The organism is Pseudomonas sp. JV241A (genome assembly GCF_900275665.1).
GTDB lineage: Bacteria > Pseudomonadota > Gammaproteobacteria > Pseudomonadales > Pseudomonadaceae > Aquipseudomonas > Aquipseudomonas wadenswilerensis.
This window is the reverse complement of record NZ_OPYO01000021.1, coordinates 54,885-111,253: the sequence shown is the minus strand read 5'-3', so window position 1 is coordinate 111,253 and position 56,369 is coordinate 54,885. Positions and strand designations below refer to the sequence as shown.

The window sequence follows — 56,369 nt, the reverse complement described above, 5'->3', positions numbered from 1 at the left end:
GCAGCGTCGCCGACCCATGACCTGGGCCGGGCGATTTCGGCTGCCCGCACGTTTACCGATTCGAATGGGTGAGACCGCTGTAGCAGGCGGTCTCTCGAGTTTCCTTGCATAAAAAGAACACGAGGTAGCTACTGATGGACGCAACATCCACATCCACTTCCACAGCGAAGGTGGAGCACGAGAGCAAGCTCAGCGCTTCGCTCAAGTCTCGTCACCTGACCATGATGTCGATCGCCGGGGTTATCGGCGGCGCATTGTTCGTCGGCTCCGGCAGTGTGATTCACAGCGCCGGCCCCGCGGCCATTCTGGCCTACCTGGCCGGCGGCATCCTGGTGGTGCTGATCATGCGCATGCTCGGTGAAATGGCGACTTCGTCGCCCGATACCGGCTCGTTCTCCACCTATGCCGAGCGCGCCATTGGCCGCTGGGCGGGCTTCACCATCGGCTGGTTGTACTGGTGGTTCTGGGTCATCCTGATGGCCTGGGAAGCCTATGTCGCCGGCAAGATCCTGCACGGCTGGTTCCCCTCGATCAGCGTCAACGTCTTCGTCCTGGCCACCACCCTGGTGCTGATCAGCGTCAACTTCTTCAACGTCAAGCACTACGGCGAGTTCGAGTTCTGGTTCGCCTTGATAAAGGTGGTGGCGATCATCTGTTTCCTGGTGGTCTGCGGGTTGGCGGTGGTCAACCTGTGGCCCACAGGTGAAGTCCACGGCCTGAGCAACCTCACTGCGCAAGGCTTCATGCCCAACGGCATGGAGGCGGTGGTGGTGGCCATGCTCGGGGTGATGTTCGCCTTCCTCGGTGCGGAAATCGTCACCATCGCTGCCGCCGAGTCGAAGAACCCCTCGGAGCAGATCGTCAAGGCGACCAACTCGGTGGTCTGGCGGGTGTGCCTGTTCTATGTCGGTTCGATCTTCCTGATCGTCGCCCTGGTGCCGTGGAACGACCCGCTGATGGGCACCTCGGGTTACGGCTCGTACCGTCGGACCCTGGAGCTGCTGGGCATCCCCGGTGCCGAGTTGGTGATGAACTTTGTGGTCTTGACCTCGGTGAGCAGCTGCCTGATCTCGGCGCACTACACCGCCTCGCGCATGCTGTTCTCGCTGTCGACCCGTGGTGATGCGCCGTCGTTCTTCAAGATCACCCGTGCCGGTACCGGCGTGCCGGTGTTCTCGATCATCGGCTCGTGCTCGGTGGCGGTGTTCGTGGCCCTGATCAACTTCAGCGAAACCCTGCGCCCGAAAGACGTGCTCGATGTGCTGATGAACACCACCGGCATGATCGCCTTGCTGGTGTACCTGGTGATTGCTTTCTCGCAACTGAAGATGCGCCGCAAGCTGGAAGCCGAAGGCAAGCCGATCCGCCTGAAAATGTGGCTGTTCCCGTGGCTGACCTACCTGGTGATCGTGTTCATCATCGGCTGCCTGGTGACCATGGCGTTTGTACCGGACTACCAGGTGCTGGTGTTCTCCACCGGTGCGGCGGCGATTGTCGTGGCCTTGATGGGCGCGGTGTTGCACGTGCGGGCGGCGAAAAAAGCGTTGTCCTGAAGCGCCCGATCGCGGGGCAAGCCCGCTCCCACAGGATTTGTGTTGTACACATGACCTGTGGGAGCTGGCTTGCCAGCGATGAGGCCCTCAAACCACCCGCAAAATCTCCCCCACCAGCCAGCCCAGCGCCCGGTCCTGACCGCGCTGGGCCAGGTGCACCAGCTCAAGCTCAAACGCCTCCAACGCAAACGGCAAGTCATGCAGCTGCAACGGCAGCAGCGTGGCGAAGTGGCGTGCCAGTTGCGTCGGCAGCACCACGCACAAATCCGACGCCGCCACCAGGTGCGCCGCCTGCAGGTAGTTGGGCGTGGTGTAGACGATCTGCCGCGCCAACCCTTGCTCCCCGAGCCATTGATCGACCATGCCGCGCGTCTGCCCGCCATGCACCCAGAGGTGACGCAGGCGCAAAAACGTGTCGAGGTCCAGTGCGCCGCTCACCAGCGGATGCTCCTTGCGCAGGGCAATCTGCAGGGTCTCGTTGCGCCAGTGATGACGGGCAAAACGCGCCGGAATCTCATCGAAGCGCCCCAGCACCAGGTCCAGCTGGCCCCGGTCCAGGGCGTCCACCGGCAGGCTCGGCGCCAGCGGGGCGATGTCCAGGCGCAGGTTCGGCGCGCGGTCCTGCAGGCGGCGCAGCAGGCCTGGCATGCACAACTGCTCGACGAAGTCGGTCATGGCGATGCGAAAGGTCTGCCGGCTCAGGCGCGGGTCGAAGCTTTCGCCGACGTTGAGGGTCTGCTCGATCTGTTGCAGCGCCGAGCGGATCGGGCCTTCCAGGGCCAGGGCCTTGGGCGTCGGTTGCATGCGCCGGCCGATGCGCACCAGCAGCGGGTCGTCGAGCAACTCGCGCAGGCGCGCCAGGGCGTTGCTCACCGTCGGTTGGCTGAGGGCCAGGCGCACGGCGGCGCGTGAGACGTTCTGCTCGCGCAGCAGCACGTCGAGGATGCGCAGCAGGTTGAGGTCGAAGGTGTTTATATTCATTTCGCAAATATCACGCATATGAAAATGAAATTTCTCAAATAGTAGGCGGCTGCTTACGGTGTCGGCAATCCTTCTTTTCGACTTAGGGGTGCCGGTGTGAGCAATGCATTCGATGGGCAACAGGCTGCGGTGGTAGGGGCGGGAACCATGGGCCGGGGGATTGTCATCAGCCTGGCCAGTGCCGGCATCCCGGTGCTGTGGCTCGATGCCAGCCCGCAGATGGTCACCGCAGGCCTGAAGATGGCCGCCGACACCTGGGCCCACCAGGTGGTCAAGGGCCGCATCAGTGAGGAACAGGCCGAGCGAAACCTCGCGCGCATTCAGGCGGTGGACGACTACGCGGCGCTGGCCGATGTCGACCTGGTGATCGAGGCGGTGTACGAAAACCTCGAGCTCAAGCAGGAAATTTTCCGCACCCTGGACCGCACCCTCAAGCCCGGTGCGATCCTCGCCAGCAACACCTCGGCGCTGGATATCGATGCGATTGCCGCTGTCACCCAGCGCCCGCAACAGGTACTGGGCCTGCATTTCTTCAGCCCGGCACACATCATGAAGCTGCTGGAGATCGTCCGCGGCCAGCAGACCTCGGCCACCGTGCTCGACCAGGCCAAAGCCCTGGGCCAGCGCCTGGGCAAAATCGCCGTGGTGGCCGGCAACTGCCGCGGCTTTATCGGCAACCGCATGCTCAAAACCTACGCCGACGAGGCGCGCAAGATGCTCCTTGAAGGTGCGCTGCCACAGCAGGTCGACGGCACCTTGCAGGCGTTCGGTTTTGCCATGGGGCCGTTTCGCATGTACGACGTGGTTGGCGTCGATCTGGAGTGGCGCGCCCGGAAACTGGCCGGGCAGGGCATGGACAGCCCGCTGGTGCAGGTCGACAACGCCCTGTGCGACCTCGGCCGCTTCGGCCAGAAGGCCGGCCTTGGTTATTACCAGTATGCCGAGGGCAGCCGCGAAGCCGAGCACGACCCTGAGGTCGATGCCCTGATCGAGCGAATCGCTACCGGCCTGGGCTATCGCCGCCGGCTGATCAGCGACCCGGAAATCGTCGAGCGCAGCCTGCTGGCGCTGGTCAACGAAGGGGCGAAGATCCTCGAAGAGAACATCGCCGCCAACAGCCACGACATCGACCTGGTCTACCTCAACGGTTACGGCTTCCCGGCCGCGGTCGGCGGGCCGCTGCACTGGGCCGATGGCCAGGGCCTGGCCTCGATCCAGGAGCGTCTGCAACGTTTGCAACGCATGCTCGGCGAACATTGGCGGCCAGCCGCGCTGATTGCCCGGCTGGTGGCCGCTGGCAAAGGCTTTGCCGCTGTACAGGAGGGCCGGGTATGAGTTACCAGGCACCGCTGCGCGATATGCGTTTCGTGCTGCACGAGCTGTTCGATGTCAGCGGTCATTGCCAGCAACTGGGCAATGGCCTGGACCGCGAAACCATCGATGGCGTGCTCGAAGAAGCCGCACGCTTTGCCGCCGAAGTGGTGGCGCCGCTCAATCGCAACAGCGACGAGCAAGGCTGCCGTTTGCAGGAAGGCCAGGTGACTACCCCGGATGGCTTTCGTCAGGCCTACAAGCTGTACGTCGAGCAAGGTTGGGCGAGCATGACCGGGCCGCTGGAATTCGGCGGCCAGGGTTTCCCGCAGATGGTCTCGGCCAGTTTTCACGAGATGCTGATGGCTGCGTCGCTGTCGTTCCGAATCTATTCCGGGCTCACCGAAGGCACAGTGCTGGCGCTGGAGCGCCACGGCAGCGCCGAGCTCAAGCAGCGCTACCTGGCGCAACTGGTCAGCGGCGAATGGACCGGCACCATGTGCCTCACCGAACCCCAGGCCGGCACCGACCTGGCCTTGCTGCGCACCCGTGCCTTGCCCCAGGCCGACGGCAGCTACCAGCTCAGCGGCAGCAAGATTTTCATCAGCGGCGGCGAGCAGGACCTGAGCGCCAACATTATCCACCTGGTGCTGGCGCGCTTGCCCGAGGCACCGCCCGGGGTCAAAGGCATCAGCCTGTTCCTGGTGCCCAAGGTGCTGGTGAATGCCGACGGCACGTTGGGCGAGCGCAATGCCTTGAGCTGCGGTGCGCTGGAACACAAGATGGGCATCAAGGGCGCATCCACCTGTGTGATGAATTTCGACGGCGCCACCGGCTGGCTGGTGGGGGAGGCCAACCAGGGCCTGGCCTGCATGTTCACCATGATGAACGACGCGCGCTTTCAGGTCGGCCTGCAGGGCCTGGGCATCGCCGAAGCGGCGTTCCAGGGCGGCCTGGCCTATGCCCGTGAGCGCCTGCAGTCGCGGGCCATCAGCGGCCCGGTGGCGCCGAACAAAGCCGCCGACCCGATCATCGTCCACCCCGATGTGCGGCGCATGCTGCTGACCCAGAAAACCCTGAGCGAAGGCTGCCGCATGCTCGCCGCTTACACCGCCCGCCAGCTCGACCTTGAACACGGCTGCAGCAATGCCAGGCGGCGCGCCGCCTTGCTGATCCCGATCGTCAAAGCCTTCTTCACCGACTGCGGCCAGGAAGTCGCCAGCCTCGGCGTACAGCTGTACGGCGGCCATGGCTTTATCCGCGAGTGGGGCATGGAGCAACTGATGCGCGACAGCCGCATCACCCAGCTGTACGAGGGCACCAATGGCATCCAGGCGCTGGACCTGATTCGCCGCAAGCTGCTCGGCGATGGCGGCAGTGAGCTCAATGCGCTGATCGATGAGCTGGCAACGCAGGTGGCCCAGGCTACCCATCAGCCGCCGATGGCCGAGCGGGTAGGGCAGTGCCTGGAGGAGTGGCGGGCGCTGGGCGAGTCGGTGCTGCAAGCCTGCCGCCAGGACCCCGAAGAGATCGGCGCGGTGTCGGTGGATTTTCTCGCCTACTCGGCCTATGTGTTGTTGGCGGCGCTGTGGTTGCAGGCGGCGGAGCGTGCCAGTTCCGCCCTGGCGGCCGGCAGCAGTGAAGCGCCGTTCTACCAGGCCAAGCTGCATTCTGCGGACTTTTACCTTCGCAGGATTTTGCCGCGTGCAGGCGCTCATCGCCAGGCGTTGCTGGCCGGCGCCGGCTGCCTGATGAGTTTGCCAGAGGCCGATTTCGCCTTCTGATTTCACCTTGCGGACATCACAACAACAACGAGGGACGCCGCATGCAGTCATTCAGTTTTGCTACCACCGCGCAGATCCTCTGCGAAGCCGGCGCCGCCTTGCGCCTGGCCAGCCTGTGCCGCGAACGCGGTGCGCGGGCGGTGTTGATCGTCACCGATCCGGGTATCGCCCGCCTGGGTTTGCTCGAGCCATTGCTGCCGGGTTTCGCGGCGCAGGGCCTGACTGTGGCGGTGTTCGACCAGGTGCTGGCCGACCCGCCGCAAGCCTGTGTGCTGGAGGTGGTGCTACAAGCGCGGGCGATGCAGGCCGACCTGATCGTCGGCTTTGGCGGCGGCAGTTCCATGGACGTGGCCAAGCTGGTGGCGCTGCTGGCGCACCCGCAGTGCTCGCAATTGCTCGGCGACATCTACGGCGTCGACCAGGCCCGTGGCCGGCGCCTGCCGTTGATCCAGGTGCCGACCACGGCGGGCACCGGCTCGGAAGTGACGCCGATCGCTATCGTCACCACCGGCGAGCACAGCAAGATGGGCGTGGTCTCGACCCTGTTGCTGCCGGACCTGGCGCTGCTCGATGCCGACCTGACCCTCGGCCTGCCGCCGGCGGTTACCGCCGCCACCGGCATCGACGCCATGGTCCACGCCATCGAGGCCTATACCAGCAAGCTCAAGCGTAATCCGCTGTCCAACCTGCTGGCCCGCGAGGCGTTGCAATTGCTGGCCGGCAATCTTGACGAGGCGGTGCACAACGGCCGCAACCGCGAGGCGCGCCAGGCCATGCTGCTCGGCGCTTGCCTGGCCGGCCAGGCCTTTGCCAACGCACCGGTGGCGGCGGTGCATGCGCTGGCCTATCCGCTGGGCGGGCATTTCCAGATCCCCCACGGGCTGTCCAATGCCCTGGTGCTGCCCCATGTGCTGCGCTTCAACGCCGAAGCGGCGGCGCCCTTGTATGCCGAGCTGGCGCCGCTGTTGCTGGGTGCGCGCTTGCAGGCAGGTGACGTAAACAGCCTCACTGCCCAGTTGATCAACGAGCTGGCTGAACTGAACCCACGCTGCGGCCTGCCGACGCGTTTGCGCGATGCCGGCGTGCCTGAGAGCAGTCTCGAACATCTGGCCCGCGACGCCATGCAACAGCAGCGCTTGCTGGTCAACAACCCGCGTGAGGTCAGCGAGGCCGATGCCCTGGCGATCTACCGGGAGGCGTTCTGATGGAGCACCCCGGGCGCGAGCACTTTCGCCACTTCCAGCCGATCACCACGCGCTGGCACGACAACGACCTCTATGGCCACGTCAACAACGTCGTCTACTACAGCTTCTTCGACAGCGCGGTGAACAGCTACCTGATCGAGCAGGGCGGGCTGGATATCCACCAGGGGGAAGTGATCGCCTTGGTGGTCAATTCCAGCTGCGACTACTTTGCCTCGATTGCCTTTCCGGAGTGCATCGAGGTGGGCCTGGCGGTGAGCAAGCTGGGCAACAGCTCGGTGCACTACACCCTGGGCATCTTCAAGGCCGGGCAAGCGCAGGCCTGCGCGGCGGGGCGCTTTGTCCACGTGTTCGTCGAGCGCGCCAGCAACCGCCCGGTCGCTATCCCTGAACCCCTGCGGGCGGCATTGAGCCGTTTGCGCTGTGACTGACTGGAGTGCTTTGCCATGCAAGATGCCGTAATTGTCTCGACCGCCCGCACGCCGATCGCCAAGGCCTTTCGCGGCGCCTTCAACGACTTCAAGTCGCCGTCGATGAGTGCCGTGGCCATTCGCGCGGCAGTCGAACGGGCCGGTATCGAACCCGGCGAGATCGACGACCTGGTGATGGGCACCGCCATGCAGAGCGGCACCGCCTCGACCAACCTGGCGCGTCTTTCAGCCCTGGCGGCCGGCTTGCCGCTATCGGTCAGCGGCCAGACCATCGACCGCCAGTGCGCCTCGGGGCTGATGGCGATATCGATTGCCGCCAAGCAGATCATGGTCGACGGCATGCAGGTGGCGATTGGCGCCGGCCAGGAGCAGATCAGCCTGGTGCAGACCGCCCATATGCAGGCGGCAGCGGTGGAGCAGGATGCCAGCGTAGTGCGCATGGCCGAGCATGCCTACATGCCGATGCTGCTCACTGCCGAGATCGTCGCCAAGCGCTACGGTATCAGCCGCGAAGCCCAGGACGCCTACAGCCTGCAGTCCCAGCAGCGCACGGCGGCGGCCCAGGCCGCGGGGTTGTTTGCCGATGAGATCGTGCCGGTCAGTGTGCGCAAGAAGGTGGTCGACAAGCTCAGCGGGGCGGTCACCTACCAGGACGTGCACCTGAGCCAGGATGAAGGCAACCGCCCGCACACCACCCTGGCCGACCTGCAAGGCCTGGCGCCCGTGCGCGAAGGCGGCTGCATCACCGCCGGCAACGCCAGCCAGTTGTCCGATGGTGCCAGCGCCAGCGTGCTGATGAGCGGGGCGTTGGCGGCGCGTGCCGGGGTCAGGCCGCTGGGCCTGTATCGCGGCATCGCGGTGGCCGGCCTGGCGCCGGAAGAGATGGGCATCGGCCCGGTGCTGGCGATCCCCAGGTTGCTGCGTCAGCACGGCCTGCGCGTCGATGATATCGGCCTGTGGGAAATCAACGAGGCCTTCGCCTGCCAGGTACTGTACTGCGCGCAGACCCTGGGCATCGATCCTGCGCGGCTCAACGTCAATGGCGGCGCCATCGCCATCGGTCATCCCTACGGCATGAGCGGCGCGCGCATGGTCGGCCATGCCTTGCTCGAAGGTCAGCGCCGTGGCGTCAAGTACGTGGTGGTGAGCATGTGCGTGGGCGGCGGCATGGGCGCCGCCGGTTTGTTCGAGGTGCTCTGAGGCCGTCAGCGCCCGCGGTAGGCCCCGGGCGCGCAGGCAAACCAGCGCAGGCAGGCGCGGTGAAAACTCTGCACGTCGCTGTAGCCGAGTTGATCGGCAATCTGCACCAGCTCCAGCTCGCTGCCCTGCAGCAGGTCTTCCGCGCGGTAGCGGCGGTACTCGTCCAGCAGCTCGGAATAACTCCAGCCCAGTGCCTTCAGGCGCCGGGCCGCGGTGCGTTCGAGCAGGTGCTGGCGGCTGCAGAAGGCCGGCCAGCGGTTGCTGTCGGCAAGGCTCACGGCCAGGTGATCGCTGGCCAGCTCCAGCAGCGTTGGCTGGCTGTTGCGTTGGGTCTGTTGCAGCAATTCCACCAGCATCAGTTCCAGTGCCTGATTACCGGGGGTCAGCGCTTGCTCGAACAGCTTTGGGTCAAGGCGGATGCCATGTTCAACGTGCCCCCAGCTCACCGGCGCGCGCCAGGCGTGGGGGTGCACGCTGATGTCGGCCGGCGCCGGGTGGGCCAGTTCAATGGCCAGGATCGGGTCCTGCTCCAGGCCGCTGGCCAGCAGCTTGCGGCGCAGCAGGCTGCAGAGGCTGGTGAGCATGTAGTCGGTGATGGGTGCCGTGGCCTTGAGGCTGCCGCAATCCTCCAGGCGCAGGCTGACCTGGCCATCACTGCGTTCGATGCGGGCGCGAAAGTGACCGTTGAAAAACGGGAAGTATTCGACGAAGTAGGCGCAGGCGCTGTCCAGCGAGGCGGCGGCATCGAACAGGTAAGTCAGGCCATTGGTCGCGGTGGAGACGAACCGCCTGCCGGCAGTCAGGCCGACAAACGGGTCGCTGCTCTCGCACAGGGCCAGGGTCCAAAAGCGCCGCGACAGCACCAGCGGCACACGCAGGAACGGTGTACGCATCTCGAACAGGCTGCGGCGGAACACGGCCTCGATCAGTTCCAGGGATACCCCGCGGCCCTGCAGCTCTTCGATGGCCGGCAGCAGGGTCGGGGCGTAGAACGCGTTGGGCGGCACGAGGGTCATGACGGGTTCACCTGCAGCTGTTGATCCACCTTGAAAATGGCTTCGATCATTGCCTGCGCTGCCGGTGTCAGGCTGTCGCCGGCGCGGCTGACAATGCCGTACTGCAACTGTAGATCAGGGTCGTCGGCATCCAGGTCGGCAAAGCTCAACAAGCGGATTTCACCGGCCTCGACCCGCTCGTGCAGGGCTTCGGCGGTGGCCAGGCCGATGGCGTCCGAGCGCATCACCACCCGACGTATGGCATCGAACTGCGCGCACTCGACGCTGGTGACAAAGTCCTGGGTACCCTGGGCGCGGGCGAGGATCTTGCGGATCATCGGCGGGATCCGCGTGCCGGCAATCGGGTAATCGAGCAGGGCGCTGAGCTGGAGCGGGCCACGCCCTGCCAGCGGGTGCCCGGCGCGACAGAAGAAGCGCCCGCGCCGGGGCCGCAGGGCCTGCACCTGATAGCGCGGGTCGTCCTTGAAGTAGCGCGAGTCGGCGACCAGAAACTCGATCTGCTGCTCCTTGAGCCAACTGCCCAGTTGCTTCCAGTCACCCTGATGAAAACGTGCGCGCACCAGCGGGTGGTCGTGGATGAACTGCGCCAGCGCCTCGGGCACCAGCAACTGGGCCGGGTAGGGGCCGCTGCCGAAACTCAGCTCGCCGCCTTCCAGGCCGTTGTACTGCAGCAGCTCGTTGTGCAGGCTCTGACTGCTGGCCAGCAGGCGCCGGGCGTGCTGCAGCACCAGTTGGCCCTGGCCGGTGAGGCGGAATTCGCGGCTGCCGCGCTCGACCAGGGCACAATCCAGATCGCGTTCCAGGGTCTGGATGCTGCGGCTGAACGCGGGCTGGCTGAGGTTGACGGCATCGGCGGCGCGCACGAAGCCACGGTAATCGGCCAGGGCCACGAAGTGGCGAAGTTGTCGAAGGTCCATCATGCGCCTCTTGCATGCAGCGGATACTTTTTATGCATTTGATCGATAGTGTAGCGGCTGGCATAACTCATGGCCTGATCATTTTGCGTGACGTGCCATGCTTGCTTCGCCTTTTGTTTGCGCCGCCTTGACCCGCACCCTGGTCGCTCACGCCCAGGGCTGCGGCCTGCCTGTGGATGTGCTGTTGCAGCGTGCCGGGCTCACGCCCGCGCAGTTGCACGGGCACGGCCAGATCCCGGCCATGCAGGTCGAGCAGTTGCTGCTCGAATGTGAGCTCGCCGGTGCCGGGCGCGAGTTCGGCTGTGAGCTGGTGCCGGGCATGGCCACCCATTCGCTGCAGGGGCTGAACATACTGCTCGATTCGGCCGCCAGCGTGCGCGACAGCCTTGCCTGCTTTATCCGCTACCTGCCGCTGGTGACCAACTGTGTGCTGGTCAGCCTGGACGGTGCACAGCTGCACATGCGTCGCTATCAGCATCAACCGCATTACTACATGCTCGATGCTGCGGTGCTGAGTCTGGTGCGCAACATCGCCAGGCGTGCCGGGCGCACGCCGGCCCAGATGTTCACCCAGGTCAGCGTGTTGCCGCAGCAGGCGGCCGGGCGCTGGTTGCAGGACTGGGGGGTGGCGGTGGTCAGCGCTCAATGGCCGAGCCTGCAACTGGCGCCAGGCGCTCTCGAGCTGGACCTGCCCGGTGCCAATGCCTTCCTCCATCAGAGCATGCTGCGCCAGTGGCAAGGCGCCGGCATGAGCGAGGCGCGCGAAGACAGCCTGCAACTGGCGCGGCACTGGCTGGCCGCCGGTGACCAGCCCATCGAGCGGATTGCCGAGCGCCTCGGTTACCGTCAGCCGAGCAACTTCATCCGCGCCTTTCGCAAGCAGTTCGGCGTCACCCCCAAGCAGTTTCGCCTGAGCGCATTGCAGCCGGCCTAGGGCGACTTTTCATAGCGCGCGGATGATCGTTTTTTGTCGTGCGCCGCTTGCGCCTGGCGGCGGACGCTTGGGCATCTTGATCGAGCTTAATCCTCATGGAGCTCGATAATGACAACAACAAGCTCAACGCCGTCTCCCTGGCTACTGGCGGCGCTGGCCTCCTTCGCCGTGCCTGCCCAGGCCAGCAGTTTTGATCTCAATGAAGACTGGAGCTTTACCACCCGCAGCACCCTGAGCCTGGGCAGCAGCTGGTCGACCCAAAGCCCCGACAAACACCTGATGACCCGCGCCAATGCCCTGCAGGCCCAAGGCGTGAATGCCGATGGCAGCGGGGTCAGCGCCGACGACAACCGGCTTAACTTCAAGAAAGGCGACCCGATCTCGCAGACCGTCAAGGGCCTGACCGATTTCAGTCTCGACGGCCAGGGGCAGGGCGCCTTTGTGCGCTTGAAATACTGGTACGACCATGCCTATGAAACCCGCGACGGCCGCTTCAAGGATTTCGACGACAGTGGCTGGGATGACCTGGCCAAATTCCAGGGCCTGGAAGTGCTCGACGCCTACCTGTGGAAGGACGTCGAGCTGGCCGGCCATCCGCTGAGTTTCAAGCTCGGCAAGCAGGTGCTGTCGTGGGGCGAGGCGCTGCTGATCCAGAACGGCATCAACGTCATCAACCCGCTGGACATCACGGCCTTCAACCGCCCCGGGGTCGAGATCAAGGAAGGCCAGCTGCCGGTGGAGATGCTTTCGTTCAGCTTCGGTGTGTCCGACACCCTCAACCTCGAAGGCTTCTACCAGTACAACTGGCGCGCCAGCGTGCTGGACGGTTGCGGCACCTTCTTTGCCACAAGCGATGTGATTCAGCCTGGCTGCGGGCCGTTGTACCTGGGCCAGGTGCTCACCGACCCGCAGATGCAGGCCAGCGGCTTGTATGCCAGTTCACGGGGCAACGCGTCGCCGTCCGACAACGGCCAGTTCGGCTTCGCCCTGCGCCAGCTGTTGCCGGCGCTCAACGACGCCGAGGCGGCGCTGTACTTCATCAACTACCACTCGCGCCTGCCGTACCTGACCGTCGATGCGCGCAACACCGCGCTGCCGGGGAATTTCCCCGGGGGCGGGCAGGGGCCTTCGTATGCTGCGGCCTTCCCCGAGAACATCCGCCTGTACGGGCTGAGCATCAACGGTGTCGAGCCCAGCAGCGGGGTGTCGCTGGCGGCCGAGCTCAGCTATCGGCCCAACATGCCGCTGAGTTTCAACGCCCCGGATGTCACCACGGCGGTGGTCTCCGGTGCTGCCGGCAACGCGTGGGTAGCACTGCCCGAGGGCTTCTACAATCGCGCAGGTGATCGCTTCGATGGCTGGGAGCGAAAAGGCGTGTGGCAAGTGACCACCTCGGCAACCCAGGCCATCGACAACGTGCTGGGTGCCACCCGCCTGAGCCTGTTCGGTGAAGTCGGCGTGGTGCACATCGACGGCCTCGGTGATGAGCGCCTGGGCCGTAATGCCGCCTTTGGCCGCAGCGCGCCGCGCAATGGCAGCGCGTGCAACACCGTTGCCTCCGGAGTGACCAACCGCTACTGCACCGACAAGGGCTTTGCCACCGATTGGTCCTGGGGTTATCGCCTGCGCGCCAGCCTTGAGTACAGCGATGTGCTGCCGGGGGTCAACCTGATCCCGGCGGTCAACTGGCGGCATGACGTCGAGGGCTATTCCTACGACCCGCTCGGGCCATTCCAGGAAGGCCAGCAGGCCCTGGGGCTGAGTCTTACCGCCAACTACCTCAACGACTACAGCGTAGAGCTGGCCTACAACAGCTTCTTCGGTTCCAACGACTACAGCACCCTCGATGACCGCGATTTTGCCTCGGTCAGCTTCAAGGTCGATTTCTAAGGAGAACAATAAAAATGCGTATTCATCCCCTGTTGTTAGCCCTGACCTGCGTCAGCGCCCTGGCCCAGGCCAAGAGCAACGACCTCGGCCTCTTGGACAAGACGCTCACGCCGATGGGCTCGGAGCGCGCCGGCAATGCCGACGGCAGCATCCCGGCCTGGACCGGCGGCCTCGACAAAGCGGCCGGGAGCCTGGATGGCAACGGCGGCTACAGTGACCCGTTCGCCAGTGAAAAGCCGCTGTTCACCATTACCGCGCAGAACCTCGGGCAGTACCAGGCGGCGCTGAGCCCCGGCCAGCTGGCGATGTTCAAGCGCTACCCGGACAGTTACCAGATGCCGGTGTACCCCAGCCACCGCAGCGCCCGTTTGCCGGCGCCGATCCTCGCCGATAGCCGCACCAACGCCGGCAAGACCACCCTGGCCGACGGCGGCAACGGCTTGCATGATTACGCCCGTGGGATTCCGTTCCCGCTGCCGACCGAAGGCATGGAAGTGATGTGGAACCACATGACCCGTTGGCGTGGCGGCAGCTACGAGCGCTTCAGCAGTATTGCCCTGGTACGTGAGAACGGTGCGGTCAGCTATATCCGCGCGCAGTCGCTGGTGAGTTTCGCCGAAGCGGTGACGGGGCTTGAGCCCAATGCCAACGTGCTGTTCATGTTCAAGAGCCGGGTGCTGGAGCCGGCGCGCCTGGCGGGCGAGACCGTGCTGGTGCATGAGCCGGTTGACCAGGTGGTCGAGCCGCGTGCCGCCTGGCAGTACCTGCCGGCGCAACGCCGGGTGCGTCGCGCGCCGATGCTGGCGTATGACAACAGTGCGCGCTACAGCAACGGCCTGATCACGGCCGACAACATCGATGGTTTCAATGGTGCGCCGGACCGTTTTGACTGGAAGCTGATCGGCAAGCAGGAGCTGTACATTCCCTACAACAGTTATCGCCTGGGCAGTCGTTCATTGAAACTCGATGAACTGGTCAAGCCCAACCACATCAACCCGGCGTATACCCGTTATGAGAAGCATCGGGTGTGGGTGGTTGAAGCCACGCTCAAACCGGGGGCGCGGCATATCTACAGCAAGCGCCGGTTTTATGTGGACGAAGACAGCTGGCAGATCGCCCAGGTGGACCAGTACGACAGCCGTGGCGAGTTGTGGCGCAGTTCCGAACTGCATGCGATCCAGCACTATGATCATGACTTTACCTACAACGTGCTGGAAACCTCGTACGACCTGATTTCGGGGCGGTACTACGCGGGTGGCTTGAGCAACGAAGAGAAGGCGCCGATGCGGGTGGGGTTTACTGCCAAGACCGATGACTACACGCCTTCGGAATTGCGTCGCTGGGCCAAGTGAAGCACGAGCCCTTCGGGCTCGATCGCCGGCAAGGCCGGCTCCCACAGGTCCGGCGTACACAGATCCACTGTGGGAGCTGGCTTGCCAGCGATGAGGCCGGTCCAGCCAGCACATCAGGTGCTGGCAGGATTACGACCCCTGCGCGCTTGATCGCCGGCAAGTCCGGCTCCCACAGGTCCGGCGTACACAGATCCACTGTGGGAGCTGGCTTGCCAGCGATGAGGCCAGTCCAGCCAGCACATCAGTGTTGCCTGGATTACGACCGCTGCGCGCTCGATCGCCGGCAAGGCCGGCTCCCACAGGTCCGGCGTACACAGATCCACTGTGGGAGCTGGCTTGCCAGCGATGAGGCCGGTCCAGCCAGCACATCAGGTGCTGGCAGGATTACGACCGCTGCGCGCTCGATCGCCGGCAAGTCCGGCTCCCACAGGTCCGGCGTACACAGATCCTCTGTGGGAGCTGGCTTGCCAGCGATGAGGCCAGTCCAGCCAGCACATCAGTGTTGCCTGGATTACGACCCCTGCGGGCTCGATCGCCGGCAAGTCCGGCTCCCACAAGTCCGGCGTACACAGATCCACTGTGGGAGCTGGCTTGCCAGCGATGAGGCCGGTCCAGCCAGCACATCAGGTGCTGGCAGGATTACGACCCCTGCGGGCTCGATCGCCGGCAAGGCCGGCTCCCACAGGTCCGGCGTACACAGATCCACTGTGGGAGCTGGCTTGCCAGCGATGAGGCCGGTCCAGCCAGCACATCAGTGTTGCCTGGATTACGACCGCTGCGCGCGCGGCAAGGCCGGCGTACACAGATCCACTGTGGGAGCTGGCTTGCCAGCGATGAGGCCAGTCCAGTCAGCACATCAGTGTTGCCTGGATTACGACCCCTGCGGACTCGATCGCCGGCAAGGCCGGCTCCCACAGGTCCGGTGTACACCGATCCATTGTAGGAGCGGGCTTGACCCGCGATGAGGCCCTCAAGGCGTGACGATATTGAACTGCGGGCTGAAGCTGTCGAGGGTGCCCAGCAACTCGGCGATTTTCTTGCCGTTGCCTTCGACCTTGATCAAGCCCTTTTGCATCGCCGTCGGGAAGTCCAGCTGCTTGAGGCTGATCTGCTCAAGCGTCGCCTTGTTCATGCTCAAGCTCGCATCAGCCTTGGGGTTCAAACCCGCACGATGGGTCAGTACGCCGTTGCGCAAGGTCAGGTTGAAGGCCTGATCCGGCTCGGTGAAGCTCCAGTTCAGGTTCAGGTCATGGCCCACCGCCTTGTCGACATCGACCCGCACCGCCATGTAGTCGAAGAACATGTCCGCAGTCAGCGCCCGCACCATGTCCACCGACACCGAACTGCCCGCCTGGCTCGGCACACCATTGCGCAACTCCATGGCACCGGTCAGGTACATGTTGCGCCAGGTGGCGTTCTCGCTCTGGTAACCCAGCTGCTCCATCGCCTCAGCCTGCACGCTACGTGCCCGGGCATTGTCCGGCTGGGCAAACAGCAGCTGGTTGCCCAGTTGCACCGCCCAGCGATACTCACCCTTGTCCATTGCCGCACGCACCTTGGCCAGCACCGCCTCGCCACCGCCCATGGCCTCGACATAGTGCTGGGCGCTCTCGACCGGCGGCAACGGGTTGAGGTTGGCCGGGTTGCCGTCGTAAAAGCCCATGTAGCGCTGGTACACCGCCCGCGCGTTGTGGCTCAGCGAGCCGTAGTAGCCACGGGTGTACCACTTCTTCGCCAGCTCCCCGGGCAGGGTCTGCATGTTCTGCGCGATCTCCATCGGCGTCAGGCCCTGGTTGAGCAGGTGCAGGGTGCGGTCGTTGAGGAAGGCATACATGTCGCGCTGGTCGGCGATCAGCGTGCGCACCTGTTCAGCGCCCCAGGTCGGCCAGTTGTGCTGGCCGAAGAGCACTTCGGTCTTGTCGCCGTAACGCGTCAGGCTGGCGTCCAGGTACTGTGACCAGGCCTTGGCATCGCGCACCTGGGCGCCGCGCGGGGTGAGGATGTTGTGCATGGTCTGCGAGGCGTTTTCGGCAATGCCCAGGGCCTTGAACTGCGGCAGGTACAGGTTCATTTCCGCCGGTGCTTCGGTGCCAGGGGTCAATTGGAATTCAAGCTCGATGCCCGCCACGGTGCGGGTCTCGTACGGCTTGCTGATCAGGTCGCTGGGCTCGATCAGGGTGATGCTGCCGCCGGTGGCCAACGCCTTGCCGATCCCGGTGTCGACCTGGCCCTGGGCGCCGCGCGGCAAGTACAGACCGAACTGGTACTGGGCGCGACGGCTCATGGCGTTGCCGGCGTAGACGTTCTCGCTCATCACGTGTTCCATGAAGCCGCTGGGGGCGAACACCTTGACCTTGCCGGCCTTGACGTCGGCCTCGTCGATCACCCCGCGCACGCCGCCAAAATGATCGGTATGGCTGTGGCTGTAGATCACCGCCACCACCGGTTTGCGCGGGCGGTTCTGGTAGTACAGCTGCAGCGCGGCGCGGGCGGTTTCGGCGGTGGTCAGCGGGTCGATGATGATCAGCCCGTCGTCGCCTTCGATGAGGGTCATATTGGCCAGGTCCAGGCCACGCACCTGGTACAGCCGCGGCGCTACTTCGAACAAGCCAGCGTGGGCGTTGAGCTGGGCCAGGCGCCAGAGGCTGGGGTTGACGCTGTCGGGGCGGTCTTGCGCGGCGAGGAATTTATAGCCCTCAAGGTTCCACACCGGTTTGCCGGCGGCATCGCTGACCTGGCCGTCGAACGGCGCGATCAGGCCGCGGGTGACCGCCTCGTAATCGGCGCGGTCGCTGAAGGGCAGTTGCGTCAACACGGCGGCATTGCTGCTGCGGGTCTGTTCGCTGGCACCAACCGGTGCCTGGGCGGCATGCAGGGTCTGGCTCAGGCAGGCGGCAGCAATCAGGCTGGCCAGGCGCGTACGCGGGTTCAGGGGTAGGCAGGGCATGGCAACTCCATTTTTTGTCGTTATGGCACACGGCTTCGAGGCTAAGGCTCGGCCCTGGCCCGGCAACAAGCCGTGGACGACAAAATCCATGCAGGCCCTGCTCAGGGCGCTGCGCCCTGGCGTTCAGCCACTGCACGCAAGGTGCGCAAGGAGATGACAGGTGCATCGAGGACGAACTGGTTGGCCAGCCACGAGGGGATGTCCCCGGCCGGGTCGGCCTGTAGTTCGTAGGTCACTTCGGTGAGCTGTTCGCCCTTGGGCACGAAGGTCCACAGGCCCTTGAGCTGGCGCACGCGGATCTGCCCCGGTACATGCTTGACCATGCCGGGCACGGCCTTGAGACGACGCACCAGGCTGCCGTCGTCGCGGCGCTCGCTCTGCACCTGGATCACCATGTCCCGGGTGCTGGCCGGCCAGGGCAGGGCAGTGGTCAGGTAGACCCAGGTGCTGTCGCCATCGACCTTGAGCAGGCGCATGTCGGCGCAGCCGTACAGCCATTTGCAGGCGACCCGCAGGTTCTCCTGCAGGTCGCTGAGGGTGGGCACGCTGGCCTTGATCAGCGCGACGCCGCGAAACTGCTGGTACCGGGAGCCCGGCACGTCGCTGAGGTAGACCTGAATGCCGTCGTCGTCCTGCACCAGATGCCAGGATTCGGCCGCGCTGGCGCAGGTGCTGACGGCCAGCAACGCACAGAGAGCAAAGCGAAGGCTCATGAACGGTTCCATTACCGGGCAAATGTTCAGAGCATAGTGCCTGGCGTCAGATCTGGCTGGACATGGGCTGCACTCAGGGCAGGACCGACACCGGGTAGACCGCGTCAGCCACGTTCAGCGGCTTGGGGATCAGGCCCAGGCCCTGGAAGGTGTCGGCGAGCTTCTGCTGTTCGGCGGTGATCTTCGCGTCGATGGCCACGGCGTTGTAGTTGCGGCGCTCGCTGGCTACCTGCAGCACGTCGGCGCCGATACCCAGTTGCGGCGCCAGCAGGGCGGCGACTTCGTCGGGCTGCTGGTTGGCCCAGCTGCTGACCTTGGCCAATTCGCTGAAGAAGGTTTTCAACAGCGCGCGGTTGTCGTCGGCAAAGGCCGCCGACGACAGGTAGAAGGTGCGGTTATTGGACAGCCCGCTGCCGTCGCGCAGGTTCTTCAGGCCCGGCTGTTTTTCCGCGGCGGCGAGGAAGGGGTCCCAGAGGGTAACGGCCTGGACGCTACCCGACTGCAATGCGGCCACGGCGTCGGCGGCATTGTTGACGTAGGCCGGGGTGATGTCCTTGTAGCTCAGGCCGGCGTCCTGCAGGGCCACGGCCAGCAGGTACTGGGCGTTCCAGCCGCGTCCGGTGGCCACGCGCTGGCCCTTGAGGGCGGCGACGTTGGCGATGTGGTCCTGCTCGCGCACCACCAGGCCGATGCCTTTGGGGTAGGGCTGCTCGGCAGCCAGGTACACCACCGGCTTGCCGGCGGCCTGGGCAAACACCGACGGCGCATCGGCGGCATGACCAAGGTCGATGGCGCCGGTGCTCAAGGCTTCGAGCAGTTGTGGGCCGGCGGCGAATTCGTACCAGCTGACGTTCACCCCTTGCGATGCCAGGGCCTTTTCCAGGGCGCCGCTGCCTTTGAGGATGTTGATGCTGTTGAACTTCTGGTAGCCGATGCGCAGGGTTTTGCTCGGTTCGGCATGGGCCAGCGGGCCGGGCAGCAGCAGCGCGGCGAAGGCGGCAAACAGGCCGCCGGTAAGCAGGCGACGCAAGGGGGAATGGGGCGTGTGCGACATGGGCGGACTCCTGGGATTCAAGGGCAAGGCATGCCCGAAAATATAAGGAGCCCGGCCAGGCCCTTCAATTTTTTTATTCCAAATAGTTAGATTGTTTAGTTATTTTTATATCCTTTTATTCCTGTGGGAGCGGGCTTGCCCCGCGATTGCGATATGACTGACAGACCGCTATCGCGGGGCAAGCCCGCTCCTACAGGGTTAGAACTGCCATTGCACGCCCAGCGAGTAGCCGGCCTGATTGCCCTCGCTGTGGGCAAAGCGGCTGTTGACCTCGGCAAACACCCCCAGCTGCTCGGTGAACATCAACTGCGCACCCAACTGCGCGCGGCCAAAGTCCTTGTCGACACTGCCCATGTCCGCCACCCGCACGCGGCCGTCGGCATTGCTGGTCAGGTCGATCTCATCCAGGCGGCCATCGGCCAGTTCGCGGACCCAGCGCACGCTGGCGTAGGGCTGCAGGGCCATGTTCGCACCCAGGCCGACGCTGCCATGCAGGCGCCAGCCGAGGCTGGCTTCGAGGGCGTCGTAGTTCTGCTTCTCGTAGCCCAGGGCGGTGCGCAGGCTTTCGTCTTCGTGGAAGTCGTCGATGCGGTAGTGCATGTAGTCCAGGCCCGCGACCGGGCCGGTCTTCAAGGCGCCGAAGCTGAAGTCGTAACCGCCGTCCACCCGCGCGCCCCAGAACCACGCCGAGGTGTCGCCGCTCAGGCGCTGGTCGAGCAGCACCGGGCCGTTGCTGGCCTGGATGTACACCGAACGCTTGCTATCAAAGCGGGTATGCCCGGCACTCAGCTCGCCGGCCAGCCATTGCGGGCCGCCATCGTTGAGCAGGGCGAACAGCCCGGCCTGCCAGGCGTCGCCTTCGATGCGCCCGCCATGGTCGAGGGAATCGCGGCTGCGCTGGAAGCTCAGGCTGGCGCCGACGGTGAGGGCTTCGTTGAGGCGGTAGTCCCCGACACCATAGACACCTACGCGTTTCGACTCCGGATTGCCCGGCGCATCGAAGCCGCTGTCAGGCGAAACTTCGCCTTCGACACCCACTTCACCGTCAAAACTGCCGACCGCCCGTGAGGCGTCCAGCAGGCTCAGCCATCGGCGGTCATGCAGGCGGGTCAGGGCCTGGTGCTGACGTTGCAACTGGTCTTCCATCTGCCGGGCCATGGCCCCGCCGGAAGCAGTGGCGGCGAGCAGGTCGGCGTTGGTCAGCTCCAGCACCAGGCGGGTCAGCAGCCGCGAGAAGTCGCTCAAGCGCTGGTCGATGCGCTGCTGGCCGAAGGCGTTGGTCAGCACCTGTTGGTTGTCTTCGGCCGGGTCGTGCCAGGTCGAGCCGCCGGGGATCGCCGGGTTGTCGGTCTGCTCGTAGCCGTCCAGCTCGCCCAGCTCCCAGTTGGTCGCTTCGATGAACAGCACCGGCACGTTGAGGTCCTTGAAACTTTCACCGTCGCTGCAGCAGCCGGTGCCGGCCGGGTACGCGGGGTTGAGGCCAGGGTTGGTGAACAGCGGGATGTTCATCTCCTGGGCGATGCGCAACAGCTGGTCGCGGTAGGCACCCAGGGCCGGGTTGGCAACGCTGTTGCTGGCGGCGTGGGCGTACATCTTGTCGCCGGTGATCAGGCTGTCGAGGTTGATCATGCCCAGCAGGTTGGCGCGCTGGCTGTCGCTCAACGAGGCGACGTAGGCACGCGAACCGCGCAGGCCTTCTTCCTCGGCACCAAAACCGACCACTTCCAGGCCGTTCTCCAGGGCCACGCCGCCGAGGTTGCGGGCGATCTCGGTGAGTACCGCAGCGCCCGAGGCATTGTCGTCCAGGCCTTGCAGGGTGGGGCGGCCGAAGTAGGTGTCGTAGTGGGCGCCGAGCACCACGTAGGTGCTGTTCTGGCCCGGGGCTGAAGCGATGACGTTCTGCGAGCTGCGGTTGCCGGCCCAGGTGAAGTCCTGGCGACGGGTCTGGTAGCCGTAGCCCAGTTGCGCTTGCATCAGGGCGGTAGCACCTTCGAAACTGGCGGTACCCCGGTAACGCCCGGGGTAGTCGTTGATCAGACGGTCCAGGGTCTGACCGGCATACTCGCCATATTCGTAGGCGCTGGCGCCGGATGACAACATTGCACAACCCAGGCTTACAGCGACTGCTAACGGTTTGAACACGGCACTTTTCCTTATGTGTCGTTACGAAAGGCGCATCATAGGATGCGCCGCGTCGCAGCAAGCAGGATGTGTACCGTTTTGTGACTGATGTAGGAAATTAACGGCATGAAGGTTCAGATCAAACCTGCACTTGAGCGTGAAAAACAACACTTTGAGGCGATGCTTCCGGAGTATTTGCGCGAACTCGGTGTCGACGGGGACTACCCTTATTTACCGCTCTACTGGCAGGAGCCAGGGCGATTTGCCTACCTGCTGCTGGTTGAGGACGAAATAGCAGGGTTTGCCCTGGTTCGCCAGCAGCCAGAGCGCGCGGTGTACGAACTGGCCGAGTTCTATGTCGTCAGTGCCTATCGCCTGGCAGGAGTCGGCCATGCTGCGGCGCAGGGGCTGTTCGATTTGCACCGTGGCCCGTGGGAGCTATCGGTACTGGCGGACAACCTCGCCGGCCTGCGCTTCTGGCCAAGGGTCTTGCCGGCGGGGGCACATGCGCAAACCATTGAGACGCCCGAAGGGGTGCAATACACCCAGTTCGGGTTTGTCAGTGTTTAGCCGGCCAACTGGGCCAGCAGTGCGGCGATCGCCACCTTGGCCACCTGCGCATCCTGCTCGGACTTGACCCCGGAGACGCCGACCGCGCCGATCACCTGGCCATCGACCAGCAGCGGTACGCCGCCTTCCAGGGTGGCGTTGAGCACAGGCACCGAGAGAAAGGCCGTGCGCCCGCCGTTGACGATGTCTTCATAGACCTTGCTTTCCTTGCGCCCGAGGGCTGCGGTGCGGGCCTTTTCCTGGGCGATGTAGGCGCTGATCGGCGGGCAGCCGTCCAGGCGTTCCAGGGCCAGTGGGTGGCCGCCGTCATCGACCACGGCGATGCTCACCGCCCACTGGTTGGCCTGGGCTTCGGCGCGGGCGGCGGCAAGCAGTTGCGCGACTTCCTGTTGGGTCAGTACGGCTTTGCTGAGCATGGGGGAGGGCTCCACGAATGATGGGCGGGACGGGATGCATCACTATTACCGTAGACGTTGCCGGATGTTTCTTGTCACTGCCTGCGACAACAGGCCGCACCCCGTAAATACTGGGATACAGACGTACGGGTCGCTGCGCGCTGGAACCTGCGTCCACCGCCATGACAAAATGCGAAGGTTTCTCGACATGCCCTCTATCCAGGGGCTGGCACCTTCCCAAAAGGATGGTTACATGACTGATTTACTGACCCGGCGCCAGGTTGTTGCCGGGATCAGCCTGCTGGGCCTCGGCGCCCTTGCAGGTTGCGACCCCCGTTCCGGAGGCGCGCTGGACTTCAAGTACGGCAAGGACATGAGCAACAAGATCCTCGGCCGTTCGTTCAAGCTCAAGGATACCCAAGGCAACGTCCGAACCCTGTCGAGTTTCTGGGGTTCGATGCCGATGGTGTTCTTCGGTTTCACCCAGTGCCCGGCGGTGTGCCCGACCACCCTGGCGCGCGCGGCGCAGATCAAGAAGCTGATGGGCCGCGACGCCGGCTTCTTGCAGGTGGTGTTCATCAGCCTCGACCCCGAGCGCGATACCCCCGAGGTGCTCGACGCCTACGTCAAGGCGTTCGACCCGTCGTTCGTGGCGTTGTCCGGCACCCTTGAAGAAACCGCGGCGGCAGCCCGGGAGTTCGGGGTGTTCTACGAGAAGGTGCCAGCCGGCGATACCTATACCATCTCGCACACCTCGACCAGCTACGTCTTCGATTCCCGCGGCCAGCTGCGCCTGGGCCTGTCCCATTCGCTCAATGCAAAAGAGTGCGCAGAAGACCTGCTCACTGTCATGGAGGTGTGTTAATGCTTCGCAACCCTGTCAAACGTACCCTGGCCGCGCTGGCCCTGATCGGCCTCGCCTTGCCGGCCATGGCTGAAACCACCGTCAGCGACGCCTGGGCGCGGGCCACCGTGCCACACCAGAAGTCCAGCGGTGCCTTCATGATCCTCACTGCCAGCACTGACAGCAAGCTGCTCAGCGTGGCCTCGCCGGTGGCCAGGACCGTGCAGGTGCACCAGATGACCATGGAAAATGACGTGATGAAAATGGGCGAGGTCGACAGTGTGCCGCTGCCGGCAGGCAAGGCAGTGAGCCTCGACCCTAACGGTTATCACGTGATGCTCATGGACCTGAACCAGCAGCTCAAGGAAGGCGAGCAGGTACCGCTGACCCTGGTGGTCGAGGATGCCAAGGGCGTCAAGCAGAGCATTGAAGTGAAGGCGCCGGTGCGGGCGCTGAATGCTGAAGCCATGTCGGGCCACCAGCACATGCATTGATCGCCGCCACGCGCTCGACAACAAGCCAGGCTGCAGTCAAGAACCGCAGCCTGGCTTTTTTGTGCGTGACGTCAAAATATTTAAATCGTAATAGTATTTAATTCGCAATTACAAATCGTTACCATTTGCGCCCCTTTACAATCTTTACAAAAAAAGGAACGCATGGTGGCTCTTTCGCGCATTCACCCGGCTTCTCTCTCCGTGCTCGGTGTCCTGGTCGTTCCAGCGCTGCACGCTGAAACCCTGGCTATTCCGGCAACCTCGGTCAACAGCAACTATGAAGAACAAAGCTACAAGGCCAGTGAAAGCCGCAGTGCGCTGAAAATCGACGCGCCACTGCGCGATATTCCGCAAACCGTCAACGTCGTGCCGCAAAGCGTGATCAAGGATCAGGGCGCGCAATCGATGGAGGATGTGCTGAAGAACGTGCCGGGTATCGGCCTGTCCAACGGTGACGGCCAGCGCGACCAGGTGACGATTCGCGGTTTCAGTGCCATTGGCGACATGTATGTCGATGGCATGCGCGACGACGCCCTGTATTACCGCGATCTGTCCAATGTCGAGCGGGTCGAGGTGGTCAAGGGCCCGGCGGCCGTGCTCTATGGCCGTGGCTCCTCCGGCGGCCTGATCAACAGCGTGAGCAAGAAGCCCACCTTCAACCCGGTGCAGGAAGTGGGGGTCAGCTTCGACAGCGAGGGCAAGCGCCGTACCCAGTTCGACACCGGCTGGGCCGACCAGCAGCAGGGTGACAAGGCGTTTCGCCTGACCGGCGCCCTGGAAGACAGCGACACCTTCCGCGACGATGGCTACATCGACCGCAAGGCCCTGGCACCCTCGGCTTACTTCAAGCTGTCCGATGACCTGGAGCTGAACCTGGGCGCCACCTACCTGTACGACAAGCGCCTGATCGATTTCGGCATCCCGGCCCTGGGCAAGCGCCCGGTCGATGTCGATCGCGACAAGCGCTTCGGCGCCGCCGACCCGGATGACGATTACGCCCGCAGCGAGGTGTTTTCCTTCAGCGCCGGCGTCGACTACCGGATCAATGACAGCTTCACCCTGAGCAACACCAGCCGCTACTACCACTACGACCTGGACCGCAACAACACCTTGGCTGATTCCAGCCCGACCCGCTTCGTCACCGCTGCCAATGGTGAACTGCTGGTCAAGCTCAATCGCGGCAACGTGCAACGCACCGAAGACGGCTGGTTCAACCAGACCGAGCTCAAGCAGCAGGCCGTGCTGGCCGGCATGAACCACAACCTGTTGTACGGCGTGGAGCTCGGCCGTCAGGTCAAGGACCAGAGTGTGTTCAGCCAGAACAACGTGGCCCAGGTGCCGGTGTTCCGCGACGGCCTGGTCGATGTGCCGTTCCAGGCCAACCGCCAGACCGCCAAGGGCACCACCACCCAGGACACCGCAGGTTTCTACGTACAGGACCTGATTGAGCTGGCGCCGCAGTGGAAGGCCCTGCTCGGGGTGCGTTACGACGTGTTTGACCAGGAGTACGCCGACGACCTGACCCGCACCGACCTGTCGCGTACCGACACCACCTGGAGCCCGCGCATCGGCCTGGTCTACCAGCCGGACGCGATCCAGTCCTATTACGTGTCGGTCAGCCGCTCCTACCAACCTTCGTCGGAAGTGTTCGCCCTCAGTGCCGGCAACCAGGGCCTGGAACCGGAAGAGACCACCAACTACGAAATCGGCGCCAAGTGGGACTTGCTCGACAGCCGTCTGGCACTGACTGCGGCCTTGTTCCGCCTGGAACGCACCAACATGAAAACCACCGACCCGGCCAACCCGGCGCAGCTGGTGCTGGCGGGTGAGCAACGTACCGACGGCTTCGAAGCGACGCTGAGCGGGCAACTGACGGACAAGTGGCAGGTCTACGGCGGCTTTGCCTTCCTCGATGCCGAAATCACCAAGTCCACCAGCCGCACCAACGGCGTGGCCAACGAAGGCCAGACCCCGACCCTGACCCCGCGCACCAGCGCCAACCTGTGGCTGGTGCGCTCGTTGACCGAACACTGGCGTGTGGGCATGGGCGCCAACTATGTGGACGAGCGCTATACCGCGCTGGATAACTTCGTGGTGATGCCGTCCTACACCACCGTGGACGCTGCACTGCTGTACAACCAGCCGAAGTGGGACATGGCCCTGCGCCTGCGTAACGTCTTTGACCGCGACTACTACGCCTCGGCCCACGGCTCGGTGGACCTGATCACCCCCGGGGCGCCCCGGACCCTCGAGCTGAGCACCAACTACCGCTTCTGACGCCAGTGCCGGGGCAGCGTAGCAGCGGCTGCGTTGCCCCGTTTCAACGCTGGCGCCGCCGGCCGGTGAGCATCGACAGCGGCAGGTTCTCCTTCAGCCGCCAGCTCTCGAACAGCGCCGCCGCAATGTGCAGGCACACCAGCGCCAGCAGGACGTCGGCCATCAACTCATGGATATCGCGCAGGCCGTCTTCACCCCAGAAGTAATAGATCTCTTCCATCATGAAACCGCTGACGCCAAGGCCGGCCATCAGCAGCAACATCAGTACCATCACCAGTGCGCCCAACGGCGAATGCCCGAGGCGGTGGCAGTTTTCGCCGCGGTACAACGCCTGCAGGTGCCACTGCAGTCGCGTTGGCGTCGGCCAGAAGTCCGCCCAGCGCGCCGCCGGGGTGCCGACAAAGCCCCATACGCTACGTAGCAGCACGATCGCCAGGCCGTAATAGCCCAGCCAGCGGTGCCAGCCGTCGCCTTCTTCGGTGAGAAAATAACCGCCGACAAACACCACCACCAGCGACCAGTGGCACAGGCGCACCACCGGGTCCCAGAGGCGCAGGCTATCGCCGCTCACTTCAGTCGATCTCTTCCTTCACCTTTTTACCGGTGACCGGATCGAAGTAGATCTCGACTTTTTTACCGTCCTTGTTCTTGCCGTAGATCTCGTAGCAGTTGCCATCGGTGACCTTGAACTTCTTGATCTCGTAGCCCTGTTTTTTCAGTTCTTCCTGGAAGTTGTTCTGGTCTTGCCATTGCACCTTGTCGGCGGTGCTGCATTCGGTCTTGGCCAGAACGGCCGGGCTTACGACGAGCAATGAGACCAGTAGAAGCTGACGCATGACGAGTCCTCGGGTTGTCGAACAGGGGTTGCCCGATTGAGCTTATGCCAGGGTTGGCGACTTCGCTAGCGCCTCGTCCAGCAGCTCGATCCAGTGGCGCACCGGCGTGCGTCCGGCGCCGTCGAGGTGGGTCTGGCAGCCGATGTTGGCAGTGACGATCAGGTCCGGCTGGCCGCTTTCCAGGGCATCGAGCCTGTTGTCGCGCAACTGCCTGGCCAACGTCGGCTGGGTCAGCGAATAGGTGCCGGCCGAGCCGCAGCACAGGTGGCCGTCGGGCACGTTGCTGAGGTTGAAACCCAGGCGCTTGAGCAGGGCTTCGACGCTGCCGCCAAGCTTCTGCGCATGCTGCAAGGTGCATGGGCAATGCACCGCCAGCAGCTGGCCGCTGTGGCAGGCCAGTGGTTCCAGGGGTTCGACGCTGATGACCTCGACCAGGTCCCTGGCCAGTTCGCTGACCCGCCGGGCTTTGGCGGCGTACTGCGCATCGCCCTGCAGCAGCTTGGCGTACTCCTTGACGAAGGCGCCACAACCGCTGGCCGTCTGCACGATGGCTTCGGCACCGGCCTCGATGGCCGGCCACCAGGCGTCGATGTTGCGCCGGGCGCGCTCAAGGCCGCTGGCTTGTGCATCCAGGTGATAGTCGACAGCACCGCAGCAGCCGGCCTGGGGCGCCGCGGTGACGCTGATGCCCAGGCGATCGAGCACCCGCGCCGTGGCGGCGTTGGTGCTGGGTGACAGGGTCGGTTGCACGCAGCCTTCGAGCAGCAGTACGCGCCGGGGATGGCGGGGCTGTGGACGGGGTTGCGCGGGGGGCACCGAGCGCGGCAGCTTGGCCTTGAGCGGTGCCGGCAGCAGGCTGTCGACGCTGCGTCCCAGCTGCACCAGGCGCTTGAAGGCCGCCGGGTGGCTGGCCAGGTTGCGCAGCCCACGGCGCAAGGCCCGTTGCAGGGGCGGGCGAGGCACGGCCTGATCGACCACGGCGCGGCCGATATCCAACAGGTTGTGGTAATCGACGCCGGACGGGCAGGTGGTTTCGCAGTTGCGGCACGACAGGCAACGGTCCAGGTGCAGTTGGGTCTTGGCACTGGCGGGGTGGCCTTCGAGCACCTGCTTGATCAGGTAGATGCGTCCGCGCGGGCCGTCCAGCTCGTCGCCGAGCAGTTGGTAGGTCGGGCAGGTGGCATTGCAGAAGCCGCAGTGCACGCAGGTGCGCAGGATGCTTTCGGCTTCTTCGGCGCGGGCCAGGCGTTTGGCGGCATCGCTCAAGGTGGTTTGCATGGCTCAGATCTCCGCGTACATCCGCCCGGGGTTGAAGATCCCTTGTGGGTCGAGGCGCTGCTTGAGTTGCTGGTGATAGCGCAGCAAGGCTGCGGGCAGCGGCTGGAACGGGCTGTCGCTGGCGCTGTAGCAAGTGGCATGGCCGCCCAGGCGGCTGACAGCGGCGCGAATGGTCTCGGCCCGGGCCTCGGATTTGAGCCAGCGCTGGGCACCGGCCCAGTCCAGCAGTTGCGCGCCAGACAGCGCCAGCGCCGGGCTGTTGTTGGGTAGCGACAAACGCCACAGCGGGCGCGGGTCGGCGAAAAAAGCCAGGCGACGGTTGTTCAGGTTTTGCCACCAGCTGGCCTCGAAACGCTCGCCACCGAGCCGGTCGCGGGCGGCCTTGACCGAGCCTTCGCCGCCCTCGAGGCGCAGGCGCAACACCGTGCCGTCATGGCAGGCGGCGCTGATCGGGATCGGTTGCTGGCCCCATTGCGCCAGCTTGAGCAGGGCCTGTTGCGGGTCGATGTGCAGGGCGATGTGCGCTTCGCTGCGCGGCTTGGGCAGCACCTTCAGCGACACTTCGCTGATCAGCCCCAGGCAGCCGAAACTGCCGGCCATCAAGCGCGACAGGTCGTAACCGGCGACGTTCTTCATCACCTCGCCGCCAAAGCGCAGGTGCAGGCCCAGGCCGCTGATCACCCGGGTACCCAGCACATAGTCGCGCACCGAGCCTGCCCAGGGCCGGCGTGGCCCGGACAGGCCGGCAGCAACCATGCCGCCGAGGGTGGCGCCGTCGTCGCTGTGTGGCGGCTCGCAGGGCAGCATCTGCCCGGCGGCCTCAAGCGCAGCCGACAGCTCGTGCAGGGGCGTACCGGCACGGGCGGTAATCACCAGCTCGGTCGGGTCGTAGTTGACGATGCCGCGGTGTTCACGGGTATCGAGCGCAACGCCGGCGACCTGCCGGCCGAGAAAGGCCTTGCTGGCGCCGCCGCGAATCTGCAACGGCGTGCCTTCGGCGCGGGCCTGGTTGACCTGCTCCAGCAGCGCCTGGCTGGCATCATTGTTGTGCGCAAGCATCAGAAGCGCTCCAGGTCGGGGAAGGGCAGTTGCCCGGCGTGCACATGCATGGCGCCAAACTCGGCGCAGCGCTGCAGGGTGGGGATGTTCTTGCCGGGGTTGAGCAGGCCATGGGGGTCGAAGGCTGCCTTGACCGCGTGGAACAGGGTCAGCTCGTCGCTGCTGAACTGCGCGCACATCTGGTTGATCTTCTCGCGGCCCACGCCATGTTCGCCGGTGATGCTGCCGCCGACGCTCACGCACAGTTCGAGGATTTCGCCGCCAAAGGCTTCGGCCCGCGCCAGCTCGCCCGGCTGGTTGGCGTCGAAGAGGATCAGCGGGTGCATGTTGCCGTCGCCGGCATGAAAGACGTTGGCCACCCGCAGCGCGTACTTGTGCGACAGCGCAGCGATGCGCTGCAGCACATGGGGCAGCTCGCGGCGCGGGATGGTGCCGTCCATGCAGTAGTAATCGGCAGAAATCCGCCCGACCGCCGGGAAGGCGTTCTTGCGCCCGGCCCAGAACTTCACCCGCTCCACTTCATCCCGGGCCTGGCGCACTTCGCTGGCGCCGGCCTGCTCGAGCAGGGCGCGAACCCGGTCGCAGTCGTCGTGCACATCGGCTTCGACGCCGTCCAGTTCGCACAGCAGGATCGCCTCGGCCTCCACCGGGTAGCCAGCATGAATGAAGTCTTCGGCGGCGCGGATGGCCAGGTTGTCCATCATCTCCAGGCCACCGGGAATGATCCCGGCCGCGATGATATCGCCGACCGCTCGGCCGGCCTTGGCCACCGAGTCGAAGGCCGCCAGCAGCACCTTGGCCACCTGCGGCTTGGGCAGCAGCTTGACCGTCACTTCGGTGATGATCCCGAGCATGCCTTCGGAGCCGGTGAACAGCGCCAGCAGGTCGAAACCCGGGGCATCGAGGCTGTCGGCGCCGAGGGTCAGGCATTCGCCTTCGACGGTGAGGATCTCGACCTTGAGCAGGTTGTGCACGGTCAGGCCGTACTTCAGGCAGTGCACGCCGCCGGCATTCTCGGCGACGTTGCCACCGATCGAACAGGCAATCTGCGACGACGGATCGGGCGCGTAGTACAGGTCAAAGGGCGCGGCGGCCTGGGAAATCGCCAGGTTGCGCACCCCAGGCTGCACCCGTGCCGTGCGGGCGACCGGGTCGATGGCGAGGATCTTGTTGAAGCGCGCCATCACCAGCAGCACGCCTTTCTCCAGCGGCAAGGCGCCGCCCGACAGGCCGGTGCCGGCACCGCGCGCGACCACCGGCACCTTGCGGGCAAAACACAGCTTGAGGATGCCCTGGACCTGTTCGAGGGTATGCGGCAGTACCACCAGCATCGGCGTGGTGCGGTAGGCCGAAAGGCCATCGCATTCGTAGGGCTTGAGGTCTTCCTCGGCGTGGAGGACATCGAGATCCGGCAGTTGTAGCTGCAAGGCCTGCAGCAGCGCCTGCTTGTCGACTGCGGGCAGGGCACCATCGACGTTTTCGTCGTAAAGGATATTCATTGACGGCCGGTCACCGGAAGGTGCCAGAAGCTGCGGAAAATCGAAGGCGAAGAACGGCGCCTGGTACCGGCGACCCAGGGTCTTGAAGGATCAACCTGAAGTGCGCCTACCACCCGCCGCCAGCCTCTGTGGGCTAGCGGAACCGGGGCAGTGGGCGTTCAACGCTCAGCGAGGTGAGGGTTTTTCTGACCAGCTGATCGTCGGCTTCGACGGCCTTGAGGGTGTCGCGGATCTTGCCGGCCACCGGCACATCGCCCTGGCGGTCGATCCAGTCGGCAATCTCCTTGCACGCCGAAGCGAGCCGGGCCTGGCGCTGGTTGATCAGGTTAAGGGCTGTGGTGATCTCTTTATCGGACATGAGGGAATCCTCCATCTGCGCGAATAAAGTGTAGCAGCGCAGAAAAATCCTGCGCCGGGGCCTCAGCCGGCCAGGCGCTCGCGCACGCGCATCAACGCATAGCCGAGCAGGTTCAGGCCTTGCCACTGGCGTGGGTCCGCCGCCTCAATGGCCTTGGCGTCCAGGCCGATGCCCCAGATGCGGTCCACCGGGCTGGCCTCGACCAGCACCTGGCCAGCGGTGGACAGCAAAAACGTGCGCAGCCCCGGGTTCTGTTCGAACTTGAGCAGGTTGGCCTGTTCGACGATGGTCGAGCGCTCGGCCACCCAGGCGGCGTCATCGTACCCGGCGACTTCGCGGCCGAGCTTCTTGGCGTCAGCGGGCGTGCGCGCGGCGAGGATTTTCTCAAGGGTGGCCGGGTCGTCGAACAGCCGCGCCTTGCCGGCCATCATGTAGTGCTCGGCGCTGGGGTAGTGGATGCCCTGCTGCTTGAACCCGGCCTCGAACCACTGGCTAAAGCAGCTTTTGTCCGGCTTGCCCTCGACCTTTTGCCGGTGGCCCCAGAAGTACAGGTAGGAGGGCTCCAGGCCCTGGTCGAGGGCAGCGATCAGGCTGTCATTGTCGAGGATGTTGGCCAAAGCGGGGGAGGGGGCAGACATAGCGGGGGAATCTTCCATGAACGAATCGGGTCATGGTACTCCACGCCTGCGCGGTTGTGACAGCATCGGTGCTGACGTACTATCCTTGCCAGCAAGCGATACCCCGCATACTTATAACTCATTCCTCAGCGCACACGCTTCACTCAGGCCCGACCGGCGTGAGTGTCTGGCGCTGGGCGCGTTTTCGTTCCCGGCAACCGCAAACGACTCGGAGCAAGGTTTTACTCATGAATACATCCGTGGATGCGCGAACCGGCAGTTGGCTGAGTGTCATCGCCCTGGCCTTGGCGGCCTTCATTTTCAACACCACCGAATTCGTCCCTGTGGCGCTGCTCAGCGACATCGGCCGCAGTTTCGACATGTCGACCGCACAGGTTGGCCTGATGCTGACCATCTACGCCTGGGTGGTGGCCCTGGCCTCGTTGCCGATGATGCTGCTGACGCGCAACATCGAGCGGCGCAAGTTGCTGATCATCGTCTTTGCCCTGTTCATCCTCAGCCATTTGCTCTCGGGGGTGGCGCAGAGCTTCGGCATGCTGCTGCTCAGCCGTATCGGCATTGCCCTGGCCCATGCGGTGTTCTGGGCCATTACCGCCTCGCTGGCGGTGCGCGTGGCGCCGCCGGGGCAACAGGCCAAGGCTTTGGGCCTGCTGGCTACCGGCACCACCCTGGCGATGGTCATGGGCATTCCGCTGGGGCGGGTGGTCGGCGAGGCCCTGGGCTGGCGTACCACTTTCCTGGCGATTGCCGGGGTGGCCCTGGCGACCTTGCTGTGCCTGGTCAAATCCCTGCCGCTGCTGCCGAGCCAGAACTCCGGCTCGCTGCGCAGCGTGCCAGTGCTGTTCAAGCGCCCGGCGCTGGTGACCGTGTATGTGCTGGTGGCGCTGGTGATTGCCGCGCAGTTCACCGCCTACAGCTACATCGAGCCGTTTGCCCTGAATGTGGCGCAGATCGGCGGTGAGCTGACCACCGTGCTGCTGTTGCTGTTTGGGGGTGCCGGGGTGTTTGGTTCAGTGCTGTTCAGCCGCTACAGCGAGCGCTTCCCGCAGGGTTTTCTGATCGGGGCGATCGCCATGCTGGCGACTTGTCTGCTGCTGTTGCTGCCGTTGTCTGGCGACTTCAGCCTGCTGGGCACCTTGAGCGTGTTCTGGGGTGTTGCGATCATGTGCTTCAGCCTGGCGCTGCAGTCCAGGGTGCTGATCCTCGCCTCGGATGCCACCGACGTGGCCATGGCCATGTTCTCCGGCATCTACAACATCGGCATTGGCGCCGGGGCGTTGATCGGCAGCCTGGTCAGCGTGCACATGGGCCTGGGTAATATCGGTTTTGTCGGCGGATCGCTGGCCCTGGCGGGGTTGCTGTTGTGCGGGGTGACTACCTACCGGTTTGCCCGGGCCGAGGTGGCGTGACGAGGGGGGCTGCTTTGCAGCCCATCGCCGGCAAGCCAGCTCCCACACGGACTGCGCAAAGCCTGTGGGAGCGGGCTTGCCCCGCGATCAATCGCGAATCTTCATCAGCCCGTCGCACTTCAGGCAACGTACCTTCTTCAACCCGCGCACTTCGCTAAAGCCGACCCGGCGTGACAGCGCAGTCCCCGGCTCGTCCTTGTACAGGTGCAGCATCGCCGCGTTGCACAGCGGGCAGCGCACCAGCATCGCCAGCGGAAAACTCAGAAAGCACAGGCCGAAAATCACCAGCATGTAGGTCGCGGCAACGCTTTTGGGCATCCAGTCGAACACCGTCAGCAACATGAGCGGCGCGCCGATATAAATGCTGAAGTCATTGATATAGATGTTCAGAAACGCCACGCGGAAGTATTCGAGTTGTGGCATTTCAGTTCATCGCATCATGGGGCAGCAGGGCGGTGTCGACCACCATGTCCACCGGCAGGGTGGCAATGGCAAACACCGGGCAGACGATGGTCACCCAGCAGAACATCGTTGAGTAACCGTCGTAGCCACTGGCGCCGATCATGGTCAGCAACTGGACATTGGCCTGGGTGCCTTTGTAGTAGTCGGCGCCGCTGCTGTAGCTGTTGGAGCCGCGCGCGACAAAGGTGCCGCAACTGGCCAGGAACAAGGTCGAGGCCAGGAGCAAAGAGGTGAGGGTTCTGATGATGCCATTCCTTAGCAGATAGAGACGCGAGACCAGCGCGCATTCTCGCACAACAACGCTAGTATCCGCGCAACCCGCGTGCACTGAAGTAATCTTCCAGCACCTCCGGCCCGGCATCGACCTGGGCCAGCGCCACATAGCTGTCCGGCCGCAACAGGTACACGCCATCTTGCTGCAACCCGGCCGCTTCATGCGCCTCATGCCATTCGAACACTTCCAGCGGCATGCCGCGCTCGGCACACCAGGCCACCAGGCTGCCGCTGGCAGCGCCATAGACCTGTACCTGCCAGCACAGACGCGCCAGCCCGGCAAAGTTGTCGTGCTTGCCATCGCTGACCCAGGGCAGGCGCTCGCCGCCATGCACCTGGCCGGCGCTGCCGACACTCAAGGGCATGTCGCGGTAGTTCAGGGTGATTTGCGAGACAGTGCGGAACAGGAACTCCCGCGCTGACTTGAGCGCCGCCACCCGTGGCAGCAGCATCGGCGCCAGACGGGTGCGCAGCAGGGCGGCCAGGCGGCCGTCGGCAGTGATGAAGTTGAACACCTGGTCGGTGGTCGAGACCAACCACTGGGCGAAGGCGCTGCGCTCGATTTCATAGGTGTCGAGCAGGGTGTCAGTGGCTTGGCCTTGCAACACGGCAGCCAGTTTCCAGGCCAGGTTGATGGCATCGCCAATGCCGGTGTTCATGCCCTGGCCACCAGCCGGGCTGTGCACATGGGCGGCATCACCCAGCAGGAAGGCACGTTCGCGGCCAAATTGCTCGGCCACCCGGTGGTGCACCCGGTAAGTGGAGAACCAGTTGACCTGCTTTATCTCGACCTTCAGGTGCTCCATGGCCCGTTGACTGACATCTTCGAAGCGCAGGTTCTGCGGGTGCTCGGCGCGTTCGTCGCGCACCGTGCCGATCAATCGTGCGCGGCCACTGCCGGCCAGCGGGAACACGGCGAGAAAGTCTGCTTCGTCCAGGTCCACATGCAGCTCGCCATTAAACGCAGGACCTGCGCCGTCGACATCGGCAACATAGAACACCTGCTCATAGGTGCCGCCGGGAAAGCCGATGCCCAGGACCTTGCGCACCGTCGAACGGGCGCCGTCGCAACCGGCCAGGTAGTCCGCTTCACAGACCTCTTCCAGGCCATCGGCCAGCCGTAGCCGGGTGGTGACACCGCCGCTGTCCTGGCTGAAACCGAGCAGTTCGGTGTGCCGTTCGACGTCCACGCCGAAGTGTTGCAGACGCTCGATCAACAGCTGTTCATGTTGATCCTGGGGGTAGATGTGCAGGAACGGGTAGGGGGTAAAGCCGGCGCCAATGGCACTGAACGGCAACCGCGCGGCGGTTTTGCCTTTGACCCACAGGTTGGCCGCCGGCACCTGGTGACCCTGCCCGATAATGGCCTCGGTCAAGTCCAGCTGGCGGTACAGCTCCAGGGTCCGTGCCTGTATCGCCAGCGCCCGGGAGGTGGTGCCGGGGGCGGCGGTCTTGTCGATGATCCGCACCTTGATGCCAAGCTTGCTCAGCCACAGCGCCAGCACCAGCCCGGTGGGGCCGGCGCCGATAATCAGGACGTCACAGCGGTTCATCGCAGGCGCTCCTCGGTACGTGTTGCAGGCTCTGAGTTGAAGTGTAAGACCCCTGTGTGGTTTTGCTCGCCGGTCGTCGGCGCCTGATTACTCGGCCTTGCCGCGCACGATGCGCCCGACCTTGATTTCGTCGGCGTAGGCCTTGAGCTTGTCCGAGTCTTTGTACAGGCGGTTCATCAGGTGCAGCACGGCAACCACATCGACGCCGTCGATGCGCTCGGCCAGTTTGCTGATTTCACCGGCGGTGCGTTCCAGGTTGCTGGCGACGGTTTTAAGGTCGCGCTTGAGTTCGGCGGAAGATTTCTTGATGCCCATTGGGAGTCTCTTGGTGGGGTGGTGCTTGTGAGCGGGCTGCGGTGCAGCCCATCGCTGGCAAGCCAGCTCCCACAATGCCAAGGTGCACACTGCACCTGTGGGAGCCGGCCTTGCCGGCGATTGCTGTATCAGCCAGGAAACAGAAACGGGCTGACACCACTGCGCCCATACCCTTCGCGCTCCACTTCGGCGTCCAGCGCCAGGGAGGCCAGGTCATCGGCCAGTACTTCCTGGTCGCGGTCCTTTTCCGGGTACAGCACTTTCAGGTAGCTGTGACAGTCGTTGCAGCTCTCGGCCTTGATCGCGGCATCCTGACGCTCCAGGGACCAGTAGTCCAGGGCGCCGGTGGCTTCGCAGTTGCTGCATTTTACCCGAACCATGTGCCAGCGGCTTTCGCACAGGCTGCAATGCAGGTAACGCAGCCCGGCCTGGGCGCCGGTCATGATCACGCTGGCCACCGGCGCGCTGGCGCATACCGGGCAATGCTGGCGCTGCTCGCCCAGGGCGGCCTTGGCCGAGGCCGGCAGGGCATTGGCCAGCTGGGTGAAGTACAGCGACAGCGCGGCCCAGAGGAACAGCGCCTGGCCGCTGTCGACCTGGTCGTAGTCACCGGCGAGCAAGGCGCTGGCAAGGTCTTCCAGTTGCGCCGCCGAGTAGCCGCGCAAGGTCTCCAGGGTACTGCGAACCGTCGGATTGGCGTCGCGGTAGAGTGCATCGATCAAAGCGCCGAGCAACTGCTGCCAGTAAGCGTCGCGTGGGTACTCTGTGCTCGCCAGCGGCGCCCGGCCAGCGGCCAGGCGCGCCGCCAGTCCGGACGCCAGCGCCTCAGGCAGCGGCATCGTTTCAAGCAGGTGTTGCTGAGCTTCGGCGATGCCGGCACAAAAGCCCAGGTAATCGCCCATGGCATGTTCGTCGGCCAGTTGCCGCAGGCGCGCCGCGCGTTTGCGGTAACGTTCCTTGAGCGACGGCAGCAGCACTGCGACGATCTCGTTGACGCCACCGCTGGGCGTCTGCACCGGGGTCATCTGGATGCTGTTCATTTATCGCTCCCGGCCTTGCCCTGCTTGTTGTTCAGCTGACGGTACCAGCGGTCGTGGTGGGTCTTGGCCCAGCTGCGGCTGACGTAGCCGGTGACCATGCCGCGGATCGAGCCCTTGACCCAGAACGCCAGGTACGCGTGGCCGATGATCAGCAGAATCAGGCTGATGCCGGCGAGTGCATGCACCAGCAGGCCGATGCGGATGGTCGGGATGCTGAACAGCGGGGCGAAGTACGGCCGCCAGATCACCACGCCACTGAGCAGCAGCAGGCTGATCAGGCCCATGATTCCCCAGAACAGGATCTTCTGCCCGGCGTTGTACTTGCCGATGTTCAGCGCCGGTTCATGCTTGCCGGCGAGCACCTGCTTGACGTTCTTGAACCACTGCAGGTCTTCGCGTTCCGGCAGGTTGTAGCGCACGAAGCGCACGAACAGGAACATCAGCAGCAGGAACACCACCACGCCGAAGAACGGGTGGAGGATGCGCGCCAGCTGCGGGGTGCCGAATACCGCGTTGAGGCCGTTGAGCGACGGGAAAAACCACGACAGCCCCGACAGCGCCACGGCGAAGAAGCAGATCACCATGAACCAGTGGCTGGCGCGCTCGATGAAGCGCGTGCGCAGGATCAGTTTGTCCTTGTTCATGCGTGGGTATCCTCTTCGATCTTCTGGTCCTGTTCGTCGACTTCGTTGGGGCCGACGCCGATGTAGTGGAACAGGGTGCCGGCCAGGGTGGCGAAGAACGCCGCCGCAGCCACCGGTTTCATCCAGCCTTTCCAGCCCTGGATGGCGTTGCTGATGCGCGGGTCGGTGGGCAGCTTGTGGTACAGCTGCGGCTTGTCGGCATGCTGCAGCACGTAGACCACGTGGGTGCCGCCGACGCCCTGCGGGTCATAGATGCCAGCGCCGGCAAAGCCGCGGCCCTGCAGCTCGGTGACCCGCTCGCTGGCCTGGTGCAGCATGTCCTGTTTGCTGCCGAAGTTGATCGCTCCGGTCGGGCAGGTCTTGACGCAGGCCGGTTCCTGGCCGACCGACACGCGATCGACGCACAGCGTGCACTTGTAGGCCTTGTTGTCTTTCTGGCTGATGCGCGGCACATCGAACGGGCAGCCGGCGATGCAGTAGCCGCAGCCGATGCAGTGCTCGGACTGAAAATCGACGATGCCGTTGGCGTACTGGATGATCGCCCCCGGCTGCGGGCAGGCTTTCAGGCAGCCGGGGTCGGCGCAGTGCATGCAGCCGTCCTTGCGGATCAGCCATTCGAGCTTGCCGCTTTCGTCTTCGACTTCATCGAAGCGCATCAGCGTCCAGGTTTCGGCCGACAGGTCGGCCGGGTTGTCGTACACGCCAACGTTGTGGCCGACCTCGTCGCGCAGGTCGTTCCATTCGTTGCATGCCACCTGGCAGGCCTTGCAGCCGATGCAGATGCTCACGTCGATCAGCTTGGCCACTTCGGCCTGGTGATCGCGGGTGTGCGGCGCCGGGGTCAGCACGTTGGTGGCTGAGCGGCGGACGATGTCTTGGGATTGCATGGACATGGTTTTCGCCCTCAGACCTTTTCAATGTTCACGAGAAACGCCTTGTACTCCGGCGTATGGGTGTTCGACTCGCCAATGCCCGGGGTCAGGGTGTTGGCCAGGAAGCCCTTGCGCGTGCTGCCCTCGTAACCCCAGTGGCAGGGAATGCCGATGGTGTCGACATCCTGGCCGTCGACCGCCAGGCGGCGGATGCGCTTGGTCACCACCGCCTTGGCCTTGATGTAGCCACGCTTGGTGCTGACCTTGACCAGGTCGCCCTGAACGATGCCCTTGTCGGCAGCCAGCTTCTCGCCGATCTCGATGAACTGCTCGGGCTGGACGATGGCGTTCAGCCGCGCGTGCTTGGTCCAGTGACGGAACAACTCGGTAATCGAGTAAGTGGTCGCCACGTAGGGGAACTCTTCGCGCTTGCCCATGCGTTGGCGGTCGCTTTCATACAGCCGCGCGGTCGGGCTGTAGGTCACGTTCGGGTGCAGCGGGTTGCTCGCCAGCGGGCTTTCGGTGGGTTCGTAGTGCTCGGGGAACGGCCCGTCGTTCATGGCGCCGGCCGAGAACAGCCGGCCCAGGCCTTCAGGCAGCATGATGAACGGGTTGACCTTGCCACCGGGGGCGGCGGTGACGGCGAAGTCCGGCACGTCGACGCCGCTCCAGCGAACGCCGTCCCAGCCGATCAGCTTGCGTTTCGGGTCCCACGGCTTGCCCTGCAGGTCGGCCGAGGCGCGGTTGTAAAGGATGCGCCGGTTCTGCGGCCAGGCCCAGGCCCAGCCCGGGGTGCAACCCAGGCCGCTGTCGGCGTTGTCGCGACGGGCCATCTGGTTGCCTTGTTCGGTCCAGGAGCCGGCGAAGATCCAGTTGAAGCACTGGGTCGTGCCGTCGTCGCGCAGCTGCGAGAAGTCATTGAGCAACTGGCCCTTGCGCAGGATCAGGTTGCCTTGCTCGTCGTGCAGATCGGCGAGGGCGCGGCCGTTGGACTCCTTGGCCACTTCTTCCGGCTTGGGGTCCAGCGGGTCGGCGTAGTCCCAGGCCATGTTGAGGATCGGTGCCGGGTTGGCGCCGCCTTCCTTTTCGTACAGCTCGCGGATCTTCAGGAACAGGTGGCCGAGGATCTTGCCGTCATGCCAGGCTTCACCCGGTGGCGCCGCGCCCGCCCAGTGCCATTGCAGCCAGCGCCCGGAGTTGACGATCGAGCCGTCTTCTTCGGCAAAGCACGAGGAGGGCAGGCGGAACACTTCGGTCTGGATCGACGCGGTATCGACGTCATGCTGTTCGCCGTGGTTCTGCCAGAAGCTCGAGGTCTCGGTGGCCAGCGGGTCGATGATCACCAGGAACTTGAGCTTGGCCAGCGCCGCCTGGGCCTTGTTCTTGTCGGGGAACGCCGCCACCGGGTTGAAGCCCTGGGCGATGTAGCCGTTGACCTTGCCCTCGTACATGCGGTTGCTGTAATTGAGCACGTCGTAGCTGTCGTCCCACTTGGGCAACCAGTCGAAGCCCCAGTCGTTGTCCTTGGTGGCCTTGTCGCCCCAGAGGCTTTTCATCAGGCTGATGAAGAATTTCGGCGTGTGCTTGTAGTAGTTGACCTGGTCCTCCAGCAGCGCCGTCGGCGTCGTCTGCTTGAGGTAGGTGGCCAGCGTGGTCTGCTCGTCGGACGGCAGGTTCATGTAGCCGGGCAGGCGCAGCGACAACAGGCCCAGGTCGGTGTAGCCCTGGATGTTGGAGTGGCCGCGCAGGGCGTTGACCCCGCCACCGGCCATGCCGATGTTGCCCAAAAGCAGCTGGATCATGCCCGAGCCACGGATCATTTGCGCGCCGTTGGTGTGGTGGGTCCAGCCCAGGGCGTAGAGGAAGGTCGCGGTCTTGTCCGGGGCGCTGGTTTCGCCAAGGATCGCGCAGATCTGCAGGAAGTCGTCCTTGGGCGTGCCGCAGACGTTAGTCACCATGTCCGGGGTGTAGCGGCTGACGTGGGCCTTGAGCAGGTTCCACACGCAGCGCGGGTGCTGCAGGGTCAGGTCGCGCTTGGCGTAGCCCTTGCTGTCGAGCTCGTAGGTCCAGGAGCTGCGGTCGTAGTTGCGCTTCTTGGCGTCATAGCCACTGAACAGACCGTCGTCGAAGTGGTAGTCCTCGCGCACGATCAGGCTGGCGTTGGTGTAGTGGCGCACGTATTCGTGCTGGATCTTGTCGTGGCTGATCAGGTAGTTGACCACGCCCATCAGGAAGGTCACGTCGGAGCCGGCGCGGATCGGCGAGTAGATGTCGGCCACCGCGGCGCTGCGGTTGAAGCGCGGGTCGACGACGATGACCTTGGCGCCGTTGCGGATTTTCGCCTCGATCACCCATTTGAAGCCCACCGGGTGCGCCTCGGCCGGGTTGCCGCCCATGATCAGCACGACGTTGGCGTTCTTGATGTCGACCCAGTTGTTGGTCATCGCACCACGGCCGAAGGTCGGCGCCAGCGCGGCAACGGTCGGTGCGTGGCAGACCCGGGCCTGGCTGTCGGTGCCGAGAATGCCCAGGGCGCGGGTAAAGCGCTGGTCCAGCGAGCCGGTTTCGCTGCTGGCCGCCGACGAGCAGAGCATGCCGGTGCTGAGCCAGCGGTTGACCGTGGTGCCTTTGGCGTTCTTCTCGATGAAGTTGGCGTCGCGGTCGTCCTTCATCAGCCGGGCGATGCGCTCGATGGCGTGGTCCCAGCTGATGCGCTGCCATTTGTCCGAGCCCGGCGCGCGGTATTCGGGGTAGAGCAGGCGCTGTTCACTGTGCACGTAGTCGACCAGGCCGGCGCCTTTGGGGCACAGCGAGCCGCGGCTGACCGGGTGATCGGGGTCGCCTTCGATATGGAAGATCCGCGCCTTGGCGTTCTTGGCGCCGTCGCCGAGGCTGTACATGAGAATCCCGCAACCGACCGAGCAATAGGTGCAGTTGTTGCGGGTTTCCTTGGCGCGCAGCAGCTTGTACTGGCGCGACTGGGTCGCCTGGGCCACGCCCGGGGCAAAGCCCAGGCTCGCGCAGGTGGCGGTGGCGACGCCGGCGGTACACAGCTTGAAGAACTGTCGTCTGCCAAGTCCCATGGGTATCTCCTCATTCTTATCGGCTGCACAAAGCTGCGGGCATAGGCATGCCCGGCAACAAGGCGTCGCAAGCGCAGTTGGCTGGGGTAAAAGCACGGTGTGTCGCAGGTCCCTGTCTGCTGCAGGGTTTTGAGCGGACGTATGCGCGCTAGTGTATTCCCGTACGGAATGTGGGACTAATCGACCTTGTTGATAGGTCTATCGACGGGATCTATCAAGGGGCCAGCCATGATCAACTGTTCGCCAGGCAACAGCAGTTGGACAGATACTCGAAATTCGAACAATTGTTTAAACCGTCGTAACCGCTCAAACACAGGTAATACAAGGGTTTTGCCGGTTGGCACGGTCGCTGCAACAGCTCCCTTCGAGATTGACTATACCAATAGAAACTCGCCTATTTTTTAATCAGGTGGGGAGCAAGACCTTGAATTTCGTGCCTCGGGCAACATCCGTAATATTGAATTCTTCGACCAAAGTAGTAGGCAAGGACTGGAAGCTGGCCAGCGTTGGCGCCGCCCTGTTGAGCCTGGCGCCGTTGGCCCAGGCCGAGGACGCCACACAGACTGAAAAACGTCTGGAGACGGTCACCGTCCAGGCAGCCAAAGCCACCCCGGTGCAAGCGGCGCAGGCGCAACTGGACGAGATCCCCGGCGGTACCGGGCTGGTCCAGCAGGCCGAGGTGGAGAAGGGCCGGTCGGCCACCCTGGAAGACACCCTGGCCTATCAACCGGGGGTGTATGCCCAGGCCGCCGGCGGTAACGATGCGATCAAGATTTCCATCCGTGGCTCGGGCGCCAACACCTCGCCGGGCTACTTTCGTGAAGGCACCAAGTTTCTGTTCGACGGCCTGGCCCTGACCGGCGCCGGCGGCACGCCTTATGAGCTGCTCGACACCCAGGGCCTGAGCTACACCGAAGTACTGCGCGGCGCCAACGCCTTCGAGTACGGCGCCTTGTCCCTGGGCGGGGCGATCAACTTCGTCACCAACTCCGGGCTGACCGCACCGGGCAACCGCATCAAGGTCGAGGGCGGCAGCTTCGGCTGGCAGAAGCAGACCCTCAGCACCGGTGGCGTGGCCGGCAATGCCGACTACTTCATCAGCGTCGACAACTCCAAGCGCGACGGTTACCAGGACTTCACCTTCACCAAGGCCAAGGGCGTGGTCACCAACTTCGGTTACCGCTTCAACCCGAAACTGGAAACCCGCCTGTACATCCGCTACCGCGAGGAATACCACGAAAACTCCGGGGCGCTGACCCTGGCGCAACTGAAGAAGAATTCCTCGCAAACCAACCCCAGCACCCGCGCCACCCGTGGCGACTCGACCAAGGAAGGCTCGACCTGGGTCGGCAGCAAGACCACCTACACCTTCGACGACGACTCGACCCTGGTGGCCGGGCTGGTCTATCACAACTACCCGCAGATCCTCAGCAAGAAGAGCACGGTCAACCCCAACTACTGGGACTGGCGCGACATCAACTACTCGCTCAAGTACACCCGCAGCGACCAGCTGTTCGGCCTGCCGAGCACCACCAGCGTCGGCTGGAGCAGCACCCAGCACATCCGCTCCGGGGTGCGCACCTACAGCGGTGACAAGGACCTGGGCAGGTTGCAGAAGCAGGTCGAGTACGACGGCTCGTTCGACCATGTGTTCTCGCTGGGCAACGACCTCGGCCTGACCGACAACCTGTACCTGTCCACAGGCCTGTCGGCCATCGAGGTCAAGCGCAACGTCGATGTCAATTTCAGCGACCGGCCCAACACCAGCGGCATCCCCAGCCACTACCGCTACCAGGAATGGAAACTGGCGCCACGGGTCGGCCTGCGCTACTACCTGACCCCGGACGTGCAGGTATTCGGTAACGTCAGCCGCTCGATCGACCCGCCCAGTTCCTGGTCCAGTTCCGGCTCGGGGGTGACCACCAACTTCGCCAAGACCCTGGTGCCACAAAGCGCCAACACCGTCGAACTGGGGATTCGCGGGCGCTCGGAGATCTTCGACGGCAGCCTGACCCTGTACAAATCCTGGATCAAGGACGAGCTGCTCAACGTCGAAATTCTCCCGGCCACCAACACTTCGGCCGCCGTGGTCTCGACCGCCAACGCCAGCCCGACCATCCACCAGGGCATCGAGGCGGGGCTGACCACCAAGCTCTGGCAGCGCGATAACGGCGATGTGCTGAGCTGGCGCCAGGCCTACACCCTCAACGACTTCCACTACCGCAACGACCCGCTGTTCGCCAAGAACGAGCTGCCGGGCCTGCCCAAGCACATCTACCAGGGCGAGCTGTTCTACCAGTACGCCAACGGCTTCTACGCTGGGGTCAACGTGCGCTCGGCGTCGAGCACGGCGGTGGACTACGCCAACAGCTTCTACGCCCCGTCCTACACCCTGTGGGGTGCACGCCTGGGGTACGACGCGCCGAACAAGACCTGGCAGGTGTACCTGGACCTGAAAAACCTCACCGACAAGGACTACGTCACCGCCCTGGTGCCCAGTTACGACGCCAAGGGCCAGGACACCGCATCGCTGTACCCGGGTGATGGCTTCGGCGCCTACACCGGGATTGCCTACAACTTCTGAGCCAGGGGCGGGTGCCGTTCGCGCGGCACCTGCAGGAGAACCGCATGAGAGTAATCGCAAGGCTGGGCGCGCCTGCCGTGCTTGGCGCGCTGCTGGCCCTGGGCGCCTGCAAGCCGGTGGAGCAGTCGCCGGGGCAGGGCAGCAGCGGCATCGACGGCACGCTGCACAACGGCACCCTGAGCTATGCCGCGCAAGACTATTACGAGGCCGCCCCAGGCAAGCCCGGTGGCACCCTGCGGGTGTCGACGGCATCCGACACCACGACGCTGGACGTGCATTCGATTTCCCACGGCAATGTGCAGTGGCTGGGGCGCATTCTGTTCGACTGCCTGCTGTACCAGGACGAGCAGGGCAATATCTCGCCGTGGCTGGCCAAGTCCTGGGAGATCTCCGACGACGGCAAGACCTACACCTTTCATCTGCGCGATGACGTGACCTTCAGCGATGGCGAGAAATTCAACGCCCGCGCCCTGCAGGTCAACCTCGAACACATGCGCGACCCGGCAACCAAGTCGCCGCTGGCCGCCGCTTATATCGCCCCCTACGTGGATGGGCGCATCGTCGATGAGTACACCTTCGAAGCGCACCTGCGCGAAGCCTATTCGCCGTTCCTCGATGTGCTGGCGCAATCCTGGCTGAGCATGATCTCGCCCCGGCAGATCCTCGAAGCACCGAAGACCATCGCCGAACACCCGATCGGCTCCGGGCCCTTCGTGCTGGAAAGCTACACCCGCGACCAGGGCGCCAACTTCGTCAAGCGCAAAGGCTACAACTGGGCGCCTGCGGTGACCCGGCACCAGGGCGAGGCCTACCTCGACCGCCTTGAGCTGAGCATCGTCCCCGAACCGATGATCCGCTTCAGTACCCTGGAAGCCGGTCAGTCGGATTTCACCGTCGACGCCCCGACCCAGAACGCCCGGGCCATTCGCGACAACCCGGACTTGCAGATGCGCAGCCGCATCCGCAAGGCCAACCCGTTTCGCAGCCTGACCTTCAACGTCGAGCGCTTTCCCTTCGACGATGTGCAGGTGCGCCGCGCCGTGGCCAAGGCCATCGACCGTGACGGCCTGGCCTGGATCACCGGCTTTGGCGAGTACCTGGCCAAGGGTGATTTTCTCGCCGCCAACACCCGCTACTACGACCCGGCGTTCAAGGACGTGCTGGCCTATGACGTGGCCGAGGCCAACCGCATTCTCGACCAGGCCGGCTGGAGCGAGCGCGACGCCCAGGGGTATCGGGTGAAGAACGGCCAGCGTCTGGCCGCGCACTTGCTGACCTACGAAACCGCGGCCTACCCAAGCAGTATCGCCGTGGCCATCCAGGCCGACCTGAAGAAGATCGGCCTGCAGATCGACATCGACCTGCTACCCCTGGCCCAGGTCACCCAGCGCCGTTACGCCAGTGACTTCCAGGTGATCGGTGGCGGCTACTGGCACACCAACACCCCCGACGGCCTGTACATCCTCTACCACAGCCAGGCGATCAGCACCGCCAAGCTGATCGGCCAGAATGCCGGGCGCTTTCGCGATGCCGAACTCGACCGGGTGCTCAGCGCCGCCCGCCAGACCACCGACCCGCTTGAGCTGAGCGGCCTCTACCGGATCGCCCAGGAGCGCCTGGCGCAAACCATCCCGGCGGTGCCGGTGTTCGAAAGCCATGTGCTGCTGGCTTACCGCAAGCAGGTCAAGGGGCTGATTTTCGACACCTCGCACAACACCCCGTTGTTCACCAGCGTCTGGCTCGACCCGGAGGGTAAATGACTAGCTTGCAACGATTGGCCTGGCGCCTGCTGGCCGGCATCGGCGTGCTCTGGGGCGCGGCGACCCTGACCTTCCTGGCCATCAACCTCAGTGCCGGCGACCCGGCCCTGGCGATTCTTGGCGGCCCCGATGCCATGCCCAGCGCCGAGCTGATCGCCCAGGTGCGCGCCGAATACGGCCTCGACCAGCCGCTGTGGGTGCAATACGGCCAGTACCTGGCGCGCCTGGCCCAGGGTGATCTGGGCGAGTCCTACCGCCTGCGCATCCCGGTGCTGCAGGTGATCGGCAGCCAGCTGGGCGCCACGGTGCAGTTGTCGCTGGCCGCCGCCGCGCTGTCGATCATCCTCGCGGTGACCTGCGCAGTGCTGACGGCCAACCGTCCGCGCTGGGTGCGCTCGCTGGTGTCCGGTAGCGAGCTGGTGCTGTCGTCGGCGCCGTCGTTCGTGATCGGCATTGTGCTGTTGCTGCTGTTCTCGTTCGGCTGGCACCTGCTGCCGCCGTCCGGTTCCAACAGCTGGCAAGCATTGATTTTGCCGAGCCTGGCCCTGGCCTTGCCGATTGCCGCAGTGCTGACCCAGGTGCTGCGCCAGGAGCTGGAAGACATCCTCGAACAGCCTTTTATCGCCATGGCCCGCGCCCGCGGCATGTCCGAGACCGGCGTGCGCCTCAAGCACGCCTTGCGCCATGCCCTGGTGCCGCTGGTGACGCTGTCCGGCTTCGTCTTCGCCAGCCTGCTGGGCGGCGCGGTGATCATCGAAATGCTGTTCGCTCGCCAGGGCATCGGCCGGTTGATGCTCGACGCCGCCGTGACCAAGGACATGCCGTTGCTGCTGGGTATCACCCTGCTGGCGGCGGCGATTTACGTGGTCGTCAACTTTCTCGTCGACCTGATCAACCACTGGGTCGACCCACGCAGCAAAAGCGTATGAACCCGATTTTCAAGGACCAGCCATGAGTGCCCATGATCTGCCAACACCTCTGGCCGCGAACGACGCAGGCCAGGACTATGCCCAACTGCAGGTGCGTTTTGCCCCCCTGTTTGCCCGCATTGCCGAAGGCGCGGTTGACCGCGAACAGCAACGCGAGCTGGCCCATGAGCCGGTGAGCTGGCTGCGCGACGCGGGCTTCGGCGCCTTGCGCGTGCCCCAGGCATTGAACGGCGCGCAGGTCAGCTTGCCGGTGCTGTTTCGCCTGCTGATCGATCTGGCCGCAGCCGACTCCAACCTGCCGCAGATCTTTCGCGCGCACTTCGGCTTTGTCGAAGGCCGGCTGTCCAGCGGCGATGCCGCTTCCCAGCGTTACTGGCTGGCCAAGGTAGCGGCGGGGCAGTTGTGGGGCGCGGCCATGGCCGAACGCACCGACACCACCGGCAACTCGGTGCGGCTCACTGCCGCCGACCCGCAGGCACCAGAGGCCGGCTGGTTGCTGCAGGGCGAGAAGTACTACTGCACCGGCGCCATTTACGCCGACTGGGTGGCGGCGGTGGCCATGCTCGACGAGGACTATGTCAGCGTGGTGGTGTCCACCACGGCCCCCGGCGTCAGCCTGGAAGACGACTGGGACGGTTTCGGCCAGCGCCTGAGCGGCAGCGGCACCACCCGTTTCGCCGATGTGGCGGTGCCGCCGGAGCAGGTGCTGCGCCGCTTCAAGCCTGGTGAGCTGCGCGCCGAATCCTACCTGTCGGCGTTCTACCAGCTGTTCCACCTGGCGACCCTGGCCGGGATTGCCCGCGCCGTGCAGCGCGATGCCGTCGCCTTCGTCCAGGGCCGCACCCGCGCCTTTGGCGTGCCCGGCCAGTCCAGCCCCCAGGACGACCCGCTGGTGCAGCGGGTGATCGGCCGCCTGTCGAGCCTGGCCTATGCCGCCCAGGCCCTGGTGCTGGATGTCGCCCAGGTGCTGCAAACCGTGCATGAAGCCGAGCTCGACGGCACGGTTGGCGAAGCGCACTACGTCGAGGCCGATATCCGCACCTACCAGGCCCAGCAGGTGGTGCTGGAGCAGGCGCTCGAAGCCACCACCTTGCTGTTTGAAGTCGGCGGCGCCTCGGCCACCAGCCAGGCCCGGCGCCTCGACCGGCACTGGCGCAACGCCCGCACCCTGGCCTCGCACAACCCGGCGATCTACCGCGAACGGGCCCTGGGTAATTACTACCTGAATGGCGTCAGCCCTGGTGCCGCCTGGCGCCAGTTGCACGCCCAGGACAACGCCGCCCGCGACGAAGCCAGCGCGGTCTGATCCCCACATAAGGAGTTGCCATGAGTCAGCCCGCCAAACACATGAGCATCGGCATGAACATCCTCGGCTTCGGCGCCCACGCCGGCGCCTGGCGCCAGGCCGAGGTGCCGGCCAGTGCCTACCTGGACCCCGAGTACTACAGCAACATCGCGCGCATCGCCGAACGCGGCAAGCTCGATGCGATCTTCCTCGCCGACGGCCCGGCGCTGTTCGGCGATATTGGCCAGCACCCGGCCGGGCGCCTGGAGCCGACCGTGCTGCTCACCGCCGTGGCCCTGGCCACCCGTCATATCGGCGTGATCGCCACCGCGTCGAGCAGCTACAACGACCCCTATAACCTGGCCCGGCGCTTCAGTTCGCTGGACCATATCAGCCGCGGCCGTGCGGCCTGGAACGTGGTCACCAATGCCGGTGATGCCGCGGCGCAGAATTTCGGCCTGGCCGGGGCGCCGCGGCATGTCGACCGTTATGCCCGCGCCGATGAGTTCATCGACGTCACCCTTAAATTGTGGGACAGCTGGGAAGATGACGCGGTGATCGGCGATGCCCGCCGTGGGCGCTTTGCCGACCCGGCCAAGGTCCACGCCATCGACTTTGTCGGCGAGCATTTCTCGGTCAAGGGCCCGCTGAACCTGCCGCGCTCGCCCCAGGGCCGGCCAGTGCTGGTCCAGGCCGGTTCCTCCGAAGGCGGCAAAGCCCTCGGCTCGCGCTATGCCGATGCGATCTTCACCACCCAGACCACCCTGGTCGACGGTCAGGCCTTCTACCAGGAAATGAAACAGCGCGCCCGCCAGTGGGGACGCAACCCCGAGCACCTGAAAATCATGCCCGGGCTGTCGACGGTGATCGGCAGCAGCGAGGCCGAGGCCCAGGCGCGCTTCGACGAACTCAACGCCTGGTACGGCGAAGAAGGGCTGATCCATCAGGTGGCGGCGCGGGTGGGGCTGGCGGTCAGCGAGCTGGAGCTGGACGCGCCGTTGCCCTGGGAACGAATCGGCCCGGTGGCGGAATTCGAGCGCGGCTCCCACGGTTTTCTCGAAGCCCAGCTGAACCTGGCGCGGCGCGAGAACCTGACCATTCGTGAGCTGTCGCGGCGCATCCTGGTCGGCCACCGGCTGATCGTCGGCACCCCGGAACAGGTCGCCGACACCCTCGAGCACTGGTTCCGCGCCGGTGCCGCCGACGGCTTCAACATCATGCCGGACATGTTCCCCTCCGGCGTCGAGGTGTTTGTCGACGAAGTGGTGCCGCTGCTGCAAAAACGCGGCGTGTTCCGCCACGAGTACCAGGGCGGCACTTTGCGCGACCACCTCGGCCTGCCGTACCCGGCCAGCCAGTACCAGCGCGCCGCCGAGGCGGTTTGAGCCTTTTCACTTTCGCGACGGAGCGAGCATGATCAAACGTACTTTGGGCCACAGCGACATCCAGGTCAGCGTGCTGGGGCTGGGCAGCATGACCTGGGGCCACCAGAACAGCGAAGCCGATGCCCACCGCCAGCTCGACGCGGCGCTGGCTGCCGGCATCAACCTGATCGACAGCGCCGAGATGTACCCGACGCCCACCCATGCTGAAACCTGGGGCAGCACCGAACGCTTTATCGGCAGCTGGCTGGCGCAAAGCGGGCGGCGCGCCGAGGTGGTGCTGGCCAGCAAGATCATCGGCCCGGCACGCCAGCCGGGGGCAGGGGCGCATATTCGTGAGGGCCGCACCCGCCATGACCGGGCCAACATCGTGGCAGCCCTGGATGGCAGCCTCAAGCGTCTGCAGACCGATTACCTGGACCTCTACCAATTGCACTGGCCGGACCGCACCACCAACATTTTCGGCCAGCGTGAATACCCCTATGTCGAAGATGACCGCGAGGCGGTGAGCATCGCCGAAACCTTGCAGGTGCTGGCCGAACAGGTGGCGGCGGGCAAGATCCGCCATATCGGCGTGTCCAACGAAACCCCTTGGGGCGTGGCAGAGTTCTTGCGCCAGGCCCGCGAGCAGAACCTGCCGCGCATCGTCAGCATCCAGAACCCCTACAGCCTGCTCAACCGCCTGTATGAGGGCGGCCTGTCGGAGTTCAGCCAGCGCGACAACATCGGCCTGCTGGCCTATTCGCCGCTGGCCTTCGGCGCGCTGACCGGCAAGTACCTCAATGGCGCCTTGCCGCAGGGCTCGCGCCTGTCGTCGGTGTACCGCACCTTCAACCGCTACGACAGCCCCGGCGCCCATCAGGCGATTGCCGCCTATGTGGCGCTGGCCCAGGAGCTGGCGATAACCCCGGCGCAACTGGCCCTGGCCTATGTGATCAGCAAGCCGTTTGTCAGCAGTGCGCTGACCGGGCAGACCAGCCTTGCGCAACTGGCCGACAACCTCGGCGCGCTGCAGGTGAAGCTCGACAGCGAAGCCCTGGCGCGCATCGAGCAGATCCACCGGCAGATCCCCAACCCTGCTCCCTAACGTTCAGTTCATGGAGGTGCCCGATGGCGCCGATCAATTCAACGGCGGCGGTGCTGCCCATCAACGGCCTGATCCAGGCCCAGGCGCGCTTTGCCAGCCGTCGGCAACTGGCCTTGCGCCCGGGGCTGCTGCTGGCTGCGCTGTTCGTCGCGCTGCTGGTACTGGCGGCGCTGCAGCCGGGCTGGCTGGTGTCCGCCGACCCGCTCGGCGCCAGCGCCCGCCAGGCCTTCCAGGCGCCCAGCAGCCTGCACTGGCTGGGCACTGACGAGAACGGCCGCGACATCCTCGCGCGGCTGGTATACGCCGTGCGCCCGTCGCTGGTGCTGGGCCTGAGTGCCACGGCGCTGGGGCTGTTGCTCGGCACCGTGCTGGGGCTGCTGGCCGGCCTTGGCCCACGGCTGGTCGACGGCGCGGTGATGCGCCTGGTCGATGTGCTGCTGGCCTTTCCCGACCTGCTGCTGGCGCTGGTGATCATCACCTTTTTCGGCCAGGGCGCGCTCAACACCATCATCGCCGTGGGCATCGCCAGCGTGCCGCGCTATGCGCGCCTGGTGCGCGCGCAAACCCTGGTGGTGCGCAATGCCGGTTACGTCGAGGCGGCCACCACCCTCGGCCTGCCACGGCGCCAGGTGATCTGGCGGCATGTGCTGCCCAATGCGATCAAACCGATTTTGATTCTCGCCACCATCGGCATCGGCAGCACCATAGTCGCCGGCGCCGCCCTGAGCTTTCTCGGCTTTGGCGCGCCGCCGCCGGAGCCGGAGTGGGGCGGCATGCTCGCCATCGGCCGCAACTACCTGGCCAACGCCTGGTGGCTGGTGGCCTGGCCGGCCTTGGCCATCACCCTCACCGTGGTTTCGATCACTGCCATTGGCCGCGAACTGCTGCGCCGCAACGAAGGTAAACGCCTATGACCGCTGTTATCCAACACCCTGCGCCGCTGATCGAAGTCAGCGACTTGCAGGTGCGCTTTGGCCAGGGCGCGCCGGTACTCAAGGGCATCAGTTTCACCGTGCAGCAAGGTGAATGCCTGGCGCTGGTGGGTGAGTCGGGCTCGGGCAAGAGCGTCACCTCGCGCACCCTGGCCGGGCTTACCGGTGCCCATGCGCAGGTGCAGGCCAGCCGCCTGGCCTTCGCCGGGCAGGACCTGCGCCAGTTCGACGAGCGCGCCTGGCGCCGGGTGCGCGGCGCGCAGATCGGTTTCGTCATGCAGGACGCGCTGGGCTCGCTCGACCCCCTGCGCCCGGTGGGCAAGGAGATTGCCGAACCGTTGCAACTGCACAGCGACCTGAATCGCGCACAACGCCAGGCGCGAGTGCTGGAGCTGCTGCGCGCGGTCGGCGTGCCGGAACCTGAGCTGCGCGCCCGCCAGTACCCCTGGCAGCTCTCCGGCGGCTTGCGCCAGCGGGCGCTGATCGCCTCGGCCATCGCCTGCAACCCGCGCCTGTTGATTGCCGACGAGCCGACCACGGCGCTGGATGCCACGGTGCAGGCCCAGGTATTGAGCCTGCTCGAATCCCTGCGCGGCGACAGCACGGCGATGCTGATCGTCAGCCATGACCTGGCGGTGGTTTCGCGCCTGGCCAACCGGGTGGCGGTGATGCACAACGGCGTGATCGTCGAGCAGGGCAGTGTCGAGGCGGTGCTGCAAGACCCGCAGCACCCCTACACCCAGTACCTGCTCAAGGCCGGCGCCGCCGTGCATTTTCGCCGGCCCCAGGCACCAAAGCTGGCCGCCGTGACGCCGCCCATGGTGGAAACCAGCGCGCCGCTGCTGCAGGTGCAGCAACTGAGCAAGGCCTTCAAGGGCCCGGACGGCAACTTGCGCACCGTGGTCGACAAGGTCTCGCTGCAACTGCACAAGGGCCGCACCTTGGGCATCGTCGGCGAGTCGGGCTCGGGCAAGACCACCCTCACCAGGATGATCCTCGGCCTGGAAACCCCCGACAGCGGCGAGATCCAGATCAAGGGCCGGCCCTGGTTGCAACTCGATGACCAGGAGAAACGCCAGTTGCGCCGCAGTATCCAGGTGGTGTTCCAGGACCCGTTGAGTTCCTTCGACCCGCGCTACACCGTGCAGCGGGTGTTGTTCGAGGCGCTGCAAGTGGCCGGGCACCTGCGCGGGCAGTGGCGCCCGCAGGCCATCGAACTGCTGAAGCTGGTGCGCCTCGACGAAAGCCTGCTGGAACGGCGCCCGCTCGAGCTGTCTGGCGGCCAGCGGCAGCGCATCGCCATTGCCCGCGCCCTGGCCGCGCAGCCGCAGATCCTGGTGTGCGACGAGCCGGTGTCGGCGCTGGATGTGTCGGTGCAGGCGCAGATCCTCGAGCTGCTCGACGACCTCAAGCAGCGCCTGGGCCTGGCCTGCCTGTTCATCTCCCACGACCTCGGGGTGATCAACCATGTCAGCGACCAGGTGCTGGTGATGAAAGACGGCGTGGCGGTGGAAAGCGGCGCCGTGCGCGATGTCTTCGACCGCCCGCAACACCCCTATACCCGCGCCTTGCTCGACGCCATTCCGCACCTGGAAAGCGGCCGCAAGGTCAGTTTCGAATTTCTCCGCCTGGCGATCTGATCGCCTGATCCGCACAAGGAAAGTCCATGCCTGGTTTATCTGCAGTCCCCCAGTTTGATCGCCGTAACCTCGACGACCTCAAGGGCAATACCGAGAACCTCCTGCCGCTGATTGCCGCCGGTGCCGCGCAACGTGAACGCGAGCGCCAGCTGCCCTATGAAGCGGTGCGCCAGATTGCCCGGGCCGGGCTCTACACCTGCCGCATTCCCGAGGCCTATGGCGGCCCGGGTGGCAGTGTCAGCGATGTGATCGGCCTGCTGCTGCGCATCGCCTCGGTGGACTCCAACGTCGCCCAGGCGTTGCGTCCGGGCTTTGGCTTCATCGAGGGGCTGTTGTCTTCAACCGCTGACGGCGCCGAGGCCGAGCGCCAGCGCTGGTTCGCCCGCTACCTGCAAGGCGCGGTGCTGGGTAACGCCGGCTGGGAAGTGGGCGGCGCCAATGGCGCGATCAGTGCGCGCATCGTGCGTGACGGCGAGCATTACCGCGCCAGCGGCAGCAAGTACTACAGCACCGGTTCGCTGTACGCCGACTGGGTCAGCGCCGTGGCCCTGGACGAAAACGATCAGCCGGTGTCGTTCGTGCTGCCGCGCGAGCGCCAGGGCCTGGAGCTGCTCGACGATTTCGACGCCATGGGCCAGCGCCTGACCGCCAGCGGCACCACGCGCCTGAACGATGTGCTGGTGTACGCCGACGAGATCCGCACGCGCACCGTGGAGGAGGGCAAGCGCACCATCGTCACGCCGTTCCTGCAGCTGTTTCTGGCCACGGTGCAGGCCGGCATCGCCCGTAACGCCCTGGACGATGCCACCCGGTTTGCCCGCGAGCACGCACGGCCGATCAAGCACAGCAGCGCCACGCGTTCGGTGGATGACCCCTACGTGCAGCTCAGCGTCGGTGAAATCGCCGCCCGCGCCTTTACCGCCGAGGCCGTGGTATTGCGCGCCGCCGCGTCCATCGACCGTGCCTGGGCCGCGGGCCTCGACCCGCAGCAGGTCGACCAGGCCGCCATCGACGTCGCCCAGGCGCAGTACATCGCCGCCGAATCGGCGCTCAAGGCCGCCGAACTGCTGTTCGACGTCGGCGGCGCCTCGACCACCGGCCGAAGCCACAACCTCGACCGTCACTGGCGCAACGCGCGCACGGTCGCCAACCACAACCCACGGCACTGGAAAGCCGCGGCGGTGGGCGCCTGGCAGCTGACCGGCACGCCACCACCGACCTCGGGGTTGTTCTGACTTGGGCAGCGTGCAGGCGCCATTGCTGAGCCACAGCACCCGGCACTCACGGCGGGTACCGATGATCATCGGCTGTGCGCTGCTGATGGAGCTGATCGATTCCACCGTGGTCATGACCGCCTTGCCGCAGATGGCCAGCGAGTTCGGCGCCCCGAGCGTGCGCATGAACCTGGTGGTGTCGCTGTACATGCTTGCGGCCGCGCTGGCGGTGCCGGTCAGTGGCTGGGCGGCGGACCGCTATGGGCCACGGCGGCTGTTCGTCCTGGCCATCGTCCTGTTTACCCTGTCGTCACTGGCCTGCGCCCTGGCGGGCTCGTTGCTGCAGCTGTGCCTGGCGCGCCTGTGCCAGGGCGCAGCGGGGGCGATGATGGTGCCGGTGGGGTTGATGATCCTGCTGCGCTGGTCGCCGCGTGAGCACCTGCTGCGCAACATGTCCTATCTGACCATCCCGCCGCTGGTGGGGCCGATGCTCGGCCCACCCCTGGGTGGTTTGCTGGTGACCCTGCTGTCATGGCAATGGATCTTCCTGGTCAACTTGCCCATCGGCCTGCTTGGGGTTTACCTGGTGCTGCGCTATATCCCCGATTATCCCGGCGACAGTCAGCAACGCCTGGATGTGCGAGGCTTGCTGCTGGCCAGTGTGGCCTTGGCGTCACTGGTGTTCGGTTTTGAAGCCCTGGGCCACGGCTTGCTGGCGCGGCGTTGGGTGGTGCTGTTGCTGCTGCTCGGGGGGCTGGCAGCGCTGCTGTATGTGCGTCATGCCCGGCGCTGCGTTCAGCCGCTGCTGGACTTTGCACCCTTGCGCGTGCGCAGTTTTGCCCTGAGCTTCTGGGGCGGCAACCTGTTCCGCCTGGGGACGGCGGCGCAGCCGTTCTTGATGGTCTTGCTGTTTCAGCTGTGCTTTGGCCTGAGCCCCTTGCAGGCCGGCTTGCTGACCTTTACCGGTGGCGTTGGCGCCTTTGTGGTCAAGCTGCTGGCGGTGCGCATCGTGCGCCGCTTCGGCTTTCGCCGCACCTTGACTTTCAATGCGTTGTTGACCGGCTTGAGCCTGGGCGCCTGCGCCAGTTTCAACCTCGACACGCCGTACTGGCTGGTGGTGTTGATCCTGTTCGCCAGCGGCCTGATCCGCTCCTTGCAGTTCAGTGCCATGGGCGGCTTGACCTATGCCGATGTGCCGGCCGAGTTGCACAGCCGGGCCAGCAGCCTGTCGGCGGCGACGGTGCAGTTGACCATGAGCTTGTCGGTAGGGATGGCGGCTTCGCTGCTGAGTCTGTTGATGAGCGTGAAGGGCGCGCAGCAGGTGGGGGTGGCGGACATCGCCCTGGTGATTGGCGTGAGTGCGCTGGCATGCATGGCCTCGGCGCTGGTGTTCCGCACGCTGGCGCCGGATGCGGGAAGTGAGATCTACCGCTGATCTTGTCGCCCGGATTGCGATCGCGGGGCAAGCCCGCTCCCACAGGTCTTGCACCAATCCTGTGGGTGCGGGCTTGCCCCGCGATAGGGCCGGTACAGCCTAGAGAAACCAGCGATACTCCCGCGCACTCACCTCATGCATGAACGCCAGGTGGTCCTGCCGCTTGTTCTCGCAATAGACCATGACGAACTCACTGCCCAGCCGCTCATTGACCACCGGGTGATGACGCATGGCCGCCACCGCCGCGAGCATGTCCTTGGGAAAATCGATGCCGCTGCTGCGGTCGTCGTTGAGCGGTGCAATCGGCTCCTGGCCGGCCTCCAGGCCATGCTCCATGCCACTGAGAATCGCCGCCAGCACCAGGTATGGGTTGGCATCGGCGCCGGCCAGGCGGTGTTCGATGCGCAGGTTGCGCGGGTCCGATTCGGGGATGCGGATGCACGCGTCGCGGTCTTCAAAGCCCCAGCTGGCGCGGCTCGCCGCGTTGACCATGGCACCATAGCGACGCATGGCATTGTGGTTGGCCGCGAAGATCGGCATGCACTGCGGCAGCAGTTCCAGGCAACCGGCCACGGCATGGCGCAGCGGGCGCTGGTCATCGGCGGCCAGCAGGTTGTTGCCCTGCTGGTCGTAGAGGCTGACATGCACGTGCATGCCGCTGCCCGGCGCGTCCAGGTAGGGTTTGCTCATGAAACTGGCGCGCATGCCGTGCTTGAGCGCCACGCCACGCGTGCTGCGGCAGAACAGTGCGGCCCAGTCGGCGGCGCGCAGGCCGTCGTCACAGTGGCCGAAGTTGATCTCGAACTGCCCGGGGCC

48 protein-coding genes (1 of these 48 only partly in view) are annotated in these 56,369 nt (G+C 65.0%); 24 read left to right on the top strand and 24 right to left on the bottom strand.

Annotated features, from left to right (window positions below; genetic code table 11):
- The first annotated feature begins 134 nt into the window (after positions 1 to 134).
- Positions 135 to 1,553, top strand: a complete 1,419-nt coding sequence (locus tag JV241A_RS13325; protein WP_115087518.1) for an amino acid permease — start codon at positions 135 to 137, stop codon at positions 1,551 to 1,553.
- An 87-nt stretch (positions 1,554 to 1,640) separates the two neighbouring features.
- Here the strand turns inward: JV241A_RS13325 and JV241A_RS13320 are convergent, their stop codons facing one another.
- Positions 1,641 to 2,534: a LysR family transcriptional regulator gene (locus JV241A_RS13320; RefSeq protein WP_134062973.1), complete on the bottom strand. Its 894-nt coding sequence runs from the start codon at positions 2,532 to 2,534 to the stop codon at positions 1,641 to 1,643.
- A 96-nt stretch (positions 2,535 to 2,630) separates the two neighbouring features.
- Between JV241A_RS13320 and JV241A_RS13315 the strand changes: the two genes are divergently transcribed.
- From JV241A_RS13315 to JV241A_RS13295, 5 genes are read left to right on the top strand one after another with little or no spacing between them, the layout of a single operon-like run.
- Positions 2,631 to 3,869 (top strand): 3-hydroxyacyl-CoA dehydrogenase, encoded by a 1,239-nt coding sequence (locus JV241A_RS13315; protein WP_134062971.1) that lies wholly within the window; start codon positions 2,631 to 2,633, stop codon positions 3,867 to 3,869.
- Positions 3,866 to 5,629: an acyl-CoA dehydrogenase C-terminal domain-containing protein gene (locus JV241A_RS13310; protein ID WP_134062969.1), complete on the top strand. Its 1,764-nt coding sequence runs from the start codon at positions 3,866 to 3,868 to the stop codon at positions 5,627 to 5,629. The genes JV241A_RS13315 and JV241A_RS13310 overlap by 4 nt, the downstream gene beginning before the upstream one ends.
- A 41-nt stretch (positions 5,630 to 5,670) precedes the next feature.
- Entirely contained in the window at positions 5,671 to 6,834 is a 1,164-nt protein-coding gene (locus JV241A_RS13305) for an iron-containing alcohol dehydrogenase (protein WP_134062967.1), read from the top strand.
- Positions 6,834 to 7,262 carry a thioesterase family protein gene (locus JV241A_RS13300; RefSeq protein ID WP_134062965.1) on the top strand — a complete coding sequence of 143 codons (429 nt, stop codon included), beginning with the start codon at positions 6,834 to 6,836 and terminating at the stop codon, positions 7,260 to 7,262. Before JV241A_RS13305 ends, JV241A_RS13300 begins: the two co-directional genes overlap by 1 nt.
- Positions 7,263 to 7,277: 15 nt before the next feature.
- Positions 7,278 to 8,462 carry an acetyl-CoA C-acyltransferase gene (locus JV241A_RS13295; RefSeq protein WP_134062963.1) on the top strand — a complete coding sequence of 395 codons (1,185 nt, stop codon included), beginning with the start codon at positions 7,278 to 7,280 and terminating at the stop codon, positions 8,460 to 8,462.
- Between the two features lie 5 nt (positions 8,463 to 8,467).
- On the opposite strand, the gene JV241A_RS13290 is transcribed toward JV241A_RS13295, so the two are convergent.
- Complete coding sequence (locus tag JV241A_RS13290; protein WP_134062961.1) at positions 8,468 to 9,478, bottom strand: AraC family transcriptional regulator; 1,011 nt, start codon at positions 9,476 to 9,478, stop codon at positions 8,468 to 8,470.
- Complete coding sequence (locus JV241A_RS13285) at positions 9,475 to 10,395, bottom strand: LysR family transcriptional regulator (protein ID WP_134062960.1); 921 nt, start codon at positions 10,393 to 10,395, stop codon at positions 9,475 to 9,477. Before JV241A_RS13285 ends, JV241A_RS13290 begins: the two co-directional genes overlap by 4 nt.
- A gap of 97 nt (positions 10,396 to 10,492) precedes the next feature.
- Here JV241A_RS13285 and JV241A_RS13280 point away from each other — a divergent pair, with 97 nt between their 5' ends.
- The 3 genes from JV241A_RS13280 (at position 10,493) to JV241A_RS13270 (ending at position 14,571) form a co-directional block, all read left to right on the top strand.
- Entirely contained in the window at positions 10,493 to 11,329 is an 837-nt protein-coding gene (locus JV241A_RS13280; protein WP_134062958.1) for an AraC family transcriptional regulator, read from the top strand.
- A gap of 108 nt (positions 11,330 to 11,437) precedes the next feature.
- Positions 11,438 to 13,219 carry a DUF1302 domain-containing protein gene (locus tag JV241A_RS13275; RefSeq protein WP_134062956.1) on the top strand — a complete coding sequence of 594 codons (1,782 nt, stop codon included), beginning with the start codon at positions 11,438 to 11,440 and terminating at the stop codon, positions 13,217 to 13,219.
- Between the two features lie 14 nt (positions 13,220 to 13,233).
- On the top strand, positions 13,234 to 14,571 hold the full coding sequence (locus tag JV241A_RS13270; protein ID WP_115087527.1) for a DUF1329 domain-containing protein: 1,338 nt from the start codon (positions 13,234 to 13,236) through the stop codon (positions 14,569 to 14,571).
- Between the two features lie 970 nt (positions 14,572 to 15,541).
- Here JV241A_RS13270 and JV241A_RS13265 read toward each other — a convergent pair.
- The 4 genes from JV241A_RS13265 to JV241A_RS13250 form a co-directional block, all read right to left on the bottom strand.
- Positions 15,542 to 17,518, bottom strand: a complete 1,977-nt coding sequence (locus JV241A_RS13265) for an alkyl sulfatase dimerization domain-containing protein (RefSeq protein WP_134062954.1) — start codon at positions 17,516 to 17,518, stop codon at positions 15,542 to 15,544.
- A 101-nt stretch (positions 17,519 to 17,619) separates the two neighbouring features.
- Positions 17,620 to 18,231 (bottom strand): START domain-containing protein, encoded by a 612-nt coding sequence (locus JV241A_RS13260; protein WP_134062952.1) that lies wholly within the window; start codon positions 18,229 to 18,231, stop codon positions 17,620 to 17,622.
- Positions 18,232 to 18,304: 73 nt separating this feature from the next.
- Entirely contained in the window at positions 18,305 to 19,285 is a 981-nt protein-coding gene (locus JV241A_RS13255; protein WP_134062950.1) for an aliphatic sulfonate ABC transporter substrate-binding protein, read from the bottom strand.
- Between the two features lie 198 nt (positions 19,286 to 19,483).
- Positions 19,484 to 21,427, bottom strand: coding sequence for an autotransporter domain-containing protein (locus JV241A_RS13250; RefSeq protein WP_115087531.1), 1,944 nt, complete (start codon positions 21,425 to 21,427; stop codon positions 19,484 to 19,486).
- A 105-nt stretch (positions 21,428 to 21,532) separates the two neighbouring features.
- Between JV241A_RS13250 and JV241A_RS13245 the strand changes: the two genes are divergently transcribed.
- Positions 21,533 to 21,976 (top strand): GNAT family N-acetyltransferase, encoded by a 444-nt coding sequence (locus JV241A_RS13245; RefSeq protein WP_115087532.1) that lies wholly within the window; start codon positions 21,533 to 21,535, stop codon positions 21,974 to 21,976.
- On the opposite strand, the gene JV241A_RS13240 is transcribed toward JV241A_RS13245, so the two are convergent.
- Positions 21,973 to 22,392 carry a heme-binding protein gene (locus tag JV241A_RS13240; protein ID WP_115087533.1) on the bottom strand — a complete coding sequence of 140 codons (420 nt, stop codon included), beginning with the start codon at positions 22,390 to 22,392 and terminating at the stop codon, positions 21,973 to 21,975. The genes JV241A_RS13245 and JV241A_RS13240 overlap by 4 nt on opposite strands.
- 232 nt (positions 22,393 to 22,624) lie before the next feature.
- Between JV241A_RS13240 and JV241A_RS13235 the strand changes: the two genes are divergently transcribed.
- The 3 genes from JV241A_RS13235 (at position 22,625) to JV241A_RS13225 (ending at position 25,986) form a co-directional block, all read left to right on the top strand.
- Positions 22,625 to 23,236 carry an SCO family protein gene (locus JV241A_RS13235; RefSeq protein ID WP_036996237.1) on the top strand — a complete coding sequence of 204 codons (612 nt, stop codon included), beginning with the start codon at positions 22,625 to 22,627 and terminating at the stop codon, positions 23,234 to 23,236.
- A complete protein-coding gene (locus tag JV241A_RS13230) occupies positions 23,236 to 23,709 on the top strand; it encodes a copper chaperone PCu(A)C (RefSeq protein WP_115087534.1) in 474 nt (157 codons plus the stop codon). Before JV241A_RS13235 ends, JV241A_RS13230 begins: the two co-directional genes overlap by 1 nt.
- Positions 23,710 to 23,871: 162 nt before the next feature.
- Positions 23,872 to 25,986: a TonB-dependent siderophore receptor gene (locus JV241A_RS13225; RefSeq protein WP_134062948.1), complete on the top strand. Its 2,115-nt coding sequence runs from the start codon at positions 23,872 to 23,874 to the stop codon at positions 25,984 to 25,986.
- 43 nt (positions 25,987 to 26,029) lie between these two features.
- Here JV241A_RS13225 and JV241A_RS13220 read toward each other — a convergent pair whose 3' ends face one another.
- The 7 genes from JV241A_RS13220 to JV241A_RS13190 all read right to left on the bottom strand — a co-directional run bounded on the left by JV241A_RS13220 (position 26,030) and on the right by JV241A_RS13190 (position 31,654).
- Entirely contained in the window at positions 26,030 to 26,557 is a 528-nt protein-coding gene (locus JV241A_RS13220; RefSeq protein ID WP_115087536.1) for a cytochrome b/b6 domain-containing protein, read from the bottom strand.
- Between the two features lies 1 nt (position 26,558).
- Positions 26,559 to 26,822: a PepSY domain-containing protein gene (locus JV241A_RS13215; RefSeq protein WP_115087537.1), complete on the bottom strand. Its 264-nt coding sequence runs from the start codon at positions 26,820 to 26,822 to the stop codon at positions 26,559 to 26,561.
- A gap of 42 nt (positions 26,823 to 26,864) precedes the next feature.
- Complete coding sequence (gene glcF / locus JV241A_RS13210) at positions 26,865 to 28,100, bottom strand: glycolate oxidase subunit GlcF (protein ID WP_134062946.1); 1,236 nt, start codon at positions 28,098 to 28,100, stop codon at positions 26,865 to 26,867.
- A gap of 3 nt (positions 28,101 to 28,103) precedes the next feature.
- Entirely contained in the window at positions 28,104 to 29,159 is a 1,056-nt protein-coding gene (gene glcE / locus JV241A_RS13205) for a glycolate oxidase subunit GlcE (protein WP_134062944.1), read from the bottom strand.
- Positions 29,159 to 30,658 (bottom strand): glycolate oxidase subunit GlcD, encoded by a 1,500-nt coding sequence (glcD, locus tag JV241A_RS13200; RefSeq protein WP_115087540.1) that lies wholly within the window; start codon positions 30,656 to 30,658, stop codon positions 29,159 to 29,161. The genes glcE and glcD overlap by 1 nt, the downstream gene beginning before the upstream one ends.
- A 133-nt stretch (positions 30,659 to 30,791) precedes the next feature.
- Positions 30,792 to 31,016, bottom strand: a complete 225-nt coding sequence (locus JV241A_RS13195) for a hypothetical protein (RefSeq protein ID WP_010222367.1) — start codon at positions 31,014 to 31,016, stop codon at positions 30,792 to 30,794.
- A 62-nt stretch (positions 31,017 to 31,078) separates the two neighbouring features.
- Positions 31,079 to 31,654 (bottom strand): NADAR family protein, encoded by a 576-nt coding sequence (locus tag JV241A_RS13190; protein ID WP_134062942.1) that lies wholly within the window; start codon positions 31,652 to 31,654, stop codon positions 31,079 to 31,081.
- A gap of 227 nt (positions 31,655 to 31,881) precedes the next feature.
- Here JV241A_RS13190 and JV241A_RS13185 point away from each other — a divergent pair, with 227 nt between their 5' ends.
- The gene (locus tag JV241A_RS13185; protein ID WP_115087542.1) at positions 31,882 to 33,063 is read left to right on the top strand and encodes a sugar transporter; all 1,182 of its coding nucleotides are present in this window, start codon (positions 31,882 to 31,884) and stop codon (positions 33,061 to 33,063) included.
- 87 nt (positions 33,064 to 33,150) lie between these two features.
- On the opposite strand, the gene JV241A_RS13180 is transcribed toward JV241A_RS13185, so the two are convergent.
- From JV241A_RS13180 to fdnG, 8 genes are all read right to left on the bottom strand, one after another.
- Complete coding sequence (locus tag JV241A_RS13180) at positions 33,151 to 33,486, bottom strand: hypothetical protein (RefSeq protein WP_115087543.1); 336 nt, start codon at positions 33,484 to 33,486, stop codon at positions 33,151 to 33,153.
- Between the two features lies 1 nt (position 33,487).
- Complete coding sequence (locus tag JV241A_RS13175; RefSeq protein ID WP_233673755.1) at positions 33,488 to 33,751, bottom strand: YceK/YidQ family lipoprotein; 264 nt, start codon at positions 33,749 to 33,751, stop codon at positions 33,488 to 33,490.
- 76 nt (positions 33,752 to 33,827) lie between these two features.
- Positions 33,828 to 35,351, bottom strand: coding sequence for an FAD-dependent oxidoreductase (locus JV241A_RS13170; RefSeq protein WP_134062940.1), 1,524 nt, complete (start codon positions 35,349 to 35,351; stop codon positions 33,828 to 33,830).
- A gap of 87 nt (positions 35,352 to 35,438) precedes the next feature.
- The gene (locus JV241A_RS13165) at positions 35,439 to 35,666 is read right to left on the bottom strand and encodes a hypothetical protein (RefSeq protein ID WP_115087545.1); all 228 of its coding nucleotides are present in this window, start codon (positions 35,664 to 35,666) and stop codon (positions 35,439 to 35,441) included.
- Between the two features lie 128 nt (positions 35,667 to 35,794).
- On the bottom strand, positions 35,795 to 36,706 hold the full coding sequence (gene fdhE, locus JV241A_RS13160) for a formate dehydrogenase accessory protein FdhE (RefSeq protein WP_115087546.1): 912 nt from the start codon (positions 36,704 to 36,706) through the stop codon (positions 35,795 to 35,797).
- Positions 36,703 to 37,350: a formate dehydrogenase subunit gamma gene (locus tag JV241A_RS13155; protein ID WP_038995892.1), complete on the bottom strand. Its 648-nt coding sequence runs from the start codon at positions 37,348 to 37,350 to the stop codon at positions 36,703 to 36,705. Before JV241A_RS13155 ends, fdhE begins: the two co-directional genes overlap by 4 nt.
- Positions 37,347 to 38,237, bottom strand: a complete 891-nt coding sequence (gene fdxH / locus JV241A_RS13150) for a formate dehydrogenase subunit beta (protein ID WP_269467564.1) — start codon at positions 38,235 to 38,237, stop codon at positions 37,347 to 37,349. Before fdxH ends, JV241A_RS13155 begins: the two co-directional genes overlap by 4 nt.
- A 17-nt stretch (positions 38,238 to 38,254) precedes the next feature.
- On the bottom strand, positions 38,255 to 41,305 hold the full coding sequence (fdnG, locus tag JV241A_RS13145; RefSeq protein ID WP_134062938.1) for a formate dehydrogenase-N subunit alpha: 3,051 nt from the start codon (positions 41,303 to 41,305) through the stop codon (positions 38,255 to 38,257).
- Between the two features lie 457 nt (positions 41,306 to 41,762).
- Here fdnG and JV241A_RS13140 point away from each other — a divergent pair, with 457 nt between their 5' ends.
- The 10 genes from JV241A_RS13140 to JV241A_RS13095 all read left to right on the top strand — a co-directional run bounded on the left by JV241A_RS13140 (position 41,763) and on the right by JV241A_RS13095 (position 55,553).
- Complete coding sequence (locus JV241A_RS13140) at positions 41,763 to 43,889, top strand: TonB-dependent receptor (protein ID WP_240047859.1); 2,127 nt, start codon at positions 41,763 to 41,765, stop codon at positions 43,887 to 43,889.
- 44 nt (positions 43,890 to 43,933) lie between these two features.
- Complete coding sequence (locus JV241A_RS13135; protein ID WP_134062936.1) at positions 43,934 to 45,649, top strand: ABC transporter substrate-binding protein; 1,716 nt, start codon at positions 43,934 to 43,936, stop codon at positions 45,647 to 45,649.
- Positions 45,646 to 46,578: an ABC transporter permease gene (locus tag JV241A_RS13130; RefSeq protein ID WP_115087549.1), complete on the top strand. Its 933-nt coding sequence runs from the start codon at positions 45,646 to 45,648 to the stop codon at positions 46,576 to 46,578. The genes JV241A_RS13135 and JV241A_RS13130 overlap by 4 nt, the downstream gene beginning before the upstream one ends.
- Before the next feature lie 22 nt (positions 46,579 to 46,600).
- Positions 46,601 to 47,884, top strand: coding sequence for an acyl-CoA dehydrogenase family protein (locus JV241A_RS13125; protein ID WP_134062934.1), 1,284 nt, complete (start codon positions 46,601 to 46,603; stop codon positions 47,882 to 47,884).
- A 20-nt stretch (positions 47,885 to 47,904) separates the two neighbouring features.
- Positions 47,905 to 49,248 carry an LLM class flavin-dependent oxidoreductase gene (locus tag JV241A_RS13120; protein ID WP_134062932.1) on the top strand — a complete coding sequence of 448 codons (1,344 nt, stop codon included), beginning with the start codon at positions 47,905 to 47,907 and terminating at the stop codon, positions 49,246 to 49,248.
- A gap of 28 nt (positions 49,249 to 49,276) precedes the next feature.
- Positions 49,277 to 50,332 carry an NADP(H)-dependent aldo-keto reductase gene (locus JV241A_RS13115; protein ID WP_134062930.1) on the top strand — a complete coding sequence of 352 codons (1,056 nt, stop codon included), beginning with the start codon at positions 49,277 to 49,279 and terminating at the stop codon, positions 50,330 to 50,332.
- A gap of 23 nt (positions 50,333 to 50,355) precedes the next feature.
- Positions 50,356 to 51,246, top strand: coding sequence for an ABC transporter permease (locus JV241A_RS13110; RefSeq protein WP_134062928.1), 891 nt, complete (start codon positions 50,356 to 50,358; stop codon positions 51,244 to 51,246).
- On the top strand, positions 51,243 to 52,904 hold the full coding sequence (locus JV241A_RS13105) for an ABC transporter ATP-binding protein (protein ID WP_134062926.1): 1,662 nt from the start codon (positions 51,243 to 51,245) through the stop codon (positions 52,902 to 52,904). The genes JV241A_RS13110 and JV241A_RS13105 overlap by 4 nt, the downstream gene beginning before the upstream one ends.
- A 26-nt stretch (positions 52,905 to 52,930) precedes the next feature.
- On the top strand, positions 52,931 to 54,139 hold the full coding sequence (locus JV241A_RS13100; protein WP_134062924.1) for an acyl-CoA dehydrogenase family protein: 1,209 nt from the start codon (positions 52,931 to 52,933) through the stop codon (positions 54,137 to 54,139).
- Positions 54,140 to 54,200: 61 nt separating this feature from the next.
- Complete coding sequence (locus JV241A_RS13095; protein WP_233673817.1) at positions 54,201 to 55,553, top strand: MFS transporter; 1,353 nt, start codon at positions 54,201 to 54,203, stop codon at positions 55,551 to 55,553.
- A 99-nt stretch (positions 55,554 to 55,652) separates the two neighbouring features.
- Here JV241A_RS13095 and JV241A_RS13090 read toward each other — a convergent pair whose 3' ends face one another.
- On the bottom strand, positions 55,653 to 56,369 hold the 3' portion of the coding sequence (locus JV241A_RS13090) for a glutamine synthetase family protein (protein WP_134062920.1). It continues 636 nt past the right edge of the window; the window shows 717 of its 1,353 coding nt (coding positions 637–1,353); its start codon lies beyond the right edge, outside the window; its stop codon occupies positions 55,653 to 55,655.

What these genes read in the sequence shown, in the direction of transcription:
- JV241A_RS13325 (WP_115087518.1), top strand. Translation starts at nt 135, where the DNA reads ATGGACGCAACATCCACATCCACTTCCACAGCGAAGGTGGAGCACGAG.
- JV241A_RS13320 (WP_134062973.1), bottom strand. Translation starts at nt 2,534, where the DNA reads ATGAATATAAACACCTTCGACCTCAACCTGCTGCGCATCCTCGACGTG.
- JV241A_RS13310 (WP_134062969.1), top strand. Translation starts at nt 3,866, where the DNA reads ATGAGTTACCAGGCACCGCTGCGCGATATGCGTTTCGTGCTGCACGAG.
- JV241A_RS13305 (WP_134062967.1), top strand. Translation starts at nt 5,671, where the DNA reads ATGCAGTCATTCAGTTTTGCTACCACCGCGCAGATCCTCTGCGAAGCC.
- JV241A_RS13300 (WP_134062965.1), top strand. Translation starts at nt 6,834, where the DNA reads ATGGAGCACCCCGGGCGCGAGCACTTTCGCCACTTCCAGCCGATCACC.
- JV241A_RS13295 (WP_134062963.1), top strand. Translation starts at nt 7,278, where the DNA reads ATGCAAGATGCCGTAATTGTCTCGACCGCCCGCACGCCGATCGCCAAG.
- JV241A_RS13290 (WP_134062961.1), bottom strand. Translation starts at nt 9,478, where the DNA reads ATGACCCTCGTGCCGCCCAACGCGTTCTACGCCCCGACCCTGCTGCCG.
- JV241A_RS13285 (WP_134062960.1), bottom strand. Translation starts at nt 10,395, where the DNA reads ATGGACCTTCGACAACTTCGCCACTTCGTGGCCCTGGCCGATTACCGT.
- JV241A_RS13280 (WP_134062958.1), top strand. Translation starts at nt 10,493, where the DNA reads ATGCTTGCTTCGCCTTTTGTTTGCGCCGCCTTGACCCGCACCCTGGTC.
- JV241A_RS13275 (WP_134062956.1), top strand. Translation starts at nt 11,438, where the DNA reads ATGACAACAACAAGCTCAACGCCGTCTCCCTGGCTACTGGCGGCGCTG.
- JV241A_RS13270 (WP_115087527.1), top strand. Translation starts at nt 13,234, where the DNA reads ATGCGTATTCATCCCCTGTTGTTAGCCCTGACCTGCGTCAGCGCCCTG.
- JV241A_RS13265 (WP_134062954.1), bottom strand. Translation starts at nt 17,518, where the DNA reads ATGCCCTGCCTACCCCTGAACCCGCGTACGCGCCTGGCCAGCCTGATT.
- JV241A_RS13260 (WP_134062952.1), bottom strand. Translation starts at nt 18,231, where the DNA reads ATGAGCCTTCGCTTTGCTCTCTGTGCGTTGCTGGCCGTCAGCACCTGC.
- JV241A_RS13255 (WP_134062950.1), bottom strand. Translation starts at nt 19,285, where the DNA reads ATGTCGCACACGCCCCATTCCCCCTTGCGTCGCCTGCTTACCGGCGGC.
- JV241A_RS13245 (WP_115087532.1), top strand. Translation starts at nt 21,533, where the DNA reads ATGAAGGTTCAGATCAAACCTGCACTTGAGCGTGAAAAACAACACTTT.
- JV241A_RS13240 (WP_115087533.1), bottom strand. Translation starts at nt 22,392, where the DNA reads ATGCTCAGCAAAGCCGTACTGACCCAACAGGAAGTCGCGCAACTGCTT.
- JV241A_RS13235 (WP_036996237.1), top strand. Translation starts at nt 22,625, where the DNA reads ATGACTGATTTACTGACCCGGCGCCAGGTTGTTGCCGGGATCAGCCTG.
- JV241A_RS13230 (WP_115087534.1), top strand. Translation starts at nt 23,236, where the DNA reads ATGCTTCGCAACCCTGTCAAACGTACCCTGGCCGCGCTGGCCCTGATC.
- JV241A_RS13225 (WP_134062948.1), top strand. Translation starts at nt 23,872, where the DNA reads ATGGTGGCTCTTTCGCGCATTCACCCGGCTTCTCTCTCCGTGCTCGGT.
- JV241A_RS13215 (WP_115087537.1), bottom strand. Translation starts at nt 26,822, where the DNA reads ATGCGTCAGCTTCTACTGGTCTCATTGCTCGTCGTAAGCCCGGCCGTT.
- glcF (WP_134062946.1), bottom strand. Translation starts at nt 28,100, where the DNA reads ATGCAAACCACCTTGAGCGATGCCGCCAAACGCCTGGCCCGCGCCGAA.
- glcE (WP_134062944.1), bottom strand. Translation starts at nt 29,159, where the DNA reads ATGCTTGCGCACAACAATGATGCCAGCCAGGCGCTGCTGGAGCAGGTC.
- glcD (WP_115087540.1), bottom strand. Translation starts at nt 30,658, where the DNA reads ATGAATATCCTTTACGACGAAAACGTCGATGGTGCCCTGCCCGCAGTC.
- JV241A_RS13195 (WP_010222367.1), bottom strand. Translation starts at nt 31,016, where the DNA reads ATGTCCGATAAAGAGATCACCACAGCCCTTAACCTGATCAACCAGCGC.
- JV241A_RS13190 (WP_134062942.1), bottom strand. Translation starts at nt 31,654, where the DNA reads ATGTCTGCCCCCTCCCCCGCTTTGGCCAACATCCTCGACAATGACAGC.
- JV241A_RS13185 (WP_115087542.1), top strand. Translation starts at nt 31,882, where the DNA reads ATGAATACATCCGTGGATGCGCGAACCGGCAGTTGGCTGAGTGTCATC.
- JV241A_RS13180 (WP_115087543.1), bottom strand. Translation starts at nt 33,486, where the DNA reads ATGCCACAACTCGAATACTTCCGCGTGGCGTTTCTGAACATCTATATC.
- JV241A_RS13170 (WP_134062940.1), bottom strand. Translation starts at nt 35,351, where the DNA reads ATGAACCGCTGTGACGTCCTGATTATCGGCGCCGGCCCCACCGGGCTG.
- JV241A_RS13165 (WP_115087545.1), bottom strand. Translation starts at nt 35,666, where the DNA reads ATGGGCATCAAGAAATCTTCCGCCGAACTCAAGCGCGACCTTAAAACC.
- fdhE (WP_115087546.1), bottom strand. Translation starts at nt 36,706, where the DNA reads ATGAACAGCATCCAGATGACCCCGGTGCAGACGCCCAGCGGTGGCGTC.
- JV241A_RS13155 (WP_038995892.1), bottom strand. Translation starts at nt 37,350, where the DNA reads ATGAACAAGGACAAACTGATCCTGCGCACGCGCTTCATCGAGCGCGCC.
- fdxH (WP_269467564.1), bottom strand. Translation starts at nt 38,237, where the DNA reads ATGCAATCCCAAGACATCGTCCGCCGCTCAGCCACCAACGTGCTGACC.
- fdnG (WP_134062938.1), bottom strand. Translation starts at nt 41,305, where the DNA reads ATGGGACTTGGCAGACGACAGTTCTTCAAGCTGTGTACCGCCGGCGTC.
- JV241A_RS13135 (WP_134062936.1), top strand. Translation starts at nt 43,934, where the DNA reads ATGAGAGTAATCGCAAGGCTGGGCGCGCCTGCCGTGCTTGGCGCGCTG.
- JV241A_RS13130 (WP_115087549.1), top strand. Translation starts at nt 45,646, where the DNA reads ATGACTAGCTTGCAACGATTGGCCTGGCGCCTGCTGGCCGGCATCGGC.
- JV241A_RS13125 (WP_134062934.1), top strand. Translation starts at nt 46,601, where the DNA reads ATGAGTGCCCATGATCTGCCAACACCTCTGGCCGCGAACGACGCAGGC.
- JV241A_RS13120 (WP_134062932.1), top strand. Translation starts at nt 47,905, where the DNA reads ATGAGTCAGCCCGCCAAACACATGAGCATCGGCATGAACATCCTCGGC.
- JV241A_RS13115 (WP_134062930.1), top strand. Translation starts at nt 49,277, where the DNA reads ATGATCAAACGTACTTTGGGCCACAGCGACATCCAGGTCAGCGTGCTG.
- JV241A_RS13110 (WP_134062928.1), top strand. Translation starts at nt 50,356, where the DNA reads ATGGCGCCGATCAATTCAACGGCGGCGGTGCTGCCCATCAACGGCCTG.
- JV241A_RS13105 (WP_134062926.1), top strand. Translation starts at nt 51,243, where the DNA reads ATGACCGCTGTTATCCAACACCCTGCGCCGCTGATCGAAGTCAGCGAC.
- JV241A_RS13100 (WP_134062924.1), top strand. Translation starts at nt 52,931, where the DNA reads ATGCCTGGTTTATCTGCAGTCCCCCAGTTTGATCGCCGTAACCTCGAC.
- JV241A_RS13095 (WP_233673817.1), top strand. Translation starts at nt 54,201, where the DNA reads ATGATCATCGGCTGTGCGCTGCTGATGGAGCTGATCGATTCCACCGTG.